The following is a 56,101-nucleotide window of genomic DNA, read 5'->3' as shown; positions in this document are numbered from 1 at the left end:
GCTCGACCATCGAGGAGCTGGGTTGGGAGCTGTTCCATTACTACCTGGACGTAGCCAGCGGTCGCAAGCAGACCTGGGCCGAACAACACCGGCTGCACAACGACATCACCCTGTTCAACCCGGCGCCCATTACCTGATGCCGCAGCCCTGACCACGCATTCACACACGCCATTCTCAATCCCACAGGAGCACCCCATGCCTGAGATCCTCGGCCATAACTTCATCGCCGGTCAGCGCAGTGCCGCTGGCCCTCAGCGCCTGCAGAGCCTGGACGCCAGCACTGGCGAAGCCCTGCCCTACAGCTTTGCCCAGGCCACCGAAGCCGAAGTGGACCAAGCCGCCAAGGCCGCTGCCGCAGCCTTCGCCGATTTCCGCCAACTGGCCCCGGCGCGTCGGGCCGAGTTCCTCGACGCCATCGCCGCTGAACTCGACGAACTGGATGACGCCTTCGTCGCCATCGTCTGCCGCGAAACCGCCCTGCCCGCCGCCCGCATCCAGGGCGAGCGCGGCCGCACCAGCGGGCAGATGCGCCTGTTCGCCCAAGTGCTGCGCCGCGGCGACTTTCTCGGCGCACGCATCGACCTGGCACTGCCCGAGCGCCAGCCGCTGCCACGCGTAGACCTGCGCCAGATGCGCATCGGTGTAGGCCCGGTCGCCGTGTTCGGGGCCAGCAACTTCCCGCTGGCCTTCTCCACCGCCGGGGGTGATACCGCCGCCGCCCTGGCCGCAGGCTGCCCGGTGGTATTCAAGGCGCACAGCGGCCACATGGCCACGGCCGACCTGGTTGGCTGCGCCATCGTGCGCGCCGCTGAGCGGACCGGCATGCCCAAGGGCGTGTTCAACATGGTATTTGGTGGCGGCGTGGGCGAGTGGCTGGTCAAGCACCCGGCCATCCAGGCGGTTGGCTTCACCGGCTCGCTGAAAGGCGGTGATGCCCTTTGCCGCATGGCCGCTGAGCGCCCGCAGCCAATCCCGGTGTTCGCCGAGATGTCCAGCATCAACCCGGTCATCATCCTGCCAGGCGCCCTGGCCAAACGTGGCGAGGCCATTGCCCGCGAGTTGGCGGGGTCCGTGTGCATGGGTGCCGGGCAGTTCTGCACCAACCCTGGGCTGGTGATTGGCTTGCAGTCGCCACAGTACAGCCAGTTGCTCGCCGACCTTGGCCAGTACCTGGACCAGCAAGCCGGGCAAACCATGCTCAATGCTGGCGGCCTGCGCAGCTACATTGGCGGCCTTGAACACCTGCATGCTCATGCCGGTATCGAGCATGTGGCCGGCCAGGTGCAGGAAGGCAACCAGGCGCGCGCTCAGCTGTTCAAGGCCGATGCACGCCTGCTGGTCGAGTCCGACCCGCTGTTGCAGGAAGAAGTGTTTGGGCCCACCACCGTGGCCGTAGAGGTGCAGGACAACGACCAACTGCGCGACGCGCTGCTCGGCCTGCGCGGCCAGCTGACCGCGACGCTGATCGGCGAAGCGGAGGACTTCGATGCCTTCGCCTGGCTGGTGCCGCTGCTGGAGGAGAAAGTCGGGCGAATCCTGGTCAATGGCTACCCGACCGGTGTCGAAGTCTGTGATGCCATGGTGCACGGCGGCCCGTACCCGGCGACCTCCGATGCGCGTGGCACCTCGGTCGGCACTTTGGCCATCGACCGCTTCCTGCGCCCGGTGTGCTACCAGAACTACCCGCAGACGCTGCTGCCTGAGGCACTGCGCGACGGCAACCCGCTGGGGCTGCGGCGGTTGGTGAACGGTCAGTGGAGTGACGGGGCGATCTGACTGGTTGCCAGAAACAGGAAAGCCCTGCGCACGGCGGGGCTTTTCTTTTTTGACTGTACTGGCCTTTTCGCGGGCAAGCCCGCTTCGACAGGGCTATCTTGCCCGCGAAGAGGCCAGTACAGGCAGCAAAGGCTTCAGGTTCCTTGCGCTTCAGCCGCCTCATGCGCCTGGCGCAAGCGCTCGCGGCTGTTGCTCAGGTGCATGCGCATGGCCATCTTCGCCCCTTCGCTGTCACGCCGGGCAATCGCCTCATAGATCGCCTCGTGCTCATGCATCAGGCGGCTCATGTAATGCGCCTGGTCATCATGGGCCAGGCGCGCCGAATTCAGCCGGGTGCGCGGGATGATGCTAGTACCCAGGTGGTTGATGATGTCGGCGAAGTAGTGGTTGCCGCTGGCCTGGGCAATGCGCAGGTGGAACTGGAAGTCCGCCGACACCGCATCAGTGGCGTGGGCCGCCCCCTCGTTGAGTTCGTCCAGCGCCGCCCGCATACCGGCCAGGGCTTCGTCGCTTCGCCGCTGGGCTGCCAGCCCGGCCGACTCGATCTCCAGGGCAATGCGCAACTCCAGCACCGCCAGCACTTCGCGCAGGGTGACCACGGTGGCCGGGTCGATACGGAAACCGCCCGTAGCCGGTGCATCCAGCACGAATGTACCGATGCCGTGGCGAGTCTCTACCTGCCCGGCGGCCTGCAACCGCGAGATCGCCTCACGCACCACCGTGCGACTGACGCCCTCTTCGGCCATGATCTGCGATTCGGTCGGCAGCTTGTCGCCGCGCTTGAGCTGGCCGCTGCGAATGCGTTCGGTCAGCACCGTGACCAGTTCCTGGGCCAGACTGCGCGGCTTGCGCCGGGTCCTTGCCTGTACCTGCTGCTCTGTCATTGCCCTGTATTTCACCTTGGAAGACAGCGCTCATCATAGCGCAAGCGGTTGTACGATCACATACACCCCGTGCGGTATTTATTGCCCATCTTTGCAGTCCCTGGCCCCATGAAAAAACGCGCAGAATCACTGGCCCATGGCCTGCGCGAGCCTGTACTGTACGCCTCCACGCTCACTGTTCCATGGAAGGAATCTGCAGTATGAAAACCCTCGACCGCCTTTTGCTCGGCAGTGGCCTGCTGATCCCCCTCTGGCTGCTGGCGGGGGTATGGCTCACCGCCCAGGCCTACCCTGGCTATGATCACCTGCAACAGGCCATGAGCCAGCTTGGCGCGGCAGGCTCGCCAACCCACAGCTGGTCACCACGGGTCAACAACTACCCTCTAGCCCTGCTGTTTGCCCTGTTTGCCTGGGGCCTGATGCGGCGCTGGCACAGCTCGAAGCTGGCGCTGCTGAGTGCGGGCCTGGTGTTGCTGCATGGCATGGGCAGTTTGGGCACCGGCTGGTTCCCCTGCGACCAGGGGTGTGCACCGGTACAGCCATCTACCTCGCAGCAACTGCATAACCTGTTTGGTCTGCTGATGTTCCTCTCGCTGACCTTGGCCAGCGCCCTATGGGCGTGGCTAGGCAACCGCATTGCCGGCTCCCCCGCCCTGGCGCTGTTTTCCCTGGCTTGCGTGGTGCTGGCGATCATCACCGTCGCGTTGATGGGCCAAGCGGCGCAGAGTGGCCAGCTGTTCGGCCTGTATCAACGCCTTAACTATGGTGTTTCGGTGCTCTGGGTTGCCAGCCTGGCCTGGACAAGCCTGCAAAAGCCGAAGGCCAGTCCCCTGCGCATGGCTGTGCCCTGACGGCAAATTGCTGGCCCACGGCTGCGGAAAGCGAAGGCAAACTCCGTTTTCTTTCAGATGCTTAGGACAGCAACATGCGAGTACTTCTAGCAACGATGGCCGGCTGCCTGCTGGCCACCCTCGCTTTCGGCGCCCAGGCCAGGGCACTGAGCCAGAACGATCGCCACACCTGCGGCTGGGGCGCGCAGATAGCCGCCGAGGCCCAACAGGCCAAGCTTTCCGGGGTAACCCTGTACGCCACGCGCAAGAAGCTGCAGGTACGCAAATTCCCCAAACCCTGGATGCGCATGACTGCCTTCGGCATTACCGAGCAAACCTACAACAGCCGCTCGCGGCTCAAGCCAGCAGCGATCAAGCAGACGTACTTCGAGCAGTGCGTTCAGCATGCCGTTGCAAGACGATAACTCTTTACTTATCACGCCTGCAAAGGCCGCATCAGCGTCTCCATGGAGGGCCTGCCTTGAAGCGATCTTCCAGCCAGGCCTTAAAGACGCCCATCGCTGCCGTGTTCAGGCGTGCGGTCGGCCGTACCAGGTAAATGCCCGCCGCCTTGTCCAGCTGCCATTGCGCAAGCACCCTTACCAGGCATCCGCTGGCCAGGTCCTCGCCCATGAGCCAGTCACCTCCGGCCACAATCCCCACGCCGCGCCGCGCCGCCTCCAGCAGCGCTTCGTTGTCATTACTGCGAAGGCTGCCAGCAACTTTGACACTTGTCTGTCGCGTATCGCTCATAAGGCGCCATTCAGGAAACGATCGCAAACCATTGAAACCTAAACAGTTATGCGCCGCCAAATCTTCCGGCTGCGCGGGTTCCCCATGCCGAGCAAGGTATTGAGGAGAAGCGCACAGGATCCGCACGTGATCGCACAGTTTACTTGCCACCAGACGATTGTCCGCCAGCTCACCAATCCGGATCGCGGCGTCGAAACCCTCGCCGATCAGGTCGACGAAACGATCGGCATACTCGGTCTCCACGATTACCTGCGGGTAGGCCAGTACAAAGTCGGCCAGCATGCCGCTCAACCAGCGTCGGCCCATGGCCGCCGGCAACGCCAGACGCAGACGCCCACGAACCGTTGCCGCACCTTCGGCTGCCTCTTCCTCCGCTTCGGCAATCAGCCGGCTAGCCTCGAGAACCTTGGCTACCAGCCGCTCGCCCTCATCGGTAAAGCGCAGCTGCCGCGTACTGCGCTCCACCAGGCGAATGCCCAGCCGCGTCTCTAAAGCACTCAGGCGTTTCGACAGCACCGTAGGGTGGCGCTCCAGTTGCCGCCCGGCGGCAGCAAACGAGCCCTGCTCATACAAGGCCAGCAGGGTGGCAAGTTCATCAGCGCGACGACTGTCGAAGGTATCCATGGCAAGGCTCGGCTCAGGGCAGTGAAATCAGGGGGCGGATCAGGCAGTCAGCACCAGCGCGCCCTCCGACCGCCCTTGCTCCAGGCATTCATGGGCCTTGGCTGCTTCAGCCAGCGGGAAGCATCGCCAGACCCGAGGCTGGACGATACCTTCGGCAACCGCTGCCAGCACATCGGCCGCGCGCTGCTGGTACTCCTCGACAGTGCGGGTGTGTGCTGCGAGCGATGGCCGGGTCAGGTACAGCGAGCCATTGGCATTGAGCGTGGCAACCTCGATGGCAGGCGGTGCACCGGAGGTGCCGCCGAACGATACCAACAAGCCGCGCACCCTCAGGCTGCCCAACGAGGCCTCAAGCGACACCTTGCCCACGCAATCGTACACTACGTCCACACCTTGGCCTTGGGTCAGCTCACGCACCTGGCTGGCCAAGGTTTTTGCGTCGAACACCAGCACATGCTGGCAACCCGCCGCCCGTGCCCGCTCCACACTTTGCAGGCGCGATACCACCCCTATCACCGTCGCCCCCAGGTGTCGCGCCCAAGGCACCATCAGCTGGCCCAAAGCACCGGCCGCACCGTACAACAACACCTGGGTGCCCGGCCCTACGGCATAGGTGGTTTTCAACAGATATTGCGCCGTGATTCCCTTGAACAGCACCGCTGCGGCGGCCTCGTCCTCCAACTGCGGCGGCAGCGGAACCAGCCGCTCGGCCGGGAACAGCCGGCCACTGGCATAGGCACCGACCGGCCCCATCGCGTAAGCGACCCGGTCGCCCACCTGCACGTTGTGCACCCCATCGCCAATGGCCGAGACCCTGCCAGCGCCTTCCAGTCCCAGGCCTGAAGGCAATGCCAGCGCTGCTCCCCCCTTGCGCTGCAACACATCCAGCGGGTTCACGCCCATGGCCGTCTGCTCCAGCCAGACCTGGCCAGGCCCTGGAGATTGTGCTGCTACGTGTTCAAGCTGCATCACATCGGCAGCGCCGGTGCTATTGAGAATGATGCGGGTAGCCATGATCGAATCCTGCTGAATGAGTGCTCGAGTCAGGCTAAACAAGAAGCAAAAGTTGAACAATCAGGCGGGATGCAGATGATTTCTGCACCCCTTGCAGCAATTCAGTCAGTGCATCAGCAGCCAGTCAGCATCGTAGGGCGCCGTTCACCGACGAAGAACAAGGGGCGCAGGCGCACGCCTATCAGGTTACCGGTATAGGCCGCCACCAGCCACAACCAGCCATGTAAGCTACCCGAGGCGATACCACTGAAGTAAGCACCAATGTTGCAGCCGTAAGCCAGGCGCGAACCATAGCCCAGCAGAAGGCCGCCAATCACTGCGGCCACCAGCGACGGCAGCGGAATCTTCAGGTTTGGCGCAAAGCGCCCGGCCAGGCCCGCCGCCAGCAAGGCACCCAGTACGATGCCCAGGTCCATTACCGTGGTGATGTCCTGCCACAGCGGCGCAGCCAAAGCCTTGGCATTGGCCGGTGCCTGCCAGAACACCCAGCTACCGACATCCACACCCAGCCCGCTGAGGACCTTGGCCCCCCACAAGGCGAAAGCCGAGGTAATGCCCCAAGGCCGCCCCGCCAGCGCCAAGGTCGCGTAGTTCAGCAAGGCCAGGGCGATGGCGCCCCACAGCAAGGGCCAGGGGCCACGCAGGAAGCGTCGAAGGCCTTGGTGCTCGCTGGCAGGCAGTGCTTCAAGCGCGCCATGCCGGCGCTTCTCAAGCACCACGGTGGCCCAGGCGATCAGCCCGAACACTGCCAGGCTTGCCAGCACCGCAGGCCCTATCCCCCACACCTGCACGATCGAGGTGGCCGGAAGCGACGGCAAGGCAAACCACCAATCGGCATGGTGGGTGGCGCTGACCGAGCCGATGACGAAGAACAGCAGAGTCACCAGCATGCGCGCATTACCTCCCCCCACGGTAAACAGCGTGCCCGATGCGCAGCCGCCACCCAACTGCATGCCGATGCCGAAAATGAACGCACCGAACACCACTGAAACACCCGCAGGGGCAACCAGACCAGTGACCGGGTTACCGAACAGGCTGCCAGCTGACAACGCCGGGAAGAACAGCAGCACCGCCAGGGTCAGCATGACCATCTGCGCACGCAGGCCCGCGCCACGGCGCTCGTTGATAAACACCCGCCAGGCTGAGGTGAAACCGAAGGCGGCGTGGTACAGCGTCAGGCCAAGGGCGGTGCCGACCAGCAGCAACACTACCTGCTTGAAGCCGGCATTGAGGTTGAGGAACCAGGCACTGGCCAGCATCAAGGTCAAGGCGATCAATGGCGCGCCGAGGCGACGTGGTTCAGGCGTGGCAGTTGCGGAAAGGCCCATCAAAATACTCGGACAATAGTTAAACGGACGGGGAGTATACGCCCAGCAGCCGACACAATCGTTGTAGGAGTACACAAAGCATTTGTTAAGCTGATTCAAGTCGCCAGAAATGACCAAGGCCATTCACCCGATGGATGAACTGCGCAAGATCGACCTCAACCTGCTGCTCGCCCTGCACGCCTTGCTCAGCGAAAGGCACGTGACCCGTGCAGCCTTGCGCCTGCACCGCAGTCAACCGGCGGTCAGCCACGCCTTGGCGCAGTTGCGCAAACACTTCGACGACCCTTTGCTAGTACGCCAAGGTGGCGGCATGGCCCTTACCGCCCGCGCCCAATCGCTGGCACAACCGCTACAGGATGCACTGAGCAATCTTGAAAGCCTGCTGGCCACCCCGCTGTTCGAACCAGCCAAGGCCCAGCGCCGGTTCCGGCTGTCGCTGTCCGACTACGCTTCGCGCATCATCCTGCCGCACCTGTTGCGCCACCTGCGCCAAGTCGCGCCCGGGGTGGACCTGGCCATCAGCCAGGCCAGCCGTGAAACCATGTTGGCGCAATTGCTCGATGGCGAACTGGATCTGGCCCTGGGCCTGTTCCCCGAACTGCCTCAGGACATCACCGCCCAGCCCCTGTTTGCCGATCGCTTCATCAGCGTTGCCGATCGCCAGGTCCTGCCTGCCAGTGGCGATATGGCCCTGGAAGACTGGCTGGCACGCCCACATGTATTGATGGCCATGCGCCCGGATGCTTTCGATGAAATCGAGCGTGCACTGGCCGCCCGGGGCTTGCAGCGCCGTATTGCCCTGGCCTTGCCACACTGGAGTGCGGCAGTCGAAGTGCTGGCCGGCACCGACCTGATCCTGACAGTGGCCAGCCGCGCTGTGGGGTCGTTGCGCCAACACAAGACACTGCGCCAGTTCACACCGCCACTGGCCATCCCCTCGTTCGACTATCAGCAAGCCTGGCACAACCGCAAGGACAGTGACCCCGGGCACCGCTGGTTGCGCGAAACCGTATGGGCCTGCAGTCAACCAGGGCGCTGATCAGTTTTCTTGCGCCTTCACAGCTGCCGTGGGGTGGGCCGGTGACGCCGTTGCCCAAGTGCCCTGTACCAGCAGCACTCCGCACAGGATCAGCACCACGCCGGCCACCCTGGCCAGGCTGAGCGGCTTGCCACCCAGCCCCATCACCCCGTAGTGGTCGGCAAGCACTGCCGTGATGATCTGCCCCGCCACCACCAGTACCAGGAACCCTGCTGCGCCAAGTTTAGGGGTGAGTGCGGCGGCACCGGCTACATACATTGCCCCGAGCACGCCACCAATCCACAACCACCAAGGCCCCTGCAGGGCCTTGCCCATGTCTGGCGCCGGTACCCGGATAATCAGCAGGGCAGCGATCACCACCAGCATGCTCACCGTCAACGATGTGAAAGCCCCCCACAGCCAGTGCCCAAGTGCCCGACCTGCCGCAGCATTACCTGCGGCCTGAAACGGCAACACCGCACCGGCAAGCAACGCCATGGCCACAGGAAGCGCCAGCAGAAGCATTGATTTACTGAACATGGCAGTCCTCATCCAAGGTATCGATGGCAACCATGATGCTGCATGCCCCAGTACTGATAGAAATCAAAATCCTGCACTTAAACTATTCGTACCCTGCATACTGAAACATTCCTTCCGGCCGGCGTGCGCATGGCCGACAATCGACTGCACCGTGCCACTGCCATGGAGCCTTAGCCATGAGCGACGAACGAAAGTCCCTGATCGACCGTGGCCACCTGCCAACCCGCAACCTGGCCGAATGCCTGGCGGTGGATCAAGCCGCCTTGGTCAACGCCTTGACAGGCCAACTGCCAGCAGCATTGGTAGAGCACCTCGCTGCCAGTGCGGCCCAGGCCCAGGCACTGGGCCTGTCAAAAAAAGTGGCGGCCATTGGCCTGGCGCTGGGCAAGTGGCTGGAGCAGGCCGCCGAGTCCTTGCGCCAGCAGGTGTTCGAGCAATGCTGCACGCACCCGTCCGATACCGTGCGCAGCTGGGCGGCGTTCGCCCAAGCGTACCTGTCACGCTCGCAGCCAGCGGAAGATGCCCTGCTGGCGCAGTTTCGCTTCGCCCGCGATGAGCACTTCGGCGTACGTGAATGGGCCTGGATCGCCCTGCGCCCGCGCATGGCCCAGCACCTTGAAGCCGCCCTGGCGCTACTCGGCCGCCATACCGGTGATGCCGACCCGCTGGTACGTCGGTTCTGCATCGAGATCCTGCGCCCGCGTGGCGTTTGGTGCGAGCACATTGCCACGCTCAAGCAACAACCAGAAGTGGCCGAGCCGTTGCTGGTACCGCTGCTGGCCGAAGCTGAGAAATACGCCCAGGACTCAGTCGCCAATTGGCTCAACGATGCCAGCAAGACCCGCCCCGACTGGGTACTTCAGCTGTTTCAGCGCCATCCCCCGGCCTGCAAGGCCTCACAGCGCATCCAGACCCGGGCTACCCGAAGCCTGCGGCAGTGACACACCACAAGTCGACTACCCCTAACGTGCAGAGCCCCAGCCCTTGATCGAAGCCGCCGGCTACTGAGGCCCGCTCCCCGGCACCAGCCTGCCCGGACCGCAAACGGCCGATCGTAGGCGAGTAACCGAGGTCGGCAACGGCCGAGATCAGCGCGAGGTTTCGACGCGCAGCACTTCGGTGTAGATCGCGTCAACCGTCTGGCCAACCTTGAGGTTCTTCATGCGTTTCTGCAGGTCTGGGTTCTCGACCTTGACCACCTGCAGCTTGCCCTCCGGTGGCAACAAGCTCACCTCATGCGTCTTGAGGTCGATCTTCTTGATCTGAGAGGTAACCTTGACCTGGCGGAACGCCTCGCCGCCCGGGTTGGGATTTTGCTCGGTTGCACGGATGGTACCGGACTCTTCAGTCGCTTTCGGCGCCCCCCCCACTTCCGGATTGAGCACATAGGCCACGGCGCGTGTCACGTAGATGTCGACTTGGTCACCGACTTTAAGGTTGGGCAGCGCTTTGGCCTTTTCGGTCAGTTGGAACGTCACATCCTTCTTCTCGTCAGGGCCTTTCACCGTGACTTGTCGGGTGGCCAGGTCGATAGCCGTTACCTGTGTGGTGACATGGCTTTCCAGCGCCTCGCTCCCGATGGGGATACCGGCAGCCTGTACCGTGAAGCTGGCAGCAGAGGCCAGCGTGGCAAGGGTTACAGCACGAGCGAGAGTACGAATGGGGTTCATAGGCGTGCTTCCCTGTGATCAAGTCCGAATAGGCGCGTGAAAGGCTCACGCGCTGACAAGCATAGCCATTACCGGCCGCCTTGCCGGCCCTCTCGGCTGGCGACGCATTTCGTCGCCGAAATCACTGTTATAGCTAATGCGAATTCTTTACACTTGCTTTACATTTGCAAATCGTTACTATTCGTGACTCCCGATAACAACAAAGAGTCGCCTGTAATGGCAAAAAGGTCTGTTGCCCCAGCATCCATTTCCATGCTGGGCCTGCTCGTTGTGCCTGCTGTCCACGCTGCCGCCCAAACCGATACGCAAAGTAGCCTCGCCCTGCCCGCCACCGCCGTCACCAGCGTCTATGAGCAGCAAAGCTACAAGGCCAGTGAAAGCCGCAGCGCCATGAAGATCGACGCGCCGCTGCGCGATATCCCGCAAACCGTCAACGTCGTTCCCGAAAGCGTGATCAAGGACCAAGGCGCACAGTCCATGGAAGACGTGCTGAAGAACGTGCCCGGCATCGGCCTGTCCAACGGCGACGGCCAACGCGATCAGGTGACCATCCGTGGCTTCAGCGCCATTGGCGACATGTACATAGACGGCGTGCGTGACGACGCCCTGTACTTTCGCGATCTGTCCAACATCGAGCGTGTCGAGGTGATCAAGGGCCCGGCCGCGGTGCTGTATGGCCGTGGCTCCTCGGGCGGGCTGATCAACAGCATCAGCAAAAAACCAAGCTTCACGCCCAAGCGCGAAGTCGGCATGAACGTCGACAGCGAAGGCAAACGCCGAACCCAGTTCGACACCGGCTGGGCCGACCCGCAAAGCAACCAGGCCTACCGCGTGACCGGTGCCTTCGAAGACAGCGACACCTTCCGCGATGATGGCTACATCGACCGCAAGGCCATCGCACCGTCGGCCTACTTCCGTCTCTCGGACGATCTGGAACTGAACCTGGGCGCCACCTACCTGTACGACAAGCGCCTGATCGACTTCGGCATCCCGGCCCTGGGCAACCGCCCGGTGGACGTGGACCGCGACAAGCGCTTTGGCTCTGGCGATGCTGACCAGGATTACGCCCGCAGCGAGGTGTTCTCGCTTACAGCCAGCCTGGACTACCGCATCAACGACAACTTCACCCTGACCAACACCAGCCGTTACTACCGCTACGACCTGGACCGCAACAACACCTTGGCCGACAGCAGCCCGACGCGCTTCGTCACCGCGCCCGACGGTGAACTGCTGATCAAGCTCAACCGCGGCAATGTCGCCCGCGATGAGTACGGTGTGTTCAACCAGACGGAGCTCAAGCAACAAGCGCAACTGGCCGGCATGCAGCACAACCTGTTGTACGGCGTGGAAGCAGGCTTTCAGGACAAGTACCAGCGCGTGCTGAGCCAGACCAACGTGGCCCAGGTACCGGTGTACCGTGATGCCTTGGTGCCGGTACCGGTACCGGAACATGCCGCCAACCTGTCGTCCAAGGGCACCAACTTCCAGCAGACCACCGGTCTGTACGTGCAGGACATGATCGAGCTGAACGCGCACTGGAAGGCACTGGTCGGTGTGCGTTATGACATCTTTGGCCAGGAGTACGACGACGACCGCGTGCAAAACATCGACCTGGATCGTACCGACAAGACCTGGAGCCCGCGTGCGGGTCTGGTCTACCAGCCAGACGCCATCCAGTCCTACTACGTGTCGGTCAGCCGCAGCTATCAGCCTTCGGGCGAAGTGTTCGCGGTGAGCCCGAGCAACCAGCACCTGGAGCCGGAAGAAACCACCAACTATGAAATCGGCGCCAAATGGGACCTGCTCGACAGCCGCCTGTCACTGACCGCCGCAGTGTTCCGCCTTGAGCGCACCAACATGAAGACTGCCGACCCGGCCAACCCCAACCTGACCGTATTGGCTGGCGAACAGCGTACCGATGGCTTTGAAGCCACCGTCAGCGGGCATCTCACCGACAAGTGGCAGATCTATGCCGGTTACGCTTACCTGGACGCCGAAATCACCAAGTCCAACAGCAAGACCAATGGCGTGGCGAACGAAGGCCAGACCCCTACCCTGACGCCGCGCAACAGCGCCAATGTCTGGTTGGTACGTAGCCTGACACCAGAGTGGCGTGTGGCCGCCGGAGCCAACTACGTCGACGAACGCTACACAGCGCTCGACAATGTGGTGGTGATGCCAGGCTATACCACCTTCGACGCCGCGCTGCTGTACAGCGTGCCGCAGTGGGATGCCGCGCTGCGCCTGAAGAACGTGTTCGACCGTGACTACTATGCCTCGGCACATGGCTCGGTCGACCTGATCACCCCAGGGGCGCCGCGCACACTGGAAGCCAGCTTCAACTACCGCTTCTGACCCACGCGCAATGCCTGTCAGTCAGCAATTGGGCCGCTCTGCGGCCCATCGCCAGCAAGATTTGCCGAATTGACCCGATAGCATTCAGCGATTCCGCGTCACCCGCCACACTGTATTCGCCAGGTCATCGGCAATGATCAACGCCCCCCGCGGGTCCACCGTCACCCCAACCGGTCGCCCACGGGTCTTGCCATCCTCACCGCGAAAGCCCGTGGCGAAGTCGATCGGCTCCCCTGCAGGCTTGCCATTGCTGAACGGCACGAAAATCACCTTGTACCCCACCGGGTTGGGCCGGTTCCAGCTGCCGTGCTCGCCCACGAACACACCGTCTGCAAAGCGCTCGCCCATTGCCGAGGTCGAGAAGTCCACACCCAGTGCAGCCACATGCGAACCCAGGCTGTAATCCGGTTTGATCGCCGCCGCCACCTTGTCCGGGTTCTGCGGCCGCACCCGCTCATCCACATGCTGCCCCCAGTAGCTGTAAGGCCAACCATAGAAGCCGCCTTCACGTACCGAAGTGAGGTAGTCTGGCACCAGGTCGGGGCCCAGCTCATCCCGCTCGTTGACCACCGTCCACAACTGCCCGGTCTGCGGCTGGATGGTCAATGCCGTCGGGTTACGCAAGCCGGTGGCATAGGGCCGGTGTGCGCCGGTCTCGGCATCAACCTGCCAGACCATGGCCCGATCGATCTCCACCTCCAGGCCGCGCTCGGTGATGTTGCTGTTCGAGCCGATACCCACATACAAGAAGCGACCATCCGGGCTGATGGTCAGGGCCTTGGTCCAATGGTGGTTGATTTCAGCCGGCAGGTCGGTGACCTTGGTTGGCGGGCCGTCGGCCTGGGTCTGGCCTTCCTTGTAGTCAAAGCGCACCAGCGCATCCTGGTTGGCTACATACAGCTTGCCGTTGGCATAGGCCAGGCCGTACGGTGCGTTGAGGTTATCCGCAAACACGGCCTGTACCTCGTAGTTGCCATCGCCGTCAGCATCGCGCAGCAAGGTCAGGCGGTTGCCACCCTTGACCTGGGTATTGCCCTTGGCCTTGATCTGGCTAGCGATCACATCCTTGGGCTTGAGCTTGGCCGCGCTGCCTCCCCGGCCCTCAGCCACCAGAATGTCGCCATTGGGCAGCACCAGGCTCTGGCGCGGGATTTTCAGGCCGGTGGCAATGGCGGTGACACTGAAGCCCTCCGGCACGGTCGGTTTCAGTTCGCCCCAGGCAGCCGGTTGCGCAATCTTCATGCTCGGCAGCAAGCCGCGCTGAGGCTCCGGCAGTTTCGGGTCCGGGCCATGGGCCTGGGTCGGCTCGCCGTCGCCACCACAGGCACTCAGCAATAGCGCCACACCCAACAGGCTAAATGCATGCAAAGGCTTCATGCCACACCTCCTGAACGCAGGTTGCTCAAACCGGTCCAGGCGGCCACCACTGCGAGCACTGTCACGATTACCGACAACACCAACCCAGAAGGCATCACCGCCCAGGCGTCCTTGGCATGCTCAAAGGCATTGATCAGCCCAAGCCCCCAAGTCACCAGCAGCAGCACGAAGTACAGCGTAGCGCGTCCGCCCTTGCGCTCGGCGCGGATCAGGTTGGCCAGCGCGAACAACAGTGCCAGCCCACAGAAGACCAGGGCCCCGGCGATGAGCCAGGCGGCGAAGTTGCTCCACTGAATCTGATAGCTGTTGTAGTAGGCGATATCGCTCAGCAGCGCGCCAAGGAACAACGGCACACTGCCCGCCAGCAGCAGGGCATGCAGCGGGCTGGGCGTACAGCGGTAGAGGGTTTGATCAGGTGCGGTCACGGTGCCTCCTTTTCATTCAGTGACCCAGGGGCTGATGGTCTTGCGCCATCAGGTAAGCGCAGGGTGCGCTTAGCAAAGGAGCCCCTTGACGCCCCGATAGTTCACCGTTTCGCTGTAATGAAATATCCTGCAAGGCATTTGCTGCCAAGCGCAGAAGGGGAATACATGAGCAGACCAAACGCGTACTGGGCCCTGGCCACCCTGCTCAGCCTCAGCCTGGCTCTCGCCGGCTGCTCCAGCAACGCCAGCAAGGCACGCTACGCCACGCCTGCAGTGGGCTCCAACTGCTTTGCCAAGGCCGTCCCCACTACCGGGGAAGGCGGCCTGGCCTGGGGCAATACATTGAGCATTGCGCGACAGAAATCCCTGAATAACTGCGTGCGTTATGCCAGCCGCTCGGGAGGCACGCCCAGGACTTGCCAGGTAGTGATGGCCAAGTGCAAAAACTGAACATATAACAATCTCAAAGTAGGAAACTTCCTACAAAAATACTGCAACTTTTCACACGATATTGCGCAAACACAATACATATGCATTCAAATAAAATCTTACACTTTCAGCCTCGACCCAAAAGCAGCGATCGAGGCATTGTCTTTCACTTGAATTCCAGACACTTGATCGCCCGCGCATCTTAGCAAGTAAGTAGGAAACTTCTTACAGCATAGAGTCGGGCCTGAAATCCAGCACAGTATGAATACCGGCATTTCAGTCTTGTCAGTACTGAAAGTTGCCGCAGTGCGTCTCTGGTTGGAAAAGACTGTCTCTCTGAGCAAGGAGCTCGCATGACCAATGCCTCCGTCAGTAGCGCCACCTCCGGCCCTGCCTGCAGCGCACGCGTGCCCATCCTGCCATTGCGCTACGCCATCATGCCCCGCACCGGCGACGCCCCCGCCTGCCGCTATGCCGATGCAGGCTTCAACCTGGAACAAGGCTTCCCCACGCTGCAGCACTCGGCCTACACCCTCCGCGCTTTGCGCCCGGGCTATGTCTACGTGTTCATGAAAGGCCCTCAGGGCGAAAACCCGTTCAAGGACAAAGCCGATTCGATCGGCGCCATGTTCGGCGCCAGCGACAACGTGATCGAAGGGCTCGCCGGTCGCTTCCCGGCCATGGCGGACATCACCGACCTCACCGCCCAGTCGGTCAATACCGTGGTGCTCAAGCGACTGCGCGGGCAGACCCGTTGGGATGCCAGCCATGGCCTGCGCCAGCAAGTGTTGCTGGCAGCGCACGAGGCCAATGCCGAGAAAGCCCTGGGATTGCTGGCGGCGCGCTATCGAATCACCGAGCAGGCCATTACGGAAAACCCCTTTAGCCAGGAGGTGCAGCGGTATTTGAAGAGCGGCATGGCGCAGGTTGAAGAGATGAAAGCGTTGCGCATTTCGGGTAGCCGCACGGTGTCCATCGAGCTGACCACCACTGCGCGTGCGAAACCCAACTTCCTTGGGTTGCTCACCTCCGGCGGTGGTGGTGGTTTAAACGCGGGGATGCTGTGGTTCAACATCTTATCGCTCAAGACGGCCTACAACAGCCTGCAGAAGAGCGATGCACCGGAATACACCCTGGGGTTCGCTTCATCTGTGTTCGGGGTGATCGGTGCAGCGGCGGCAACGTTGGTCAGCGTACGGGCAACGCAAAAGGCCGTCATGCTGAGATTAAGTGCCACAGCGCCGGGCATGGCCTTTGGCAATGGGGTTATCAAGTTTTTGAGTAGCAATCTGTTTGCGCGTTTAGCCGGATACCCGGCGATTGCGCTGGGTTTTTTCGCGGACGGTACTAAGGCGCTACGACAGTACGAAAATGGTGATCTAACTGCAGCCGGTTACACTGTGGCGGGTGGATTCACCATGGCTATTGGTTCCGCTGTCGTCCTTGAAGCAGGACTTGCAATTGCAGGCGTGACATCGGTTGTGCCCTTTGCCGGATGGGCCGCCGCTGCCCTTGTCCTCGTAGGTGTAGCCATCATCGCAGGAGGCCTCTACCTACACGCCAAGGCACATGAACGCCTTCACAGCCCAATAGAACTGTGGGCAGCACGTAGCATATTCGGCAATCGCATCAATGATGGAGAGGCGCACGCCGACATCAACTTGGACTTTGACAAAAAACTGCCTGCTTTCACCTCACTGCAAACGGAAATTAAGGCTTGGCACAATGAACATTACGGGCCCAAGCTACTATCCGCCGAGCAGGCCCTATCCCTCGGCATAACTAAAGCCGACACCCGATGGCATCAGAATAACCACTGGTCGCCGCCAAATTGGACAGCTATCACACATAACGAAGTAGCCACCCCCCAACCAACCGTAGAGTTCACAGTGCTGCTGCCTGCATTCAGGCTAGGCGTAAGTGAATGGTCAGGAAGTTTGAGCTCCGTCCGTGACAACCACGGAATTGACGTTTTTCCAATCAGCCCGACCGGCCACCTCGTAGATGCTGGCTTAGTTCTACATTTCGAAAACACACTCGCCAACCAAAATCATGTCTCACTTCATCTAACCTACAACGCCAATCAAGGCCTGGACGAAGACAATGAGACCCTGTCAATTTTTCGTCTGGAGCGCTGATCATGGCAACCATCTGGATATTCAACTCAATGTCAGACTCTGGACACAAGCCCTCTATCACAGGGCAACTATTAAGCTTATCTGACACCATTTTATGCTTAAGGAATCCATGGATCACAGACTCTGTCTTCATGGGAAAGCTGTATTGCGCGATAACTGTTCTGTCAATTGCCGGCTTTTACCCATATTTACTATCCAGGGATATATGGCGCATGTACGAAACCGCTCCATTATTAGCGACTGGATTCTTGCTTATGCCTTTCACTTTCCTACCTTTCCTCATTTATCGAATATATTTCATAAAACGCTTATCAAGCTTCTGCTTCAATCGGGCGACCCAAAAAATCTACTATCAACGTTTAAGCAAGGTACTGGTCTTTGAGTGGAGCAATACCGGCGGTGGTATTTTTAAGCGTACGGAATACGGCGGCTCATCATTCAGCACCAGCTATGCCCTCGCCTTCGCCCCCCGCCGGGAAGACGGCAGCCTGCATCAAAAAGACTGCCTCTGGGTCGACAGCAACGAACCCACCGAACCCGGCGTCAAGCATGTGGCCGAGGTATGGGAATACCTCCGCCACTTCATGGACCACGGCCCGGACAAACTCCCCCCGCCCGGTGAGCCCAACTGGTGGCACAAGCCACTGCACGCCATCTGCCTGACCCCGGCAGAAGCCTGGCGCCACTATGCCCCTTGGCGAACCGGCGAGCCCGGTGAAATGCAGGGCAAAAAGAACTGGCAATTGCCGTTCTGGGCCGTGCTGTTTCCCTACAACCTCTCCGTCGCCCTCTGCTGGTATGGCATCTGCCGCCTGTTCAACGTCCGAGCAGCGCCACCGCCTCCCGAAGCATTTGAGGAGGCCCCAGCGCATTCAACCCAAAAAGGGAAGCGTACATGAGCGACACCTCCGTCAGCAGCGCTACCTCCAGGCCCTGTCTGCAGTTCACGCGTACCCATCCTGACGGTGCACTACACCAACGCGCCATGCACCCGCGACTTCCCGGCCATGGCTGAGACCCTGTCAATTTTTCGTCTGGAGCGCTGATCATGGCAACCATCTGGATATTCAACTCAAGCTCAAGTTCAGGGCATAAACCCGCTATTGGCGGGCAACTATCAAGCTTGTCAAAAACCACCTTATGCCTGAGAAACCCCTGGGTAACAGACTCAGTTTTTATGGGAAAGCTGTACTGTGCAATGACCATTGCGCTCGTCATCTTCACCTACCCTTACTTACTCACCAGTGAAGCCTGGAACCCATACACCTTTAGTTATACCTTTATCCTCCTTACACTAATTGCACCTTTAATCTTCCTCCCATTCTTAGCCTATCGAATATATTTCATAAAACGCTTATCAATTTTCTGCTTCAATCGATCAACCCAAAAAATCTACTACCAACGTTTGAGCAAGGTACTCGTATTCGAATGGGCCAACACCGGAGGTGGCATTTTCAAGCGCACCGAATACGGCGGCTCATCGTTCAGCACCAGCTATGCCCTCGCCTTCGCCCCCCGCCGGGAAGACGGCAGCCTGCATCAAAAAGACTGCCTCTGGGTCGACAGCAACGAACCCACCGAACCCGGCGTCAAGCATGTGGCCGAAGTGTGGGAATACCTGCGCCACTTCATGGACCACGGCCCGGACAAACTCCCCCCGCCCGGTGAACCCAACTGGTGGCACAAGCCACTTCACGCCATCTGCCTGACCCCGGCAGAAGCCTGGCGCCACTATGCCCCTTGGCGAACCGGCGAGCCCGGTGAAATGCAGGGCAAAAAGAACTGGCAATTGCCGTTCTGGGCCGTGCTGTTTCCCTACAACCTCTCCGTCGCCCTCTGCTGGTATGGCATCTGCCGCCTGTTCAACGTCCGAGCAGCGCCACCGCCTCCCGAAGCATTTGAGGAGGCCCCAGCGCATTCAACCCAAAGGAAACGCACATGAGCGACACCTCTGTCAGCAGCGCTACCTCCGGGCCCTGTCTGCAGTCACGCGTCCCCATCCTGACGGTGCACTACATGGCACCTTAAGCACCTTGGACTTCGACAGTAAGGCAATTCCCTCAGATACTGAGCCGACCTGCTACTTAACTAGAATCGATACAGCCAGAGCAAAAAGCGGCACTCTATTAATAAATTTCCTACCAAACCAAGGCTTATCCGCCAACACTCATTCAATCTCAACCCTTCATGTCGAGAGGTAGCGCCGTGGCCACAACATGGTTATTTAGCCCACATGAAAACACTTATATTAAACCAAAAATCCACGGACAAATCAGCAAAATAACCACAACATTAGCACAGCTTAGAAATCCATGGGTTTCCGACTCAGTCTTCATGGCCAAGATGTATACCGCCACGATTTTAGCCATCGCGATTGTATCCTACACAGGCTTTTTCACCCACTCAATCAATTACCAACAGGAAGGGGCATATGTATTTATTGCAATACAGCTCCTCGGACCATTTATTTTTACTCCATTCTTAGCCTACCGTGTTTTCTTAATAAAAAAACTCTCTGACATATACCTCAATAGAGCCACCAAAAAAATATATTACAAACGCATAAATACACTCATAGTTATTGATTGGAATAACACTGGAGGCGGTATTTTCAAACGCACAGAATTCGGCGGCTCCTCCTTCACCACCAGCTATGCCCTCGCCTTCGCCCCCCGCCGGGAAGACGGCAGCCTGCACCAAAAAGACTGCCTGTGGGTGGACAGCAACGAACCCACCGAACCCGGCGTCAAGCATGTCGCCGAAGTGTGGGAATACCTGCGCCACTTCATGGACCACGGCCCGGACAAACTCCCCCCGCCCGGTGAACCCAACTGGTGGCACAAGCCACTTCACGCCATCTGCCTGACCCCGGCAGAAGCCTGGCGCCACTATGCCCCCTGGCGAACCGGCGAGCCCGGTGAAATGCAGGGCAAAAAGAACTGGCAATTGCCGTTCTGGGCAGTGCTGTTCCCCTACAACCTGACCGTCGCTCTATGTTGGTACTGTGTCTGCAAGCTTTTCAATGTCCGTGCAGCGCCACCACCGGCGGAGGCTTTCGAAGGGGGGCCTGCTAAGCCCGAATAGTCATCACCTGAAGTGGATAGGAAAAGAACGCTAAGCGCCTGGATGGCAACGCGGCAAGACAGAATGAGGATGGCACCCAGATCAAAGGGCTGTAGGACGGCGCCTGACTTATCGCAGGCAACCCAGCGTCCACAGGTTCGGCACAAATCTCAAGAGCGGTGCAATACCTGTGGCGCTGGCTTGCCGGCGATGATTGGGCGCAGCGCCTGTCAGGCGAACTTGGCCCGGGCCGCGTGCAGCTTCTTGTAGCTGTCGATCAGGCGCAGGTGGCGATCAAGGCCTTCGAGCTTCATGCTGGTCGGGGTCAGGCCATGGAAGCGGACACTGCCGTCCACCGAGCCCAATACCGCATCCATGCGCGCATTGCCGAACATACGGCGGAAGTTGGCTTCGTAGTCATCCATCTCCAGTTCGTCATCCAACTGCACTTCCAGCACCACGTTCAGCGCCTGGTAGAACAGGCCGCGGTCTACGGTGTTGTCGTTGAACTGCAAGAATGCCTCGACCAGTTCCTTGGCATCCTCGAAACGCTGCACCGCGAGGCAGATCAGCAGCTTCAGTTCGAGAATGGTCAGTTGGCCCCACACTGTGTTTTCGTCGAATTCGACACCGATCAGCGTGGTGATGGTGGTGTAGTCATCCACATCGCAGTTGTCCAGGCGCTTGAGCAGCAGCTTCAGCGAGCGGCTGTCGAGGCTGTGCAGGTTGAGGATGTCGGCACGGAACGACAAGGCGCGGTTGGTGTTGTCCCAGATCAGGTCCTCGACCGGGTAGATTTCCGAATAGCCCGGCACCAGGATGCGGCACGCGGTGGCGCCAAGGTTGTCGTACACCGCCATGTACACTTCCTTGCCCAGGTCTTCGAGGATGCCGAACAGGGTCGCGGCCTCCTGCTGGTTGGAGTCCTCGCCGTGCCCGGAGAAGTCCCACTCGACGAATTCGAAGTCGGCCTTGGCGCTGAAGAAGCGCCACGACACCACGCCGCTGGAGTCGATGAAATGCTCGACGAAGTTATTCGGCTCGGTCAGCGCGTGGCTTTCGAAGGTGGGTTGCGGCAGGTCGTTCAGGCCTTCGAAGCTGCGGCCCTGCAGCAGCTCGGTGAGGCTGCGCTCCAGCGCCACTTCCAGGCTCGGGTGGGCACCGAACGAGGCAAACACGCCACCCGTGCGCGGGTTCATCAAGGTCACGCACATGACCGGGAACTCGCCCCCCAGTGACGCATCCTTGACCAGCACCGGGAAGCCCTGCTCTTCCAGGCCCTGGATGCCGGCGACGATCGCCGGGTATTTGGCCAGCACCTCTTGCGGCACGTCCGGCAGGCACAACTCGCCCTCGAGGATTTCGCGCTTCACTGCCCGCTCGAAAATTTCCGACAGGCACTGCACCTGCGCCTCGGCCAAGGTGTTGCCCGCGCTCATGCCATTGCTGAGGAACAGGTTTTCGATCAGGTTGGACGGGAAGTACACCACCTGCTGGTCGGACTGGCGCACGAACGGCAGCGAACAGATGCCCCGCGCCGTGTTACCCGAGTTGGTGTCATACAGGTGCGAACCACGTAGCTCCCCGTCAGGGTTGTAGATCGCCAGGCAGTGCTCATCGAGGATCTCGGTCGGCAGCGCGTCGCGCGGGCCCGGCTTGAACCACTGCTCGTTCGGGTAGTGCACGAACGGGGCGTTGGCCAGGTCTTCGCCCCAGAACTGGTCGTTGTAGAAGAAGTTGCAGTTGAGGCGCTCGATGAACTCGCCCAGCGCCGAGGCCAGCGCAGCCTCCTTGGTGGCGCCTTTACCGTTGGTAAAGCACATCGGTGACTGCGCATCGCGTACGTGCAGCGACCACACGTTGGGCACAATGTTGCGCCACGAGGCGATCTCGATCTTCATCCCCAACCCGGCGAGGATGCCCGACATGTTGGCAATGGTCTGCTCCAGCGGCAGGTCCTTGCCGGGGATATAGGTGCTGGTGTCCGACACCGGCATCAGCAACCCCTGGGCATCGGCATCGAGGTTGTCGACCACTTCGATCACGAACTCAGGGCCGGTCTGCACCACCTTTTTTACCGTGCAGCGGTCGATGGAGCGCAGGATGCCTTGACGGTCCTTGTCGGAGATGTCTTCGGGCAGTTCGACCTGGATCTTGAAGATCTGGTTGTAGCGGTTTTCCGGGTCGACGATGTTGTTCTGCGACAGGCGGATATTTTCGGTGGGGATATCGCGGGTCTGGCAGTACAGCTTGACGAAGTAAGCCGCGCACAAGGCCGATGACGCCAGGAAATAGTCGAACGGGCCGGGGGCCGAACCATCGCCTTTGTAGCGGATAGGTTGGTCGGCGATCACCGTGAAGTCATCGAATTTGGCTTCGAGACGGAGATTGTCGAGAAAATTGACCTTGATTTCCATGCGGGATTACCGTGATTTAAGCGTGCAAAACGAAATTGGCCGGCATTATCCGGGTTTTCGTTGCGCAAGTCCTGTTCAACACCGACCGCAGGCTTGATTTTTCGAAGCTGGCTTGCGTATTCCGCCGGATTACTTGCCTGATCCTCTGAAGCCACCCCCGCCACCAGACCAGCGGTCATCCTGCTGTGCTAGCGTTTCTGCACCGGGGGACAACGTATTCCCCATGCAGATAAAACACAGCGACAACAACCGTGACGGGCAGGTGAAACCATGGAACTACGCATCAATCAGAAGACCTATCAGGTCGAGGCGGACGCCGACACGCCCCTGCTGTGGGTAATCCGCGATGACCTGGGGCTGACCGGCACCAAGTATGGCTGCGGCTTGGCCCAGTGCGGCGCCTGTTCGGTGCTGGTGGACGGCAATGTGGTGCGCGCCTGCGTTACCCCGGTGGCCGGTGTGGTGGGGCGTGAGGTCACCACCATCGAGGCGATCGAAGCCGACCCCGTCGGCAAACGGGTGGTCGCCGCCTGGGTCGAGCACCAGGTGGCTCAATGCGGCTATTGCCAGTCTGGCCAGGTCATGGCAGCCACGGCGCTGCTCAAGCACACGCCCAAACCCAGCGATGCGCAGATCGATGCAGCCATGGTCAACCTGTGCCGCTGCGGCACCTACAACGCCATCCATGCCGCTGTGCATGACCTGGCCCAGGGGGAGCAGGCCTGATGAACACGCCAGTCGATACACCCGCCGAACTGCTCAGGCTGCAGCGGGGCGAAACGGTCAACCTGTCACGTCGGCGCTTTCTTGCCGGCACCGCAGTCGGTGCCCTGGTGCTAGGTTTCGGCCTGCCCATGGGCTCGGCCCGCGTGCAGGCAGCAGCAGCCGCTGCGGCAACTGCGGAACGCGGCACCCAGGTGCCTGCATTTCTGGAGATTCGCCCGGACGGCACGGTGCGCCTGCTGAGCCCCTTCATGGAAGGCGGGCAAGGCCCTTTCACCGCCATGGCGCAGATTGTGGGTGAAGAGCTGGATGTCGACCCGGCCCATTTCGTGGTCGATAGCGCACCACCGGGCGAAGCCTACGTGGTGATGGAGAACGGCATGCGCATCACCGGTGGCAGCATGTCGGTGCGCATGAGCTACCCCACCATGCGCCGTCTGGGCGCGCTCGCCCGGGGCATGCTGCTGCAGGCGGGCGCCGAACACCTGGGTGTACCGGTCGATGAGCTTTCTACCACACCGGGTAATGTAGTACATACCACGACCGGACGTTCCGTACCCTACGGTGAGCTGGCCGGTCGCGCCATGGACCTGCCGGTGCCCGACCCGGCCAGCGTCAAGCTGCGCGACCCCAGCCAGTTTCGCTGGATTGGAAAGCCCGTACGCCGCCTGGATGCCTACGACAAGTCCACCGGCAAGGCCCAGTACTGCATCGACATCAAGGTCGACGGCATGCTCCACGCTGCCGTGCAGCATGCGCCGCGCCTGGGCATGACGGTTGGCAGCCTGCGCAACGAAGACCAGGTCAAGGCCATGAAAGGCGTACATTCTGTGCATCAGCTGCCAGGTGCCGTGGCCGTGGTCGCCGAGCGCTGGTGGCACGCCAAGCGTGCAGTGGAGGCGATGCAGGTAGACTGGAAAGAACCGGCCGCCGACAGCAAAGTGCGCCCGATGCCGGCCGATTTTTCCAGCGACGCCTGGCGCGAACACCTCGCGACGGTGCAAGGGCCGTCCCGTGATGAAGAGAACGGAGGGGATATTGCCGGCGCCTTGGCCAACGCCAAGACCCAGGTCGAGGCCAGCTACCACAACCAGTACCTGAACCATGCCCAGCTGGAGCCACCGTCCGCCCTCGCCCGCTTCAACCCGGACGGCAGCCTCGACGTCTGGCTGCCCAACCAGGCCCCGGACATGTTCCGTGACGACATTGCCAGACGCACCGGCCTGGAGCCTGCTCAAATCAACCTGCACTCGCCGCTGCTGGGCGGCTTCTTTGGCCGCCACTTCCTGTACGACTCTGCCAACCCCTACCCGCAGGCCATTGCCCTGGCCAAAGCGGTTGGCCGGCCGGTGAAGCTTATCTGGAGCCGCGAGGAGGAGTTTTTGCGCGATGTACTGCGCCCCGTCGCAGTGGTGAAGTTCCGCGCCGGGCTGGACGCAGACGGCATGCCAGTGGCGCTCGAAGCGGTAAGCGCCACCGAGGGCCCAACCGAGGCCCTTGCTGGAAAACAAGGGGAGAAGATCGACCCGACCGCGCTTGAGGGGCTGTCAGGCAAGTCCTACGCCATCGCCAACAAGCGCATCGCCCAGATCTATGTCAAAGGCCCGGCCATGCTCGGTTACTGGCGCTCGGTAGGTAACTCGCTGAACGACTTCTTCTACGAATCATTCCTGGACGAACTGGCTGACAAAGGTGGCAAGGACCCGTTTGAACTGCGCCTGCACCTGCTGCGCGACAACCCGAGACTGACCAACCTGCTGAACGCAGTGGCCGACTTGTCCGGCGGCTGGAAGCGCGGACCGTTCACCGCCGAGGATGGCAGCAAGCGCGCACGCGGCGTGGCCATGGCCTCACCGTTCGGCTCGGAGGCTGCGGTCATTGCCGAGGTTTCGATCGACAACGGCCAGGTCAGGGTGCACGACATCTGGCAAGCCATCGACCCGGGCAGCATCGTCAACCCGGCGATCATCGAGCATCAGGTCAACGGCGCCGTCGCCCTGGGCCTGTCGCAGACGCTGGTGGAAGAAGCGGTGTACGTGGATGGCAAGCCGCGCGCACGCAATTACGACCTGTACCCGATCCTGCCGCCTTCGCGGATGGCGCGGGTGCATGTGCGCATCATCGAAAGCGGGGCGAAGATGGGCGGCATCGGCGAACCACCGCTGCCCGCCGTGGCCCCGGCGGTGGCCAACGCGGTCGCGCAGCTCACTGGCCAGCGCGTGCGCAGTTTGCCATTGAGCCGCCACACCTTCAGCTGATCGCACAAGGGACGCCTCATGACCCATCGTTTCGCAAGAACCGCTGGCTGGCTGGCGCTGCCGTGCCTGGTCGCGGCGGGCCTGCTGGCCTGGTATGTCACCCGTGAACCCGCATCGCCGTTTGCCGACGCACAGGCCACTGCTGCCGACCCGGCGCTGGTCAGCCGCGGCGAATACGTCGCCCGGCTCAGTGACTGCGTGGCCTGCCATAGCCTGCCGGGTGGCAAACCGTTCGCCGGCGGACTGGAAATGGCCACCCCGCTGGGGGCAATCCACGCCACCAACATCACCCCCGACCGCGACAGCGGCATCGGTAACTACACCCTGGCCGACTTCGACCGCGCCGTGCGCCAGGGTGTCGCGCCGGGTGGCCGACGGCTGTACCCGGCGATGCCTTACCCGTCCTACGCCAAGCTCAGCGATGATGATGTCAAGGCGCTGTATGCGTTCTTCATGCACGGCGTGCAACCGGCGCGGCAGGCCAACCTGGGCAGCGACATCCCCTGGCCGCTGAACCTGCGCTGGCCCATCGCCTTGTGGAACGGCCTGTTCGCCGCCACTACGCCTTACACCGACAAGGCCGGGCAGGATGCACAGTGGAACCGTGGCGCCTATATCGTCCAGGGCCCCGGACACTGCGGCAGTTGCCATACGCCACGTGGCCTGGCCTTCAATGAAAAGGCGCTGGATGACAGCGGCAAGCCGTTCCTGTCCGGCGCACTGCTCGACGGCTGGTATGCACCCAGCCTACGCGCCGATCACAACACCGGGCTGGGGCGCTGGAGCGAGGCAGAGATCGCGCAGTTCCTGAAGACCGGGCGCAACCGGCATGCAGTGGTATATGGTTCGATGACCGAGGCGTTCAACAACTCCACGCAATTCATGCATGATGACGACCTGGCTGCCATCGCTCACTACCTGAAGTCGCTGCCCGGCGACCCCCAACGGGACGGCGCGCCATGGCATTACCAGGCCGAATCGCTAGCGACACGGCTGGACAGCCCGGGAGCGCGCACCTACGTGACACGCTGTGCGTCGTGCCATGGCCTGGACGGCAAGGGCCAGGCCGAATGGATGCCGCCCTTGGCCGGGGCGACCTCGGCACTGGCCAAGGAGAGCGCCTCGGCAATCAATATCACGCTCAATGGTTCGCAGCGGGTGGTGGCTGCAGGGGTGCCGGACGCCTATCGCATGCCGGCTTTGCGCGAGCAGTTGAGTGATCAGGAGATTGCCGACGTGCTCAGCTTTGTGCGTACGGCCTGGGGCAACCAGGGGGGTGCGGTGGATGCGCAGGCGGTAGGCAAGCTGCGTGGGCATACCGACCCGGCCAGCAGCAGCCCTATCATCTTGCATATGCGTTGAATTGGAGTGGCACATGTACCGACGCGAGGCTGCCCCCAACAAAGACCGCGCAGCACATGAGCCACTCTGTCACTGCCACCGCTCCAGATTCTGTTTCAACCACTGCTCGGGCAAGGCCCCGCCAACGATCTTCGCCATCTCCCGCGCCAGCGCCTCACGCAGCAGTGGCCGGTTGCAAGGCGACTCATGTGAGATTGCCAGGTACAACCCTTCGCTGGACACCGGTGGCTGCAAAACCTGCACAGTGGCTGCGATGCCCAATGTGCGCGCCAGCGCCATGCCAGGATACTGCTCGTACACCACGTAATCGCTGCGCTTGTGCATCAGCTTCTCGAACGCCTGCCTGGCAGTGGGCACCGCTTCGAGGGTGAGACTGGCCTGGGCGTATTCATCGAACTGTTGGCCGTGGCTATTGTTGACCAGAGTGCCACCCTTGCGGCCTTTGAGGTCGGCCCATTGCTGGTAGGCAAAGGCATTGTCCTGGCGCACCCAGATGACGCTGGGTGTGCGCAAAAACGGCGGGGCAATGAAGTCCACATGCTGCCGGCGCGCTTCGGTCAGGAAATACCCGGCCATCAAGTCGATCCGCCCGGTGCGCACTTCTTCCTGGGCTCGTGACCACGGCCCGGCGTAAACCACCTCTATCTCCAGCCCCAACTGCTTGCCCAGGTATTTGAGCAGGTCGGCATTGGCACCGATCAGTCGCTGAGGGTTCAGCGGGTCGCGCCACAGGTACGGGGGGTATTCCGGGTTGCCTGTGGCGGTCAGCCGTAGGCATGCATCATCCGCTGTTGCAGCCAGGGGCAGCAGTGACAGGCACATCAGGAGCAAGACGTGGCGAAAGCAACGCTCGATCATCTACGACCCTCGGCACATGAAACACCCGGCGATCCGGCGTAGTGGCCAAAGGCTGCCACCTGCCGTGGTCGCCTGCAGCTATCATCTGCGCGCTGTAGACAGTCTGGACCATCAGCAACCCGCAGACGAACCTTTCATCGTCCCGTTGATAAATCTGCCGAAGGACAGACAGTGAGCGCCTGCACGGCCGGCGAAAAACTGGGCGTTTCAGGCACCCTGCCGTCGCATCGCCAGGATCGCCGCGCCAAAACCGATAAAGGTGGTGCCCACCACCCTGTTCACCCAGCGCGACAGCGACGGCCGGGTCAGCACCCCCTTGGCCCGCGCAGCCAGGGCGGCATACGCGCTTAGCGAAGTGAGCGACAAGGCCACGAAAATCCCGGTCAAGGTCAGGAACTGCGGCAACAGCGCAGCCCCCTGGTCGATGAACTGCGGGAACAGTGCAGTAAAGAACATGGTCGCCTTCGGGTTGGTCACTGCAGTGAGAAAGGCCGATTTGAACAGTTTCAGCGGCGTGGGCCGCACCTTGGCTGAACGCTCTGCGGCCCCCTGCTCCAGCATCGGGCTCTTCTTCAGCAGTTGTCGCGCGCCCAGGTAGAACAGGTAGCCCGCCCCCAGGATCTTCACGGCATTGAACAGTACTTCAGAACTGGCCAGCAGTGCGCCTAGCCCCAGCATGGCCGCTGCCGACAGACAGAACAGACCCGTGCCATTGCCCAGCGACGACCAGATCGCGCTGCGTTGGCCATGGGCAAGGCTGTTGTTGATAGCCATCAAGGTGGCAGGGCCTGGGCTGGCGATCGCGATGGCGGCGACCAGGGTAAACGCGAACAGCGAGTGAGAATCCATTTTCAGGCTCGTCAGACAAACAGGAAAGGCTGCGTCAATTGCACGCAGGTTCAGCCGGCATTCTGCCGCTTGGCCGCCTTTTTGGCGATAGCCTTCATTCGCGTCGCCGCACGCTGCACAGTGGCCATTTTCTCGGGCCGCTTCATGCCCCGCCACTTGCGGATTTCGTCACGGGTACGGCCGCAGCTCACGCACAGTTCGCTGTTGAGCTGGCATAACGAGACGCAGGGGTTGTCGATGTCTTTGGCCATGCCACTACTCAGCCAGGCAGTTCTGCCCGCGCACGTTCGCCAGCACTGTGGAACACCTGGCGCACTTCCTCGGCCTTGACCTTGGTGACCGACCTGGCCACCCGCAACTCTTCGACCACGCGCAGGCCCTGCTCCAGGGCTGTTGCCAGTTGCTCGGCGTCGGAGGCGTCAGCGATATCACCCAGATAAGGAGCGATGAGATACACGTAACGGTCCTGCAGCTTGAGCGCTTCCAGCGCGTCGAGGGCTTTCTGGAACCGGTCGGCAGCGGCAGGGCTCATGCTCAATTTATCGAAATGAATCAGGCTCACACGGTCAGTGGCCATTATGACGAATCTCCGTTTCCTGTGCGGCCAGGCCCACAAGCAGCAGCGCTTCTACGATGCTCGTATGTGCGGTCCCGGGTTATGCCCATCAGGGTACCAGAAGCCGAGGCAGAAAGGGCCATTGCCCCCAGAACTAAAAGTATTTGCCAAGTCGCGCAATGGACGCCCCATGGCGTTATGGGGACATGAGCCGCTATCTGCTGCGCAGGATAATCCCGCCAGCAATCCACCCCGCCGAGGCCGTCATCGTGCTCGGCAGCCCACACAACAAGCCTGCGCGTCCAGGCAATACACAAATGGGGCCTCATCATACATGGCAAAGGAACACATCCCCGAAACACTCGATCTTGGCGTCACAGACCCCTCGAAAACCGCAGAAGCCCGCCAGGATCGACATTTCGAGGGCAAGCTTGACTGGATCGTCTTTGGTTTCACCAGCCTCCTGGCCATCGCCTTCGTGCTCTGGGGCTTCCTCAACCAGGCCAGCCTGGCCAGCAGCGCTTCCAGCGCGCAATCCTGGGTCATTCTCAATTTCGGCTGGTTCTTCGTGCTCACCTCCTCCCTCTTCGTGGTGTTCGTGCTGTGGCTGGCCGCCAGCCGTTACGGGCGGGTGCCGCTGGGCCGCGATGGCGAACAGCCAGAGTTCCGCACGGTGTCCTGGGTAGCGATGATGTTCAGCGCCGGCATGGGCATCGGCCTGATGTTCTTCGGCGTGGCCGAGCCGCTGTCGCACTACATATCGCCGCCGCCCGGCTCGGCCAGCGGGCAGACCAGCGAAGCGATGCAGGTGGCAATGGCCACTACCTTGTTCCATTGGACCCTGCACCCTTGGGCCATGTACGCCATCGTCGGCCTGGTAATCGCCTACGGCACCTTCCGCCGTGGCCGCTCGCAGCTGATTTCCGCCGCCTTCCGGCCGCTGATCGGCAAGCACGCAAACGGCCCTCTCGGCCGCCTGATCGACATGATGGCAATCTTCGCCACGCTGTTCGGCTCGGCCGCCTCGCTGGGCCTTGGGGCGCTGCAGATTGCCGGCGGCCTGGAATACAACGGCTGGATCGAAAGCCCCGGTAAACTGTTCTACATCTCGATCATCACTCTGCTGACCATTGCCTTCGTGACCTCGGCGGTGTCGGGCATCGGCAAGGGTATCCAGTGGCTGTCCAACACCAACATGGTGCTGGCACTGGTGCTGGCGGTGTTCGTGTTCATGGTCGGGCCGACGCTGCTGATGCTCAATCTGTTGCCGACCTCGCTCGGCATCTACATCAAGATGCTGCCGGAAATGATGGCCCGCACCAACGCCAGCGGCGGCGAACAGATGAACAGCTGGCTGGCCGGCTGGACCGTGTTCTACTGGGCCTGGTGGATCTCCTGGACGCCTTTCGTGGGCATGTTCATCGCCCGCATCAGCCGCGGTCGCACCATTCGCCAGTTCGTTACCGGGGTGCTGTTGGTGCCAAGCCTGGTCAGCCTGGTGTGGTTCACCATCTTCGGTGGCGCCGCCATCGAGGCCGTGCGCGAGGGCGCCTTCCAGCTGGCCAACGGTGCGGTCAACAGTAATCACGCGCTGTACCAGTTGCTGGACAGCTACCCGCTGGCCTCGGCAACCTCGGTGCTGGTGATGATCCTGGTGGGCATCTTTTTTGTTTCGGGTGCCGACGCCGCCTCGCTGGTGATGGGCACGCTGTCGGAACACGGCACCACCGCGCCATCGCGACGCACAGTGATTTTCTGGGGGACGCTGACCGGTACGGTGGCGGCCATCATGCTGGCGATCGGCGACCCAGGTAACCCTGGCGAGGCACTGACCGGGCTGCAGAACCTGACCATCGTCGTGGCCTTGCCATTCGTGGTGGTGATGGTGCTGCTATGCCTGGCGCTGTACCGCGACCTGCGCAAGGACCCGATGATGCTGCGCCACCTGCGCGGCAACGAGCTGATCGAGAAGGCCGTACTGTATGGCGCGGTGAAGCATGGGGAGGAGTTCTACATTGTGGTGCAGGAGAAGAAGGCATCGGCCAAGACAGCGGCAGAGGCCGAAGTAACCCGCAACTGACGGCGTCAACCCGAAAACCACGGGCTGCTAAGCAGCCCGTTCGCGATGCGAGACCGCGCCTGCTGAAACATGGATCTGCTTCAACCTTCCAACGCCGCCGCTATCTTGGCCACATCGATCTTGCCCATCTGCATCATGGCCTCGAACGCACGCTTGGCCGCCGCACGGTCGGGGTGGCCGATGGCTTCGATGAGGATGCGTGGAGTGATCTGCCACGAAATCCCCCATTTGTCCCTGCACCAGCCGCAAACGCTGGCCTCGCCGTCGTTACCGACAATGGCATCCCACAAGCGGTCGGTCTCTGCCTGGTCCGCGGTACTGACCTGGAACGAAAATGCCTCACAGTGCTTAAAGGCCGGGCCACCATTGAGGCCCACGCAAGGGATACCCATTACCGTGAATTCCACGGTGATCACATCGCCCTGCTTGCCTGAAGGGTAATCGGCGGGAGCCTGGTGCACAGCGACAACCCGGCTATCGGGGAAAGTTCGGGCGTAGAAGTTCGCCGCCTCTTCGGCATCGTGGTCGTACCACAGGCAGATGGTGTTCTTGGCAGTCATGGTCTTGCTCCAAGATCGAAGGTGAGCCTTGAGTCTAGCCCCATAGCCCCGGCGTACCGGTAGCACCTGACCACCTGATGCAAATGCAGGATTGATAGGCGATCAAGCCGATAAAAAAAGCGCCCCAAGCGGAGCGCCAGAAAATCCACCTAAACCAAAGGAGCAACAAGGTTGCCAAGGTGGAATCACAGAATCGACAACGGGTACTCCACGATCATCCGCACTTCGTCCAGATCCGACTCGAACGCCGTGGCCCGGGTGGTGGCCTGGCGAACCCGCAACGACAGGTCCTTGGCCGCGCCCGTCTGCACCACATACTTCACCTCGATGTCACGCTCCCAGCGTTTCTGGTCGGTCAGCGGGTTGCCCGCAACGTCACGGCGCATGTAGGTGGCGTTGGCATTGGAGTAGTCAGCATCGTTACCCTTGCCGTAGCGCGTCATGAACGACAACCCGGGTACGCCGTAGGCAGCCATGTTCAGGTCATAACGCAGCATCCACGAACGCTCCTTGGGCGCGTTGAAGTCGCTGTACTGGATGGAGTTGTCGAGGAAGATCGAGTCGGACTGACGCAGGTAGTCGAAGTCGTCGTCGCCGTTGTTGCGCTGGTGCGTCAGGGCCAGGGTGTGAGCACCAAAGCGCACACCCAGCTTGGCGCTCCAGATGTCGTTGTCAAAGGCGCCCAGGCGCTGCTGCCCTTCATCCACAGCCTTGTAATAGTTGAAACCGCCAATCAGCGCCAGCGCCTCGCTCAGTGGCCAGCTCAGGCTGGTGCCGGCGTAGTACTGGTTCCACGCGTCCTTGAGCCGGCTACTGAACAGGCTGACGCTGACATGCTCATTGAGCCTGTAATCCCCCCCACCATAGGCGATCCAGGGCGAATCGACCGGGCCGCCATAGAAGGTCACGAAGTTCTCCCGCAGGTCGCTGGACATCGGCTGGCTCATAGCATGCAGACGCCCGGCTTGCAGGGTAAGGTCCTTGATGCTGGAGTTCTCCAGGGTCACCCCACGGAAGCTTTCCGGCAGCAGCCGCGAGTCGCCAGCCGCCACCACCGGGTTGGCCGGGAACACATCCCCCACCTTCAGTACCGTGTCGAACAGTCGTAGCTTGGCCGCGCCCCCCACCTTGGTGTATTCGTCACGTGCCTGGCCGTCGCGGTCAACCGGCAATACGTCGAAAGAACTGCGCCCGCCGTTGCGGCCGCCGCCCGTGTCGAGCTTGAGGCCAAGCATGGCAAACGCATCCAGGCCAACACCTACGGTGCCCTGGGTGAAGCCCGACTCGAATCGGGTAATCACGGCGTGCCCCCAGGCCTCGGAGTAGCCGTTGTCAGCTTGTTTGCTCGGGTTGTGTGTGGGGGCCACAGAATCGCGATTATCGCGGTTGAAGTAGAAGTTGCGGTTAAGCACGCTGAGGGTGCTGCCCTCCATGAAGCCGTCCGCACTTTTTTCTGCAGCAACAACCTGGCTGCCAACGCCGGCCAGCGCCAGGCAAGCAGCCAGTGTCAGGGGTGATCTGCACGTCATCCGATGCTCCTTGAACGTCGCATTTGTTGTTATGTCGGCGGGCCAAGATTGACGGCCGGCAGATAACGCCAAGGTGATCGGCGCATTACAATTGCGTCATCGGCAACGCAGCGCTCTGGGGCGGGCGCTGCAACATTCTGCAGACATTTCCGACACTAGGCAGTGAACCTGCTGACAAAAAAACGGTCTTTCGCTGACGGTCAACTCACCGACCGGTTCATCGGCCCAGTCACCTGGCCTACTTTTTGTCCTGTTTCAGCGAAGACCCAACATGCCCGATTCCCGCCCAAATGCTTCCGCCCTCCCTGCCCTGCGCATCGGCCTGATTGCCGCCCTGGTGGGCCTTGCCGCCCCCGTGCACGCCGAAGAGCCTGCCAGCGACGCACGCTGGGTCAGTGACAGCCTGAGCACTTACGTGCGCAGCGGCCCGACCGACGGGCACCGCATTGTCGGCACGCTCAAGTCCGGGCAGAAGCTGACCCTGCTCGGCAGCCAGGGCAATTACAGCCAGGTGCGCGGGCAGAACGGCGATGTGGTGTGGATCCTCAGCAACGACCTGCAGGCAGTGCCCGGGCAGAACGAGCGCCTGCCGTTGCTCGATGCCCAGGTCACCGAACTGACCGGGCAGTTGAAGACCATCGACGACAGCTGGAAGAACCGCGTACAGGGCATGCAGGAAACGCTTGATTCGCGCAAGCAGCTGATTGATGAGTTGGAGGCACGCAACAAGGCACTGAACGAGCAGCTCGATCAGAGCCAGTCGGACCTGCGCGATACCCAGGCCCGCCTGGGGGATGAGAACAAGCAGGTGATGATGCGCTACATGGTGTATGGCGGCAGCATTGCCGGTGCAGGCTTGCTGGCGGGGCTGATCCTGCCGGCACTGACCCGTGGGCGCAAGAAGAACGATCGCTGGTTCTGAGCTCGGCAAGGCGTCGGGGCTGGAACGTGCAGGCCTGCCACAGGTCTTGCAGCAGCGGAACCGCCCCTACCGCAACCGTTCCAGCGCCTCCAGCACATACCCCGTGGCCCGCTCCACCTGCCCTTCCCGACACGCAATACCCAACTGCCGCCACAACCCCGGCCGCAGCGGTCGGCGGGCAATGCGCCGGTCCAGCTCGGTCGCCTCCCCCTCCTGCGGCAACAATGTCGCCCCGTACCCGGCGCCGACCAGGCTCTTGATCGCATCGTTGTAGTTCAGCTCGATCCGCGGTTCGGGGTACAACCCCGCCGCTGCAAACCACTCGCCGGTAACCCGCGACAGCTGGGTGGTGCTGTCGTTGAGAATCAACGCCCGTTGCGCCAGCCAGGCCGGGGTGATCCTGGCCGGTGGCTGCCAGTCGGCCGGCACATACGCCAGGATCGGGTCGCGCCGCCAGGGGGTGACCGTCAGCCCTTTGCCGGCCACCTGTGGCAAGGCCACAAGGCCGATATCCAGTGTGCCCTCACGCAAGCGCACGAGCGACGCCTGAGAGGTCAGCACCTGGACCTGCACATCGATCCCCGGGTGCTCCACACGCAGGCGCGCCAGCGCCTGCGGCAGCAAATGGGCGATGGCACCGGTGGAGGCGCCCAGGCGCACACGTCCGGTCAACCCTGCGACCTGCCGGCGCACTTCGTCCAGCGCCAAGTCAGCGTCCGCCAGCAGGCGTCGGGCACGCCCCAGCAGTGTTTCACCGATGACGGTAGGCCGCACCTGGCCACGGGTGCGGGTGAGCAACGGGGCGCCAATACGCGCCTCCAGCTCGGCCACGTGCAAGCTGATGGTGGGCGGCGCCAGGTTAAGCTGGCGGGCGGCCTCGGCAAAGGAGCCCAGGTCGGTGATGACCACCAATGTGCGGAGGCGGTCGAGGCTGATTTCGCGCAATTGTCAGTGCAGGCCCTTTTTCGGGTAAACCCACAGGTTCACCACGTGTTTCAAAACTAATTCAGAAATCCTGAATGTATTGATCATCATATTCAAATTTTCATTACCAATGCTACGGGCGAGCATAGGCTATCTTTCCCCAACCGGACCCCGAGCATGCACACCCCTGTTGTTTTCATCGACGGCGACCAAGGCACCACAGGCCTGCAGATCCATGCCCGCCTGCAGGGCCGGAGCGATCTTCGCCTGCTGACCCTCCCCGAGGCCGAGCGCAAGGACCCGCAACGCCGCTGCGAAGCGATCAACAGTGCCGACATCGCCCTGCTGTGCCTGCCCGACGACGCCGCCCGCGAGGCCGTGGCCGCAATCCACAACCCCCAGGTGCGGGTGATCGACGCCAGCTCGGCGCACCGCACCACACCAGGCTGGGTGTATGGCCTGCCGGAGCTTGACGAACAGCAAGCCGAGCGCATCGCGCAAAGCACGCGTGTCAGCAATCCCGGTTGCTATCCCACCGGCGCCATCGCGCTGCTGCACCCACTGGTCAAGGCCGGCTTGCTGCCTGCGGACTACCCCCTGAACATCCACGCCGTGTCTGGCTATTCCGGCGGTGGTCGCGCGGCGGTCGAGCGGCATGAACAGCCCGGCGCCGCCAAAGCCCCGGCGCTACAGCTGTATGGCCTGGAGCTGGCGCACAAGCACGTACCGGAGATCCAGCAGCACGCGGGGTTGTCGGCGCGGCCGATGTTCATGCCCGGCTATGGCGCCTACCGCCAAGGCATCGCGCTGAGCATTCCGCTGCAGCTTCGCCTGCTGCCTGGACAGGTCAGCGCCGAGCATTTGCAAGCCTGCCTGGAACAGCATTACCAGGGTGCCCGCCATGTTCAGGTGATGCCTCTGCATCAGTGCGGTGCTGCGGCAAACCTCGACCCCGAGGCATTGAACGGCAGCAATGACCTGCGCCTGGCGTTGTACGCCAACCCCGAGCATGGCCAGGTACTGCTCACCGCAGTGTTCGACAACCTGGGCAAAGGTGCCTCTGGTGCTGCCGTGCAAAACCTCGACCTGATGCTCGGTGCCTTACAGGCACACGGCTGATACGGCAAAAACGGTTAGACTGTACAACCCGCGCCAACACAGCGCGGGTCGTATTCTCATCCGCCGGAGCCCCCAGATGTTCATCCTGAGCCGCCTCGACAGCGTGCCGCCCGAATCTTTCCAGAACCAGATCCGCGAGCTGGTCATTCACAATGTCGGCGATTTGAGCAGTGTCGCCATCGCCGTCGACAACCCGCTGTACCCGCTGTACCAGTACGGCGTCGGCATGGAAGTCCACCAGTACCTGCAAGCGCTGGACGGCACCCGCGGTCTGGCTGTGGCGCTTACCCTGGCGCTGGATGCCGAAGCACCGGACCAGTTGCTGGGCTTTGCGCTGTCGCTGCCAGCCCAGGACGATGGGCAGGCCTGTGCATTGGCCTTTCTGGCCGTGTGCGCCAGCCATCGCCGCCAGGGCATCGCCCGTGCCCTGCTGGGCGACCTGCGCTCACGCCATGCCTGCGTGGAGCTGAACGCCTTTGCCAACCAGGTGCCGTGGTTCGAGGCGATGGGCATGCAAGTGGTGGCCGCCAATGGACCGCAGGTGCTGATGAGCAGTACCGGCCTGCCCAGTGGTGCGCTGATCGGGCGCCTGGACATTGCGCCGATTTATCAGACCGCTGAAGTGCTGCAGATTCACACCTATCTGCTTAACCAGCAGGGTGAGGATGCAATGATCGAAGCGGAGCAGATGCGCGATGAGCGGCTGGATGAGCTGACCGCTCAAGCCCAGGAATGTGTGCGCCAGCGCAAGAACGTGCATTGATCCGATGGCCTGTTCGCGGGCTTGCCCGCGCCCACAGGAATACCGTAAGGCCCAAGGCCGGTGATGTACCTGTGGGAGCGGGCGAGCCCGCGAAGAAGCCCCATTGGCCTTTCAGCCATGCACCCAGCGCCGATGCAGCCCACGCGCCAGAGCATCCAGCACAAACCCCAGCACGCCAATCAGCAGCACCATCGCCATCAGTTCGGAATACGCCAGCCGGTCGCGGGTATCAAGAATGAAATACCCAAGCCCCGCACTCACCCCAAGCATTTCGCACGGCACCAGCACAATCCACAGAATACCGATGGCCAGGCGCACGCCCGTCAGCACGTGACCGATTACCCCCGGCACGATCACCTTGCACAAGGTTTCCCAGCGCGTTGCACTCAAGCTGCGGCTAAGTTGCAGCCAGCGCGGGTCCAGTTGACGCACCCCTGCCGCCGTATTCAGCAAGATCGGCCACAACGCGGCAAACGCCAGCAGGAAGTAGATCGGCTGGTCACCCACGCCCATCAGCATCACCACCACAGGCATCCACGACAATGGCGATATCATGCGCAGAAACTGAAATGCCGGCGTGGTCACCGCCTCCAGGTGCCGGTAGCTGCCTACCAGCAAGCCCAACGGCACGCCCATCAGCAGCGCCAGCAGCAGCCCAATCAGGATGCGCTTGAGGCTGACCCAGATATGCCCATAGACCTCGCCCTGCCCCAGCAGCTCGACCAGGCTGGCCAGGGTTGCCGCCGGCGAAAAGCGCGCCGACAGGCCGTCGGCCTGGCCGAACAGTGCTACACCGGCCCACCATAACAGCAACAAGGCCAGCAACCCGACCAGCCCAAGGCCGGCATGTACGACATGGGTGCGCATCAGACCGCAAACTCCTCGCTACGCTCGAAGTTGTCGGCAATGCCGAACACCGACGGACCACCTACTGTCGCGATGGCATTACGCACGAAGCGATCGTCGACCAGGTCGCGGGCGGCATACGCCGGATCCAGCCCGGAAAGAAACGCATTGTCGCCTTCGATCAGGGTGGTTTTCAGGCGCTTGACCAGCTCTTCGGTGTAACTCGGGAACGGGTATGGCTGGAAGTCGATGCGTTTTTCGTCCCACTGCTGATGGCGAATGGCGCCACTGGCAATGTAGCCAGCACGGTCTTCGGCGGCGGGCGCCAGGACCTTGGTCAGCACCGCAGGCTCGTGCGGGGTGTACTTGTTGGGGCCCGCCCTGGACAGCAGTGCGGCGGCTTCGGTGCGATGGTCACGGGTCCATTGCTGGGCCTTGACGATGGCGTTGACCACTTTCTGCGACCACTCCGGGCGGTTATTCAGGTCATGCTCGTGCATGAACACCACGCAGCACGCATGGTTGCGCCATACATCGCCGGTAAAGCGCTGCACGCGGCCTACCTTGAGGTTCTCGGCCAGTGCGTTGAACGGCTCGGCAACGATGTAGCCGGCAATGCGCTTGCTGGCCAGAGCGGGTGGCATGTCGGACGGTGGCAGCACCAGCAGGTTGACTTCGTTGGCGGCCAGTTGCGCATTGGCCGGCTTCGACACGGGCGTCAGGCCGTTGTCGTTGAGCAACTGTTGCAGTACCACATTGTGGATCGAGTACCAGAACGGAATGGCCACTGTCTTGCCACCGAGCTGTTTCACGGCGGATATATCCGGCGCAACAGTCAGGCCCGAACCGCCCACGTGGTTCCAGGCCACCACCTTGGCTGGCACCTTGCTGCCATAGCGCGCCCATACCGTCATCGGCGAAAGCAGGTGGATGACATTGACCTGGCCGGAGATGAATGCCTCGATCACCTGCGCCCAGCTGCGCAGCAGCACCGGGCGCTCGGCCTTGATGCCTTCGGCCTCGAACAGGCCGTTGTTATGTGCCACCAGCAGCGGCGTGGCATCGGTGATCGGCAGGTAGCCGATGCGCACCGGCGCGTCCGGCTCGGCAGCGGCACGCGCCTGCAAGCTCGACAGCAACGGCAATGCACCGGCAGCAGTGAGCATGGCGCCGAGCTTGAGAAAGTCACGACGCGAAGAAGAGGAACAGCAGTCATCCATGCACATGGACAGCCTCCGAGGGCAACGAGGTTGGGGTAGGTTCGACTGTGCGGCTTGCCCGCCGAAGGGTTTTGAGGATTTCAATACGCAAGGCGCCCAGTTCTTCGACCCGCTGCGTCCGTGGTTGCGGCAGGTCGATATGCCACTGCCCGAGGATGTGCGCTGGGAGGTTGCCCAGTAGCAGAACCCGGTCTGACAGCAGCAGGGCTTCGTCGATATCGTGAGTGATCAGCACGGCCGCGGTCTTGTGCGTGGCGATCAGTTGCAGCAGCAACTGCTGCATGTCGGCGCGGGTCACCTCATCCAACGCACCGAAGGGTTCATCCAGCAACAAGACTTCGGGCTGGCGTGCCAGGCAGCGGGCCAGCGCGGTGCGCTGGGCCATGCCGCCAGACAACTGCGCCGGGTACTGGCCACGGGCGTGGGCCAGGCCCACAGCCGCAATCGCATGGTCGATGCGTGCACGGCGTTCGGCATCCGCCAGCCTGGGCTGACGGGCGAAGTCCAGGCCGAAGGCGACGTTTTTCTCCAGGCTCAGCCATGGCAGCAGGCTGGGATCCTGAAAAGCCACCGCCAGACGCGGGTGCGGCCCCTGCAGCGGCTGGCCGTGCAAGCTCACGCTGCCGCCGCCAGGCTGCTGCAGCCCTGCCAGCACCCGCAGCAGGCTGGACTTGCCCACACCACTGGGGCCAAGGATGCTCACGACCTCACCTGGTGCCAGCTGCAGGTCGAACTGCGCCAGCACCTGCTGCCAACCACCCTCACGCGGGTAGCCCAAGCGGATGTCACGGGCCTCCAGCAACACCGCGCTCATGCAACGCCTGCCTGGCGTTGCAGTTCGGCGCGCAATTGCACCAGGCTGGGCGTGACGATCGGCACGAAGGCCGACTCCCGCCATCGGCGGGCAAACCCTTCGCCGTATTCGCAGAGGTAAGCCTTGCCGCCACTGGCCTGCAACTCCAGTTGTACCGCGTCGGCAGCACTTTCAGCCAGGATGATGCGCAGCTTGAACAAGGCCGCCGGCTGCTGCTGGAAGCGACCGTCGAGCAAGCCATGCTTGAGTTCGCTGACGGTGTTTTCCAGGCGTTCGCTAAGCACCTGACGGGCTTCGTCGAGGAACGAGGCTCGGCCTTGCAGATGCGCCTGAACCTCTTCCAGCGCTCGTCGCGCCAGGCCAATGGCCATGCCACATTGCAGCGCCAGGAATGCCGGGCGTACCCGTGGCAGGAATTCGCGTGCATTTTCATGCAGCAACCAGTCGCGGGCCAGCGGCACCTGGTGAAAAGCCAGTGCTGCCGTGTTGCTCGACTGCAGGCCCATCAGTTGTAGATCATCAGAGCGCTCCAGGCCTTGAGCGTCGGAAGGAATGGCCAGCACAAAAGGCGCGCCGCCGGCTTCATCCTCGATGGCCGCCGCCACCACGAAGCCGCTTTTACGCAAGTTGGTCACCCAGTGCAGTCGCCCTTCCAGGTGCCAGCCATCGGCTGCCGGGCGGCCACGCACCTGCAGCGCTTCGATACCGGACAGGAACTTCATGGCGTTGGACAGCCCGGTGGCACCGGCCAATTCACCGGTCAACAGCCGCGGCAGCAGGCGCTCACGCAGGGGCTGGTTGGGGCTGTGCAGCAGGTATTCGATGAAGGCACGCTGGCCCCAGCAGACGAAAGCCGCGGCCAATGAGCGGCTGGCAATGGCGGCGATGGCCTCGACCGCGTCGGTCACCTGCCCGCCCGTACCGCCCAGCGCTGGGTCGACCCCCGTGCGCAGCAGCTGCGATTCTGCGATCTGCGCCAGTACCTGCTGCGGCTCGCACAGGCCCCGGTCGATGGCCTCGGCATTGGCATCCAGCCAGTGTCGAAATGCACAATCTTGCATGGTCTTGCTCCTTTGATAACGCCGGGGCCGCTCTGCGGCCCGTTCACGGCACAAGGCCGCTCCTACAACGGCCTGGTAATGGCCATTATCACAGGTGGGCTACGCAGAAGGCTGCCAGCGGTATTTGCCAAGCTCTTCGTTGAGTGGCGTCTGGGCGAAAACATTAGCAAAGTTGCACAGGGTTGCGAGGCTTACGCCCAGAATCACCTCCAAGGCGTTGCCTTCACTGAAGCCGGCCTCACGGAAGGCCTGGTAGGTGGCTTCGCTGACATTGCCACGGGTGGCGATCACTTCGCGGGCAAAGGCGGCCAGGGTTTCGTAGCGGGCGTTCGGGAGTTCGCCACGGGCACGCAGAGCATCGACCACCTCCTGCGGCAGCTTGGCCTTGTTCAGCGCGACGGCCGTATGGCCGGCCACGCAAAAGTCGCAGCCATGCTGGGTGGCCGCGATCAGTTGCACCACTTCACGCTCGGCCAGGCCAAGCTCAGACTTGCCATTGAGTGCCGAAACGGTCACGTAGGTTTCCAGCGCCGCCGGGGCGTTGGCCAGCACGCCGAGCAGGTTGGGGACGAAGCCGGAATTCTTCTGCGCGTTCTCAAGGAACGGCCGTGCCGCTTCCGGGGCGCTCTGCAGCGTGTGTAAAGTAATGCGCGCGGACATGCAGTGATCTCCTTTGATGAGTGTCACTACAGTCTGTTGGTTATAAGAACTACCCTCCATATTCGTTAGTCGCCTTTCCTTGCTCCTGAGTCTTTGCATTAGATGATTTCGTCCAGCCCGCTTGTCGATTGGTTATTAGAAAGCCTGGAGCTCGATGCCAGCCTGTTTCATGTAGGCCGCTATTGCGGCGGCTGGCATGCCAGTACCCAAGGCATGGGCCGGGCCAGCTTTCATCTGGTGGTGCAAGGCCATTGCTGGCTGCACATTGACGGCCAGCCGCAGGCCATTTGCCTGGAGAAAGGTGATGCCGTGTTCCTGCTGCGTGACCTGGCCTATCGCTTGTCCAGCGATCAGGACCCGGTCGACGCCTGTGCCCAGCCGCGCCAGGCCATGCAGGCGCTGGATAGCCAGGCCGCCGACGGCGTTGGCTTGGTCTGCGGCTTCTTCCATTTTCAGTCGGGCCTCTGCTCGCTGATTGTCGAGGGTCTCGCTGACTGGATCTTGTTACGCGCTGAAGATCCCAGCGGCAGCGCAGCGCGGGCGCTGTTCGGGCTGATCCTGGAAGAATGCCGGCGAGATGCTGGGCCATCACAGATGCTACTGGAACGGCTGACGCACTTGTTGTTCCTGTACGTGCTGCGCCAGCAGGTGCACGCAGGGCAATCGCTGGGCGGGCTGGTCGCCCTCGCCCGCCAGCCGGCATTTGCCGGATTGCTTGAGCAATTGATCGAGCATCCGGGGCAAACCTGGACCCTGGAGAACATGGCCGCTTGCACCGGGTTGTCACGGTCGGCTTTTTTCAAGCGTTTCAGCGAGCTGGCCGGGCAGTCACCGGGACAAGTGCTGCTGGCGCTGCGCATGCGCCATGCCAGCCAGTTGCTGCAGGCGGGGCATACCGTTGAGCAGGTAGGCGCGCAGGTGGGGTATCAGTCGGTGGCCGCATTCACCAGGGCGTTCGCCAAGGCAGTGGGGGTGCAGCCGGGGGCGTATCGCAGGCAGCGTGACGGGCGCGGGCATGCCTGACCCAGCAAAGCGCGGAAATCGACCAAGCGGCCATAGTCGGGGCTGCTTTGCAGCCCCATGTTGCAGTTGTCAGTCGTTGACGCTGATAACCCGCGCACTGTTAACCGCCTTCCCGCGTGTGGCCAGGCAGTAATACAGCGGCACCGTCACCAGCAAGCCGAATAGCCACGACAGGTCGGCCCCTTCGACAATGTTCGAGTACGGCCCCACATACAGCGAAGTATTGGCAAACGGCAGCTGCACCAGGATGCCACAGGCATAGGCAATGATCGCGTGGTGGTTGAAGCGGCCATAGATGCCGCCGTCTGCACTGAAGATCGAGGCGATGTCGTACTGGCCCTTCTTGATCAGGTAGAAATCGATCAGGTTGATCGAAGCCCAAGGCACCAGCACCAGCAGCAGCGCCAGGATCAGGCCGATGAACTGGCCGATGAAGTCCGCCGAGGCATTCAGTGCCACCATCCCGCAGCCCACCAGAATGACCGAGGCCAGAATCACCCGTACCTTGACGCTCGGCGTCCACTCGGCCACGAAGGTCTGGATTGCGGTCACGATCGACAGCACCGCGCCATACAGGTTGAGGGCGTTGTGGCTGATGATGTTAAGCAGGAACAGCACCATCAGGATCGGGCCCAGCCAGCCGGTAGCCTGCTTCACCGCGTCCATTGCGTCGGTGCCTTGCGGGACGCACAACACGGCCACTGCACCAAAGCTGAAGCACAGGATGGTGCCCAGGGTGGCGCCCAGGTAGGTAGCCCAGAACGGTTTGGCAATGCCCACTTCACGCGGCAGATAGCGCGAATAGTCTGACGTGTACGGCGAGAAGCTGATCTGCCAGATGGTGCCCAGCGACACGGTGGCGATAAAGCCCGACAGGTTGAATGCGCCGCGGCTGAAGAAGTCTGCCGGCAGGTCCTGGATGAACATCATGATGAAACCGGCCAGCAAAGCCGAACCCATCACCCAGGTACCGATGCGATTGAGAATGTGGATGAAACGATAGCCGATCACGCCGATGGCAGTAGCGCTCAGGGCGCCTATCACGATCGCGCCAGGCATCGGCACGCTCGGGGCGATGCCGTGGATGGTCTTGCCTGCCAGGACAATGTTGGAAATAAAGAAGCCGACATAGATCAGCGCGGTGAAGAACACGATCAGCAAGGCACCGTAGCGGCCAAACTGGCCACGGCTTTGCACCATTTGCGGAATGCCCAGCTGCGGCCCCTGTGCAGAGGCCAGGGCGATGACCACGCCCCCGACCAGATGGCCCAGCACGATGGCGATCAGGCCCCACAACAGGTTCAGGTGGAACACCTGGACCACCATGGCGCCGGTCACGATAGGCAGTGGCGCGATGTTGGTACTGAACCAGAGGGTGAACAGGTCGCGCGCCTTCCCATGGCGCTCGGCAGGTGGAACGTAATCGACCGTGTGATTCTCGACAAACTGGTGTTGCGACGACGGTTGGGACATGGTTTTCAGCTCGAAAGGTCGTTTTTATCTTTGTAAGGAAACCGCATCAAGGCGGCCTCTCAGCTGCGGACCATATTATGGTATTCCAAACTTTTGACAACACTGATCCGCATGAAAAAACGGCCACTGATCCACTTGCAAAACCCCTGCGACAAACCGCCTCACCGCTCAAGGCCACGTTTTTCGCGGCTTTGGGCCGTTCATCGCGAAAACGCAGGGTTGAAAATTCCGCTTGCAAAATAGGTATTACGGTATACCATCAGACACATCTACGATAAAAACCGCGGACCACCGCAGCCCTTCAGAGGTACTCCCGATGATCGACGCAACTGTCTACAAGAACGTTCTGGGCTCCTTCCCGTCCGGCGTTACCGTCATCACCACCCAGGACGACGACGGCTCGGTCGTCGGCCTGACCGCCAGCGCCTTCTCCTCCCTGTCGATGGACCCGCCGCTGGTGCTGTTCTGCCCCAACTACACCTCCGACTCCTACCCGGTACTGATCAAGCAGAAGCGCTTTGCCATTCACCTGCTGTCCGGTGAACAGCAGGCCGAAGCCTACGCGTTCGCCAAGAAGGGCAAGGACAAGGCCAGCGGCATCGAGTGGACCCTGAGCGAACTGGGCAACCCGATCCTGGCCGGTGCCACCGCCGTCATCGAATGCGAACTGTGGCGTGAATATGAAGGTGGCGACCACGCCATCATGGTCGGCAAGGTACACAACCTGATCGTCCCTGCCGAAGCGCCACGGCCGATGGTGTACTGCCGCGGCAAGATGGCCAGCCTGCCGGCCTTTGCCTGAAGCCTGCAGCTGGACGCAGCCTGCTCCCACACTGAAGCCCGATTGACTGACGGGCAATAACAAGCGTTGAGGAAAAACCCATGAAATTTTCGTTGTTCGTACACATGGAACGTTGGGATGAACAGGTCAGCCACCGCCAGCTGTTCGAAGACCTGACCGAACTGACCCTGATGGCCGAAGACGGCGGTTTCAGCACCGTGTGGATCGGCGAACACCACGCCATGGAATACACCATTTCGCCAAGCCCGATGCCACTGCTGGCCTACCTGGCCGCGCGCACCGAGAAGATCCGCCTGGGCGCCGGCACCATCATTGCGCCGTTCTGGAACCCTATCCGCGTCGCTGGCGAATGCGCCCTGCTCGACGTGATCAGCAACGGCCGCATGGAAGTGGGCCTGGCCCGCGGTGCCTACCAGTTCGAGTTCGACCGCATGGCAGGTGGCATGCCGGCCACCGACGGCGGCAAGGCGCTGCGCGAGATGGTGCCGGTGGTGCGCAAGCTGTGGGAAGGCGACTACGCCCACGACGGTGAAGTCTACAAGTTCCCGACCTCCACCAGCGTACCGAAGCCGTTCAACGCCACGCCGCCCATGTGGATCGCCGCCCGCGACCCGGACTCGCACAACTTCGCCGTTGCCAATGGTTGCAATGTCATGGTCACCCCGCTGATGAAGGGTGACGAAGAAGTGCTGGACCTGAAGAAAAAGTTCCAGGCCGCCCTGGACAACAACCCGGACGTGCCGCGCCCGCAACTGATGGTGCTGCGCCACACCCACGTGCACAGCCCGTCCGACCCGGAAGGCTGGAAGGTCGGTGCCCAGGCGATCTCGCGCTTCTACCGCACCTTCGATGCCTGGTTCGGCAACAAGACGACCCCGGTGAATGGCTTCCTGGAGCCGAGCCCGGAGTCGAAGTTCGCCGAAGTGCCGGCGTTCCAGCTGGAGAACATCCGCAAGAACACCATGATCGGCACCCCGGAAGAAATCATCGCGCGCATCAAGTACTACCAGGAACTGGGCGTCGACGAGTTCAGCTTCTGGTGCGACAACAGCTTGCCCCACGCCGAGAAGAAGAAGTCGCTCGAACTGTTCATCAAGGAAGTGGTGCCGGCGTTCGCCTGAATTCCCATTGCCTGAATCATTGCGGGACGCGCCCGCTCCCGTGGGCCCCTTCGGCCTGCGTGAGCGGGCTTTTTTTTGAAACCTGTGCAGTCCCTGTGGGAGCGGCAAGCCCGCGAAGAGGCCAGTACAGACAACAGAGAAATCAAGGCATCAGGCCACCTTTCGTCCCCCGGCAAGAGAAATTTCCTGACACCTCTTGCACAACAAATATTATGGTATACCATCAGACAACAAGAGCTGATAACCCTCACCAGGAGCCATCCATGAGTTTCGAAATCCGCAAGATCGTCACCTACTCCGAAGAGACCCGCATCGAAGGCGGCAAAGCCACCGACAAGCCGGTGACCATGGTCGGCCTGGCCGTCGTGATCAAGAACCCATGGGCCGGTCGCGGTTTCGTTGAAGATCTGAAGCCGGAAATTCGCGCCAACTGCTCGGAGCTGGGTGCCCTGATGGTCGAGCGCCTGACTGCTGCCATTGGCGGCGCCGACAAGATCGAGGCCTACGGTAAGGCCGCCGTCGTCGGCGCCGATGGCGAAATCGAGCACGCCTCGGCCGTGATCCATACCCTGCGCTTCGGCAACCACTACCGCGAGGCGGTACAGGCCAAGAGCTACCTGAGCTTCACCAACAAGCGCGGCGGCCCAGGCACTTCGATCCAGATCCCGATGATGCAGAAGGACGACGAAGGCCTGCGTTCGCACTACATCACCCTGGAAATGCAGATCGAAGACGCCCCGCGTGCCGATGAAATCGTCGTGGTCCTGGGCGCAGCCGATGGCGGCCGCCTGCACCCGCGCATCGGCAACCGTTACATCGACCTGGAAGAACTGGCTGCCGAAAAAGCCAACGCTCAATAACAACAACCAAGACGGGCCGGGGCGTGGCGTGCTTACCCGCCGCGCCCGACCTTCAAGGAGCGCCCTCCATGATTCAGCCTGTCGCTGAACGCACACCTGCCGGCACCAGCTATCTGGATGTCGGCCAGGGCCAACCCGTGGTACTGATCCACGGCGTGGGCCTGAACAAGGAAATGTGGGGCGGTCAGTTCGTTGGCCTGGCCAACGACTACCGCGTCATCGCCTACGACATGCTCGGCCACGGTCAAAGCCGCGTACCGGCCGCCGACACACCGCTGGAAGGCTATGCCGACCAGCTCGCCGAACTGCTTGACCACTTGCAAATTGCACAAGCCACCGTGATCGGCTTCTCCATGGGCGGCCTGGTTGCCCGTGCATTCGCCCTCAATTACCCGCAGCGCCTGGCTGCACTGGTCGTGCTCAACAGCGTGTTCAACCGCACCCCCGAGCAAAGTGCCGGGGTGATCGCCCGCGCTGCCCAAGCGGCGGAGCTGGGCCCAGACGCCAACGTCGATGCTGCCCTGGACCGCTGGTTCAGCCGTGAATACAAGGCTGCCAACCCCGCGCAGGTCGCCGCCATTCGCCAGGTACTGGCGAGCAACGACCCGCAGGGCTACCACACCACTTATTCGCTGTTCGCTACCCAGGACATGTACCGCGCCGACGACCTGGGCAGTATCCAGGTGCCGACGCTGATCGCCACCGGCGAACTCGACTCGGGCTCCACCCCGGCCATGACCCGCCAGCTCGCCGCCTGCATTCCTGGCGCACGCAGTGTGGTCCTCGCCGAGCAACGGCATATGATGCCGGTGGAAGCACCGCGTGAAGTCAACAAGATGCTGCTGGACTTCCTCACCCAAGCCCGCACCCTCACCGAATCCGCCAAGGGGATTGTTGCATGACCCTCGTTCGTTTCCAGATGTGCATCGACGGCCAATGGCGCGATGCCCAGAGCGGCAAGACCTTCGACAGCCTCAACCCGGCCACCGCCCAGGCCTGGGCGCAACTGCCCGACGCCGATGAAGCCGATGTGGAGCTGGCCGTTCAGGCCGCCCAGCGTGCCTTCGACAGCAAGGCGTGGCGCAGCATTACCGCCACCGCGCGCGGCAAGCTGCTGCGTCGTCTGGGTGACCTGATTGCCGAGAACAAGGAGCACCTGGCCCAGCTGGAAAGCCGTGACAACGGCAAGCTGATCCGCGAAACCCGCGGCCAGGTCGGCTATCTGCCGGAGTTCTTCCATTACACTGCGGGCCTGGCCGACAAGCTCGAAGGCGGTACCCTGCCGCTGGACAAACCCGACCTGTTCGCCTACACCGTGCACGAGCCGATCGGCGTGGTTGCCGGGATCATCCCGTGGAACAGCCCGCTGTACCTCACCGCGATCAAGCTGGCCCCTGCCCTGGCTGCCGGCAACACCATCGTGCTCAAACCGTCCGAGCACGCCTCGGCAACCATCCTCGAGCTGGCCCGACTGGCCCTTGAGGCCGGCTTCCCGGCCGGTGTGGTCAACGTGGTCACCGGCTACGGCCCCAGCACCGGCGCGGCGCTGACCCGCCACCCGCTGGTGCGCAAGATCGCCTTCACCGGCGGTGCCGCCACCGCCCGCCACGTGGTGCGCAGCAGTGCCGAAAACTTCGCCAAGCTGTCGCTGGAACTGGGCGGCAAGTCGCCGAACATCATCTTCGCCGACGCCGACCTGGACAGCGCCATCAATGGCGCCGTGGCCGGCATCTACGCCGCGTCCGGGCAAAGCTGCGTGGCCGGTTCGCGCCTGCTGGTGCAGGATGAAATCTTCGACGTGTTCGTCGAGCGCCTGATTGCCCGCGCCAAGCGCATCCGCATCGGCAACCCGCAGGACGACGCCAGCGAAATGGGCCCGATGGCCACCGCGCAACAGCTGGCAGTCGTCGAAGGCCTGGTGGCAGCAGCCAAGGCAGAAGGCGCAAAACTGCACATGGGCGGAAAGCGTGCCGACGTTGAAGGTGACGGCTGGTTCTACGAGCCGACCCTGTTCGAGTGCGACAGCAACGCGATGACCATCATGCAGGAAGAAGTGTTCGGCCCGGTCGCCGCGGTGATCCGCTTCAAGACCGAAGAAGAAGCCCTGGCCATGGCCAACGACTCGCAATTCGGCCTGGCTGCCGGCATCTGGACGCGCGATCTGGGCCGCGCCCACCGCCTGGCCCGCGACGTGCGTTCGGGGATCATCTGGGTCAACACCTACCGTGCCGTGTCGGCCATGGCACCGATAGGTGGTTTCAAGAACAGCGGCTACGGCCGTGAGAGCGGCATCGATTCGGTGCTGGCCTATACCGAGCTGAAGACCGTGTGGATCAACTTGTCCACCGCGCCGATGCCCGACCCGTTCGTGATGCGCTAGGAGGAACACGAGATGATCGAACCCGGCATCTACAAAGACGTGATGGGCTCCTTCCCATCCGGCGTCACGATAGTGACCACCCTGGACGCCGACGGCGGCATCGTCGGCATCACCGCCAGTGCATTCAGCGCGCTGTCGATCGACCCGGCGCTGGTGCTGTTCTGCCCCAACTACGCCTCCGACACCTACCCGATCCTGCGCGACAGCAAGCAGTTCGCCATCCACCTGCTGTCTGCCGACCAGACCGCCGAGGCGTATGCCTTCGCAGGCAAGGGCAAGGACAAGGCCAAGGGCGTCGAGTGGCACCTGAGCGAGCTGGGCAACCCCCTGCTGGCCAAGGCCACGGCGATCATCGAGTGCGAATTGTGGCGCGAGTACGACGGCGGTGACCACGCGATCATTGTCGGCGCGGTGAAGAACCTGGTGTTGCCTGAGCAGCCGATGACCCCGATGGTGTACCACAAGGGCAAGCTCGGCGCCCTGCCGCCACTTGGCTGATACATCTTGAGTCGGTGATGGCATCTTCGCGGGCTTGCCCGCGAAGAAGCCAACATTGATGCCCCTGTTTTCAGGGGTCGCGCTAATCGTCTCACCCTCGGTTGCGGCCCCTTTTTTATGCCGGAGTACTGCACATGAGCAATGAAAAGTACGAAAAGGGCCTGAAAATCCGCACCCAGGTACTGGGCGAGGACTACGTCAACCGCTCGATCCAGAACGCAGATGAATTCACCAAACCGTTGCAGGAGCTGGTCACCGAGTATTGCTGGGGTCACGTCTGGGGCCGCGAAGGCTTGTCGCTGAAAGAGCGCAGCATGATAAACTTGGCCATGATTTCCGCGCTCAACAGGCCCCACGAGCTCAAGTTGCACATTCGCGGTGCCCTGCGCAATGGGCTGAGCCGTGAACAGATTCGCGAAATCCTGCTCCAGGTCGGCATTTATTGCGGCGTACCCGCGGCGGTGGACAGTTTCCGCCTGGCCCGTGAAGCGTTTGCCGAAGCCGATGCGGAGCCAACCCGTTAACAACGGGCTGTTCGAACCACTGCATGGAAAGCCTCGGTTCGGGGCATTCCGCGATGTTGGCGCAACAGCCTCATAAAGAGCGCACCTGATGAAACGCCAGCCACTCGACGACAGCTTCAAGGTCAACCGCAACCCCGTTACTCTGCGCGAAATCGTGCTCGACAAGCTGCGCACCGCAATCATGAACTTTCACCTGTTGCCCGGCGACCGCCTGGTCGAGCGCGACCTGTGCGACCGCCTCGGCGTCAGCCGCACTTCGGTACGTGAAGCGCTGCGTCACCTGGAGTCCGAAGGCCTGGTCGAGTTCGCCGACGCCAAAGGCCCGCGCGTGGCCATCATCACCCTGGAAGACGCACGTGACATCTATGAGCTGCGCTGTGTGCTCGAAGGCCTGATCGTGCAACTGTTCACCCTCAACGCCAAGGCCAAGGACATCCGTGCGCTGGAACGCGCGCTGGAAGTGAACCGCGAAGCACTGGAAGAAGGCGAGTTGCAACAGGTGCTGGATTCGGTACAAGGTTTCTACGATGTGCTGCTGGAAGGCTCCGGCAACCAGGTGGCGGCCCAGCAGCTGCGCCAGTTGCAAGCACGCATCAGCTACCTGCGCGCCACCTCGGTATCGCAGGAAAACCGCCGCGGCGCCAGCAACCGCGAAATGGAAAAGATCGTCGAGGCCATCAAGGGCGGCGACCCGCTGGTGGCCCATCAGGCCTCGGTCGACCACGTCCGCGCCGCCGCCAAGGTGGCCCTGGACTACCTGCGCCAGAAGCAGGATGACAACGCCAAGGTGCGCGACATTGTCGAACCCTTGGCCCTGAAGGAACCCCGCATAGGTCGCTGATCATGCCCAATGCCCCGCGCTACTGCCCGCATTGCACCAAGGAACTGGCCCGGGGCGTTCCCACAGGCGATACCCACGAACGCCTGCATTGCACCGGCTGCGGCTACATCCATTACATCAACCCCAAGATCATCGCCGGCTGCATCATCGAGCGCGATGGAAAGTACCTGCTGTGCCAGCGCGCCATCCCCCCTCGCCCCGGCACCTGGACCTTGCCTGCCGGGTTCATGGAGGCTGGCGAAACCACCGAACAGGCGGCGCTGCGCGAGGTATGGGAAGAAAGCGGCGTACGTGCAGACATCGTCTCGCCGTATTCGATCTTCAGCGTGCCAAAGATCAGCGAGGTGTACATCATCTTCCGTGCCATCGTCACCGAAGAGACCGGGCAGTATGGGCCGGAGACGCTGGCGTACAAGTTCTTCGAACCGGATGAAATCCCTTGGGATGAAATCTACTACCCGGCCATCCGGCAAATTCTCGAACGCTACATCCTCGAGCGGCAGGCCGGGGTGTATGGCATTTACATGGGCAATGATGACACCGGCAAAGTGCACTTCATGCGCTAGCCTGTCCGGCCTCTTCGCGGGTGAATCTGCACTCCCCCGTATCGCGCAGTGGCAGAGGCTCGTGCAGTGGCACAGCCCCTCACAAAACCCTCGCCAACGGTCTATTCTCGGTGCACCCTAAGGGCCTTGAGAAAGAGGACCGGCAAAGCACATGGCTAGATGGCTAGACGGCGGCGGGCAAATGGCCGAACGCATCCGCAACCACGACTGGGCCAGCACTCCCCTGGGCCCGCTGGAACATTGGCCCGACGCCCTGAAAACCACGATGTCTCTGTGCCTGGCCTCGCGCTTTCCGCAGGCCGTGCTGTGGGGCCCGGACTTGATCACCCTGTACAACGATGCGTTCACGCCGATTCTCGGTCGCAAGCCCCTGGCCTTGGGCATCCCCTTCCGCGACGTGTGGCACGAAGCCTGGGATGAAATCAGCAGCATGGCGGACCGTGCGTTGGCCGGTGAAGCGGTGTACATCGAAGACTTCCCGCTGATGATCGACCGCAACGGAGGTTTGGAGCGGGCCTATTTCACCTTCTGCTACAGCCCGATTCGCGGCCATGATGGCGAGATTCTGGGCATGCTCGACACGGTCACCGAAACCACCGCCAGCGTGGTCACCAACCAGCGCCTGAACTTTCTCGATACCCTCGGGCGAGCCGTGACCGAGGCGACCGACCCGGACCAGATCATGGCCATCACCACCCGCATGCTGGTCGAGCACCTTGGCCTGTCCAGCTGCGCCTATGCGGTGATGGACCCCGACGAGGACGGTTTCACCATTTGCGGCGATGCGGTGACCCCCGGTTCACCACGCCTGGTGGGCCACTATCACCTGCATGACTTCGGCCGCCTGGCTGTCAGCCGCCTGCGCAGCGGCCTGGCCCTGGTGATCAATGACAACCTGCGCGAACTGGCCGCTGACGAGGCGGCGACTTATCAGGCCATCGGCATTACGGCCACCATCTGCATGCCACTGATCAAGGGTGGCAGGCTGACCGCGCTGATGGCGATTCACGACCGCGTACCCCGGGCATGGACCGACTACGAGCAAACACTGATCAGCGAAGTGACCGAGCGATGCTGGGCACACATACAACGGGCCCAGGCCCATGCCGAAGTGCGCGAAGCGATGGCGGCCCTGGAAACGCTCAACACCACCTTGGAACATCGCGTCGAAGAACGCACCACTCAGCTGCTGCACACCGAGGCCGTGCTGCGCCAAGCCCAGAAGCTGGAAGCCATTGGCCAACTGACCGGCGGGGTAGCCCACGACTTCAATAACCTGCTGACCATCATCCGCTCGTCGCTGCACTTCCTGCAGCGCCCCAACCTGGCCGAGGAGCGCCGCGAGCGCTACCTCAAGACCATGTCCGACACGGTCGACCGTGGTGCCAAACTGACCGGTCAGCTACTGGCCTTCGCCCGACGCCAGGCCCTCAGCCCACAGGTGTTTGAGGCCGGGCCTCGGCTGGAGGCCATGGCCGACATGCTCGACACCGTCACTGGCGCGCGCATCCGGGTCGAGCTGCAGTTACCGCAAGCGCCCTGCCACATCCGCGCCGACCTCAGCCAGTTGGAAACCGCGGTAATCAACCTGATGCTCAACGGCCGCGATGCCATGGCTGGCGAAGGTGCCTTGCAGCTGCGCCTGCAGGCCGACCAGTGCCTGCCGGCCTTGCGCGGTCAGCCTTCACAGCCAGGCCCGTTCGCGGCGATATCGGTGAGCGACAACGGAGTCGGTATTGCCACCGAGTTGCTGGAGCGCATCTTCGACCCGTTCTTCACCACCAAGGCCCCAGGTGAAGGTACCGGGCTTGGGTTGTCGCAGGTGTTTGGTTTCGCCAAGCAATCCGGGGGCGATGTACAGGTGAACAGCATCCCCGGCCAGGGCACCACCTTTACCCTGTATCTGCCGCAAGAGGCCCCAGCTGCAGCCGCGCCCGAAGACGCCTCGGCCGGCAGCCAGCCACAGGTAGAGGGCGAGCGGCGACGAATACTGGTGGTAGAAGACAATCCCGACCTGGGCAGTTTCACAGCTCAGCTCCTCGAGGACCACGGCTACCAAATCAGCTATGCACGGTCGGCAGAAGAAGCGCTGGCGCAGTTGACTGGCCCGGCAGGTGATTTTGATGCAGTGTTTTCCGATGTGGTCATGCCCGGCATGGGTGGCTTGGCACTGGCCCGCGAACTTCGCCGCCAGCGCCCGCAGTTGCCGGTGATCCTGACTTCGGGCTATAGCGAGGCGATTGCCGAAGGCGGGCACCAAGGGTTCACCTTCCTGGCCAAACCCTACTCGGCAGAACAGGTGTGCCAGATACTCGGCAAAGTATTCGGCCACTGATACCTTGCATCGCAATAGGCGATCAACGGCGCCCTTCTGCCAGCATGCGCACCGCCAGCCCCGCCAGCACCGTTCCCATCAACCAACGCTGAACCTGTTGCCACAGCGGCCTGCCAGCCAGGAACACGGCGATGGAACCGGCCATGATCGCAATCAGCGCGTTGACCGTAACGCTGATGGCGATCTGCGTCGAACCCAGCACCAGCGACTGCAACAGCACGCTGCCCTGGCCCGGCTCGATGAATTGCGGCATGAGCGACAGGTACATGACGGCAATCTTGGGGTTGAGCAGGCTGGTGGCAAACCCCATGGTGAATAGCCGCCGCGGGCTGTCGGCGGGCAGTTCACGGAGCTGGAACGGCGATTGGCCACCCGGCCGCAGCGCCTGCCAGGCCAGGTACAACAGGTACAGCGCGCCACCGATGCGCAGCGCGTCGTAGGCAAAGGGTACTGCCATCACCAGCGCCGTGATGCCCATTGCCGCGCAGAACATGTAGATGACGAAGCCCAGAGCCACACCGCCAAGCGAAATCAACCCGGCTTGGCGGCCCTGACAGATCGAGCGGGAAATCAGGTAGATCATGTTCGGCCCTGGGGTCAGGACCATGCCGAGGCAAATCAGGGCGAACGTGAGCAGTTGCGTGGCTTCGGGCATGGGGCACTTCCTGGTTGTGCATGAGGGTGCAGCGAGTGTATCTGAAGTCATTCTGAACCGGTAAATTCAGGTCATTTGCCCGGCTATCAAGCCCAGGGCCACGGTAATCATCGCCATCCCCGACACCCGCCCGACCAGCTTTGCCGCCCCCGGCCGGGTGCTCAGCACCGCTTTGGCGCCATAGCCGACCAGCGTGTAGATCACCAGCGAACTGCACAGGTGGACCAGCCCCAGCAACAAGATCTGCAAGGGCACAGGCCAGCTCGACTGCGGGTCGGTGAACTGCGGCAGCAGGGCCAGGAACAGCAGGAATACCTTGGGGTTCAGGCCGCTGACGCAAAACCCCTTCAACGCCCAGCGTGAGCCCGACTCCCCCGCGCCGCCCTGCCCGGCCGCCGGCAATGCCGGGCTGAGCAACAGATTACCGCCCAGCCACAGCAAATAAGTGCACCCCGCCAGGGTCAGCAAAGTCAGCGCCAACGGGTGACCTGCCAGCAAACTGCCGACCCCGGCCGCCACCACCAGCGTGGCCAGGAAATGCCCTGACAACATCCCCGCCACCGCTGGCATCACCCAGCGCCCACGCATGCCGGCCGAGATGGCATAGGCCCAGTCTGCACCGGGGGTAATCACGAACAGCATCGACACAGCCCAGAACGCCGTCAGCACACTGATAGCCACTTGAATCTTCCTTATCTACTGCATTGGGATGTCGAAAGATTACGGATTTCGCTCGGGGATATTCTTTCGTATATTTCCCCATGGCATTCCTGAATTGGAAGATTCTTCCCAATGGATAGAACTGATCGAAAAATCCTTGCCGAGCTGCAAAAAGACGGGCGCCTGTCGGTAACCGAACTGGCCGACCGCGTAGGGCTCAGCCTGTCACCCTGCCATCGGCGCTTGAAGGCACTGGAAGAGTCCGGAGCCATTCTGGGCTATCACGCACGGCTGGCACCGAGCGCCCTTGGGCTGAACTTTGCCGCGCTGGTATTCGTGACGCTACGCGAGGTAACCCGCCAGCCGGTGGCGGACTTTGAAACGGCACTGGCGCAGATCCCGCAGATTGTCGAAGCGCAGCGGCTGTTTGGCGACCCGGATTACCTGCTGCATGTGGTCGCCAAGGACCTGCCGGCGTTTCAGAAGCTGTATGACGAGCATCTGACCAGTATTCCCAATGTGAAACGCTTGAGCTCGACCTTGGTGATGAAGGAAGTGATCCAGGATCGGTTGCTCCCCATGTAGCTGTTTCCTCTTGTGCCGGCCCCTTCGCGGGTA

The 56,101-nt window shown here is 62.1% G+C and carries 54 protein-coding genes and 1 pseudogene (1 of these 55 cut by a window edge); 31 read left to right on the top strand and 24 right to left on the bottom strand.

Going from position 1 to position 56,101, the window contains the following annotated elements:
• Together garD and ACF8FB_RS24615 are read left to right on the top strand one after the other, a co-directional pair.
• A protein-coding gene (gene garD, locus ACF8FB_RS24620) for a galactarate dehydratase (RefSeq protein WP_014756302.1) crosses the window boundary here: on the top strand, nt 1-137 show its final stretch. Its footprint begins 1,417 nt before the window's first position; 137 of the gene's 1,554 nt are visible here — the last part of the coding sequence; its start codon lies beyond the left edge, outside the window; it ends in the stop codon at nt 135-137.
• A gap of 58 nt (nt 138-195) precedes the next feature.
• Complete coding sequence (locus ACF8FB_RS24615; RefSeq protein WP_392509366.1) at nt 196-1,776, top strand: aldehyde dehydrogenase (NADP(+)); 1,581 nt, start codon at nt 196-198, stop codon at nt 1,774-1,776.
• Nucleotides 1,777-1,910: 134 nt separating this feature from the next.
• Here ACF8FB_RS24615 and ACF8FB_RS24610 read toward each other — a convergent pair whose 3' ends face one another.
• Nucleotides 1,911-2,660, bottom strand: coding sequence for a FadR/GntR family transcriptional regulator (locus tag ACF8FB_RS24610; protein ID WP_003247694.1), 750 nt, complete (start codon nt 2,658-2,660; stop codon nt 1,911-1,913).
• A 200-nt stretch (nt 2,661-2,860) separates the two neighbouring features.
• On the opposite strand from ACF8FB_RS24610, the gene ACF8FB_RS24605 reads away from it, so the two are divergent.
• Complete coding sequence (locus ACF8FB_RS24605) at nt 2,861-3,511, top strand: DUF998 domain-containing protein (protein WP_020193561.1); 651 nt, start codon at nt 2,861-2,863, stop codon at nt 3,509-3,511.
• Between the two features lie 74 nt (nt 3,512-3,585).
• Nucleotides 3,586-3,915, top strand: a complete 330-nt coding sequence (locus ACF8FB_RS24600; RefSeq protein WP_049588097.1) for a hypothetical protein — start codon at nt 3,586-3,588, stop codon at nt 3,913-3,915.
• 31 nt (nt 3,916-3,946) lie between these two features.
• Here ACF8FB_RS24600 and ACF8FB_RS24595 read toward each other — a convergent pair whose 3' ends face one another.
• From ACF8FB_RS24595 to ACF8FB_RS24585, 3 genes are all read right to left on the bottom strand, one after another.
• Nucleotides 3,947-4,867: a LysR family transcriptional regulator gene (locus ACF8FB_RS24595; protein ID WP_010954450.1), complete on the bottom strand. Its 921-nt coding sequence runs from the start codon at nt 4,865-4,867 to the stop codon at nt 3,947-3,949.
• Nucleotides 4,868-4,906: 39 nt separating this feature from the next.
• Entirely contained in the window at nt 4,907-5,881 is a 975-nt protein-coding gene (locus ACF8FB_RS24590; RefSeq protein ID WP_392509367.1) for a quinone oxidoreductase family protein, read from the bottom strand.
• A 113-nt stretch (nt 5,882-5,994) separates the two neighbouring features.
• A complete protein-coding gene (locus ACF8FB_RS24585; RefSeq protein WP_010954452.1) occupies nt 5,995-7,209 on the bottom strand; it encodes a YeeE/YedE family protein in 1,215 nt (404 codons plus the stop codon).
• A 130-nt stretch (nt 7,210-7,339) separates the two neighbouring features.
• Between ACF8FB_RS24585 and ACF8FB_RS24580 the strand changes: the two genes are divergently transcribed.
• The gene (locus ACF8FB_RS24580) at nt 7,340-8,248 is read left to right on the top strand and encodes a LysR family transcriptional regulator (protein WP_049588102.1); all 909 of its coding nucleotides are present in this window, start codon (nt 7,340-7,342) and stop codon (nt 8,246-8,248) included.
• Here the strand turns inward: ACF8FB_RS24580 and ACF8FB_RS24575 are convergent, their stop codons facing one another.
• Nucleotides 8,249-8,767: a DMT family transporter gene (locus ACF8FB_RS24575; RefSeq protein WP_020192124.1), complete on the bottom strand. Its 519-nt coding sequence runs from the start codon at nt 8,765-8,767 to the stop codon at nt 8,249-8,251.
• A gap of 176 nt (nt 8,768-8,943) precedes the next feature.
• Between ACF8FB_RS24575 and ACF8FB_RS24570 the strand changes: the two genes are divergently transcribed.
• On the top strand, nt 8,944-9,708 hold the full coding sequence (locus ACF8FB_RS24570) for a hypothetical protein (protein ID WP_392509368.1): 765 nt from the start codon (nt 8,944-8,946) through the stop codon (nt 9,706-9,708).
• Between the two features lie 147 nt (nt 9,709-9,855).
• On the opposite strand, the gene ACF8FB_RS24565 is transcribed toward ACF8FB_RS24570, so the two are convergent.
• A complete protein-coding gene (locus tag ACF8FB_RS24565; protein WP_010954456.1) occupies nt 9,856-10,437 on the bottom strand; it encodes a hypothetical protein in 582 nt (193 codons plus the stop codon).
• Nucleotides 10,438-10,653: 216 nt separating this feature from the next.
• Here ACF8FB_RS24565 and ACF8FB_RS24560 point away from each other — a divergent pair, with 216 nt between their 5' ends.
• Nucleotides 10,654-12,792 (top strand): TonB-dependent receptor, encoded by a 2,139-nt coding sequence (locus tag ACF8FB_RS24560; RefSeq protein ID WP_392509369.1) that lies wholly within the window; start codon nt 10,654-10,656, stop codon nt 12,790-12,792.
• Nucleotides 12,793-12,876: 84 nt separating this feature from the next.
• On the opposite strand, the gene ACF8FB_RS24555 is transcribed toward ACF8FB_RS24560, so the two are convergent.
• Nucleotides 12,877-14,169 carry a sorbosone dehydrogenase family protein gene (locus tag ACF8FB_RS24555; RefSeq protein WP_010954458.1) on the bottom strand — a complete coding sequence of 431 codons (1,293 nt, stop codon included), beginning with the start codon at nt 14,167-14,169 and terminating at the stop codon, nt 12,877-12,879.
• Nucleotides 14,166-14,594: a DUF2231 domain-containing protein gene (locus ACF8FB_RS24550; RefSeq protein WP_003247665.1), complete on the bottom strand. Its 429-nt coding sequence runs from the start codon at nt 14,592-14,594 to the stop codon at nt 14,166-14,168. The genes ACF8FB_RS24555 and ACF8FB_RS24550 overlap by 4 nt, the downstream gene beginning before the upstream one ends.
• Before the next feature lie 165 nt (nt 14,595-14,759).
• Between ACF8FB_RS24550 and ACF8FB_RS24545 the strand changes: the two genes are divergently transcribed.
• The 5 genes and pseudogenes from ACF8FB_RS24545 (at nt 14,760) to ACF8FB_RS24525 (ending at nt 20,245) form a co-directional block, all read left to right on the top strand.
• Nucleotides 14,760-15,044 carry a hypothetical protein gene (locus ACF8FB_RS24545; RefSeq protein WP_049588094.1) on the top strand — a complete coding sequence of 95 codons (285 nt, stop codon included), beginning with the start codon at nt 14,760-14,762 and terminating at the stop codon, nt 15,042-15,044.
• Nucleotides 15,045-15,421: 377 nt separating this feature from the next.
• Nucleotides 15,422-17,161 (top strand): annotated as a pseudogene (locus ACF8FB_RS24540) (toxin VasX); the annotation flags it as partial.
• Nucleotides 17,162-17,163: 2 nt separating this feature from the next.
• Nucleotides 17,164-18,060, top strand: coding sequence for a DUF6708 domain-containing protein (locus ACF8FB_RS24535; protein ID WP_392509475.1), 897 nt, complete (start codon nt 17,164-17,166; stop codon nt 18,058-18,060).
• Nucleotides 18,061-18,209: 149 nt separating this feature from the next.
• Nucleotides 18,210-19,103, top strand: coding sequence for a DUF6708 domain-containing protein (locus ACF8FB_RS24530; RefSeq protein WP_392509476.1), 894 nt, complete (start codon nt 18,210-18,212; stop codon nt 19,101-19,103).
• A gap of 263 nt (nt 19,104-19,366) precedes the next feature.
• Complete coding sequence (locus ACF8FB_RS24525) at nt 19,367-20,245, top strand: DUF6708 domain-containing protein (RefSeq protein WP_392512232.1); 879 nt, start codon at nt 19,367-19,369, stop codon at nt 20,243-20,245.
• Nucleotides 20,246-20,454: 209 nt separating this feature from the next.
• Here ACF8FB_RS24525 and ACF8FB_RS24520 read toward each other — a convergent pair whose 3' ends face one another.
• Nucleotides 20,455-22,641: an OsmC domain/YcaO domain-containing protein gene (locus tag ACF8FB_RS24520; RefSeq protein ID WP_108190673.1), complete on the bottom strand. Its 2,187-nt coding sequence runs from the start codon at nt 22,639-22,641 to the stop codon at nt 20,455-20,457.
• Between the two features lie 270 nt (nt 22,642-22,911).
• Between ACF8FB_RS24520 and ACF8FB_RS24515 the strand changes: the two genes are divergently transcribed.
• The 3 genes from ACF8FB_RS24515 to ACF8FB_RS24505 are packed head-to-tail and all read left to right on the top strand — an operon-like array spanning nt 22,912 to nt 26,984.
• Nucleotides 22,912-23,367, top strand: a complete 456-nt coding sequence (locus ACF8FB_RS24515; RefSeq protein WP_003256023.1) for a (2Fe-2S)-binding protein — start codon at nt 22,912-22,914, stop codon at nt 23,365-23,367.
• Nucleotides 23,367-25,622, top strand: a complete 2,256-nt coding sequence (locus ACF8FB_RS24510) for a molybdopterin cofactor-binding domain-containing protein (RefSeq protein WP_392512230.1) — start codon at nt 23,367-23,369, stop codon at nt 25,620-25,622. Before ACF8FB_RS24515 ends, ACF8FB_RS24510 begins: the two co-directional genes overlap by 1 nt.
• An 18-nt stretch (nt 25,623-25,640) precedes the next feature.
• Nucleotides 25,641-26,984, top strand: a complete 1,344-nt coding sequence (locus tag ACF8FB_RS24505; protein ID WP_010954465.1) for a cytochrome c — start codon at nt 25,641-25,643, stop codon at nt 26,982-26,984.
• A gap of 69 nt (nt 26,985-27,053) precedes the next feature.
• On the opposite strand, the gene ACF8FB_RS24500 is transcribed toward ACF8FB_RS24505, so the two are convergent.
• The 4 genes from ACF8FB_RS24500 to ACF8FB_RS24485 all read right to left on the bottom strand — a co-directional run bounded on the left by ACF8FB_RS24500 (nt 27,054) and on the right by ACF8FB_RS24485 (nt 29,268).
• Nucleotides 27,054-27,842: an ABC transporter substrate-binding protein gene (locus tag ACF8FB_RS24500; protein ID WP_010954466.1), complete on the bottom strand. Its 789-nt coding sequence runs from the start codon at nt 27,840-27,842 to the stop codon at nt 27,054-27,056.
• A 207-nt stretch (nt 27,843-28,049) separates the two neighbouring features.
• Nucleotides 28,050-28,691 (bottom strand): LysE family translocator, encoded by a 642-nt coding sequence (locus tag ACF8FB_RS24495; RefSeq protein WP_010954467.1) that lies wholly within the window; start codon nt 28,689-28,691, stop codon nt 28,050-28,052.
• Between the two features lie 50 nt (nt 28,692-28,741).
• Entirely contained in the window at nt 28,742-28,942 is a 201-nt protein-coding gene (locus tag ACF8FB_RS24490) for a DUF1289 domain-containing protein (protein ID WP_010954468.1), read from the bottom strand.
• Between the two features lie 8 nt (nt 28,943-28,950).
• A complete protein-coding gene (locus tag ACF8FB_RS24485; protein ID WP_010954469.1) occupies nt 28,951-29,268 on the bottom strand; it encodes a hypothetical protein in 318 nt (105 codons plus the stop codon).
• Nucleotides 29,269-29,581: 313 nt separating this feature from the next.
• On the opposite strand from ACF8FB_RS24485, the gene ACF8FB_RS24480 reads away from it, so the two are divergent.
• On the top strand, nt 29,582-31,327 hold the full coding sequence (locus tag ACF8FB_RS24480) for a BCCT family transporter (RefSeq protein WP_010954470.1): 1,746 nt from the start codon (nt 29,582-29,584) through the stop codon (nt 31,325-31,327).
• A gap of 80 nt (nt 31,328-31,407) precedes the next feature.
• On the opposite strand, the gene ACF8FB_RS24475 is transcribed toward ACF8FB_RS24480, so the two are convergent.
• Entirely contained in the window at nt 31,408-31,887 is a 480-nt protein-coding gene (locus tag ACF8FB_RS24475; protein WP_010954471.1) for a VOC family protein, read from the bottom strand.
• A 185-nt stretch (nt 31,888-32,072) separates the two neighbouring features.
• Entirely contained in the window at nt 32,073-33,416 is a 1,344-nt protein-coding gene (locus ACF8FB_RS24470; RefSeq protein ID WP_010954472.1) for an OprD family porin, read from the bottom strand.
• A 271-nt stretch (nt 33,417-33,687) separates the two neighbouring features.
• Between ACF8FB_RS24470 and ACF8FB_RS24465 the strand changes: the two genes are divergently transcribed.
• A complete protein-coding gene (locus ACF8FB_RS24465) occupies nt 33,688-34,338 on the top strand; it encodes a TIGR04211 family SH3 domain-containing protein (RefSeq protein WP_010954473.1) in 651 nt (216 codons plus the stop codon).
• Between the two features lie 66 nt (nt 34,339-34,404).
• Here ACF8FB_RS24465 and ACF8FB_RS24460 read toward each other — a convergent pair whose 3' ends face one another.
• Nucleotides 34,405-35,283, bottom strand: coding sequence for a LysR family transcriptional regulator (locus tag ACF8FB_RS24460; protein WP_350298011.1), 879 nt, complete (start codon nt 35,281-35,283; stop codon nt 34,405-34,407).
• A gap of 156 nt (nt 35,284-35,439) precedes the next feature.
• Between ACF8FB_RS24460 and argC the strand changes: the two genes are divergently transcribed.
• The gene (gene argC / locus ACF8FB_RS24455; RefSeq protein WP_010954475.1) at nt 35,440-36,381 is read left to right on the top strand and encodes an N-acetyl-gamma-glutamyl-phosphate reductase; all 942 of its coding nucleotides are present in this window, start codon (nt 35,440-35,442) and stop codon (nt 36,379-36,381) included.
• A 76-nt stretch (nt 36,382-36,457) separates the two neighbouring features.
• On the top strand, nt 36,458-37,144 hold the full coding sequence (locus ACF8FB_RS24450) for a GNAT family N-acetyltransferase (protein ID WP_392509480.1): 687 nt from the start codon (nt 36,458-36,460) through the stop codon (nt 37,142-37,144).
• Nucleotides 37,145-37,255: 111 nt separating this feature from the next.
• Here ACF8FB_RS24450 and ACF8FB_RS24445 read toward each other — a convergent pair whose 3' ends face one another.
• From ACF8FB_RS24445 to ACF8FB_RS24425, 5 genes are all read right to left on the bottom strand, one after another.
• Nucleotides 37,256-38,011 carry an ABC transporter permease gene (locus ACF8FB_RS24445; protein WP_010954477.1) on the bottom strand — a complete coding sequence of 252 codons (756 nt, stop codon included), beginning with the start codon at nt 38,009-38,011 and terminating at the stop codon, nt 37,256-37,258.
• The gene (locus ACF8FB_RS24440; protein WP_350298012.1) at nt 38,011-39,216 is read right to left on the bottom strand and encodes an ABC transporter substrate-binding protein; all 1,206 of its coding nucleotides are present in this window, start codon (nt 39,214-39,216) and stop codon (nt 38,011-38,013) included. The genes ACF8FB_RS24445 and ACF8FB_RS24440 overlap by 1 nt, the downstream gene beginning before the upstream one ends.
• Nucleotides 39,203-40,024, bottom strand: a complete 822-nt coding sequence (locus ACF8FB_RS24435) for an ABC transporter ATP-binding protein (RefSeq protein ID WP_350298013.1) — start codon at nt 40,022-40,024, stop codon at nt 39,203-39,205. The genes ACF8FB_RS24440 and ACF8FB_RS24435 overlap by 14 nt, the downstream gene beginning before the upstream one ends.
• Nucleotides 40,021-41,085: an acyl-CoA dehydrogenase family protein gene (locus tag ACF8FB_RS24430; protein WP_010954480.1), complete on the bottom strand. Its 1,065-nt coding sequence runs from the start codon at nt 41,083-41,085 to the stop codon at nt 40,021-40,023. Before ACF8FB_RS24430 ends, ACF8FB_RS24435 begins: the two co-directional genes overlap by 4 nt.
• Nucleotides 41,086-41,184: 99 nt before the next feature.
• Nucleotides 41,185-41,745, bottom strand: a complete 561-nt coding sequence (locus ACF8FB_RS24425) for a carboxymuconolactone decarboxylase family protein (protein WP_392512224.1) — start codon at nt 41,743-41,745, stop codon at nt 41,185-41,187.
• A 102-nt stretch (nt 41,746-41,847) separates the two neighbouring features.
• Between ACF8FB_RS24425 and ACF8FB_RS24420 the strand changes: the two genes are divergently transcribed.
• Entirely contained in the window at nt 41,848-42,768 is a 921-nt protein-coding gene (locus ACF8FB_RS24420) for an AraC family transcriptional regulator (protein WP_392512222.1), read from the top strand.
• A 69-nt stretch (nt 42,769-42,837) separates the two neighbouring features.
• On the opposite strand, the gene ACF8FB_RS24415 is transcribed toward ACF8FB_RS24420, so the two are convergent.
• The gene (locus ACF8FB_RS24415) at nt 42,838-44,241 is read right to left on the bottom strand and encodes a cytosine permease (protein ID WP_010954483.1); all 1,404 of its coding nucleotides are present in this window, start codon (nt 44,239-44,241) and stop codon (nt 42,838-42,840) included.
• Nucleotides 44,242-44,557: 316 nt separating this feature from the next.
• Here ACF8FB_RS24415 and ACF8FB_RS24410 point away from each other — a divergent pair, with 316 nt between their 5' ends.
• The 10 genes from ACF8FB_RS24410 to ACF8FB_RS24365 all read left to right on the top strand — a co-directional run bounded on the left by ACF8FB_RS24410 (nt 44,558) and on the right by ACF8FB_RS24365 (nt 54,168).
• Entirely contained in the window at nt 44,558-45,043 is a 486-nt protein-coding gene (locus ACF8FB_RS24410) for a flavin reductase family protein (protein WP_003256061.1), read from the top strand.
• Nucleotides 45,044-45,123: 80 nt separating this feature from the next.
• Nucleotides 45,124-46,164 (top strand): LLM class flavin-dependent oxidoreductase, encoded by a 1,041-nt coding sequence (locus tag ACF8FB_RS24405; RefSeq protein WP_392512220.1) that lies wholly within the window; start codon nt 45,124-45,126, stop codon nt 46,162-46,164.
• Nucleotides 46,165-46,427: 263 nt separating this feature from the next.
• Entirely contained in the window at nt 46,428-47,024 is a 597-nt protein-coding gene (locus ACF8FB_RS24400; protein ID WP_003256068.1) for an amino acid synthesis family protein, read from the top strand.
• A 68-nt stretch (nt 47,025-47,092) separates the two neighbouring features.
• Nucleotides 47,093-47,926 (top strand): alpha/beta fold hydrolase, encoded by an 834-nt coding sequence (locus ACF8FB_RS24395; protein WP_020193431.1) that lies wholly within the window; start codon nt 47,093-47,095, stop codon nt 47,924-47,926.
• Nucleotides 47,923-49,404 (top strand): aldehyde dehydrogenase, encoded by a 1,482-nt coding sequence (locus ACF8FB_RS24390; protein WP_064493006.1) that lies wholly within the window; start codon nt 47,923-47,925, stop codon nt 49,402-49,404. Before ACF8FB_RS24395 ends, ACF8FB_RS24390 begins: the two co-directional genes overlap by 4 nt.
• Nucleotides 49,405-49,416: 12 nt before the next feature.
• A complete protein-coding gene (locus ACF8FB_RS24385) occupies nt 49,417-49,902 on the top strand; it encodes a flavin reductase family protein (RefSeq protein WP_010954489.1) in 486 nt (161 codons plus the stop codon).
• 134 nt (nt 49,903-50,036) lie between these two features.
• Entirely contained in the window at nt 50,037-50,426 is a 390-nt protein-coding gene (locus ACF8FB_RS24380; protein WP_003256073.1) for a carboxymuconolactone decarboxylase family protein, read from the top strand.
• Between the two features lie 88 nt (nt 50,427-50,514).
• A complete protein-coding gene (locus ACF8FB_RS24375) occupies nt 50,515-51,267 on the top strand; it encodes a GntR family transcriptional regulator (RefSeq protein ID WP_010954490.1) in 753 nt (250 codons plus the stop codon).
• A 2-nt stretch (nt 51,268-51,269) separates the two neighbouring features.
• The gene (locus ACF8FB_RS24370) at nt 51,270-51,833 is read left to right on the top strand and encodes an NUDIX hydrolase (protein WP_010954491.1); all 564 of its coding nucleotides are present in this window, start codon (nt 51,270-51,272) and stop codon (nt 51,831-51,833) included.
• 151 nt (nt 51,834-51,984) lie between these two features.
• On the top strand, nt 51,985-54,168 hold the full coding sequence (locus tag ACF8FB_RS24365; RefSeq protein ID WP_392512217.1) for an ATP-binding protein: 2,184 nt from the start codon (nt 51,985-51,987) through the stop codon (nt 54,166-54,168).
• A 22-nt stretch (nt 54,169-54,190) separates the two neighbouring features.
• On the opposite strand, the gene ACF8FB_RS24360 is transcribed toward ACF8FB_RS24365, so the two are convergent.
• A complete protein-coding gene (locus ACF8FB_RS24360; protein WP_392512215.1) occupies nt 54,191-54,823 on the bottom strand; it encodes a LysE family translocator in 633 nt (210 codons plus the stop codon).
• Between the two features lie 66 nt (nt 54,824-54,889).
• Nucleotides 54,890-55,504, bottom strand: a complete 615-nt coding sequence (locus ACF8FB_RS24355) for a LysE family translocator (protein WP_010954494.1) — start codon at nt 55,502-55,504, stop codon at nt 54,890-54,892.
• Between the two features lie 111 nt (nt 55,505-55,615).
• On the opposite strand from ACF8FB_RS24355, the gene ACF8FB_RS24350 reads away from it, so the two are divergent.
• Nucleotides 55,616-56,068, top strand: a complete 453-nt coding sequence (locus ACF8FB_RS24350; protein ID WP_003256079.1) for an Lrp/AsnC family transcriptional regulator — start codon at nt 55,616-55,618, stop codon at nt 56,066-56,068.
• Nucleotides 56,069-56,101 lie beyond the last annotated feature (33 nt).

Source organism: Pseudomonas sp. yb_2 (genome assembly GCF_043103905.1).
GTDB lineage: Bacteria > Pseudomonadota > Gammaproteobacteria > Pseudomonadales > Pseudomonadaceae > Aquipseudomonas > Aquipseudomonas alloputida.
The sequence above is the reverse complement of the archived record's forward strand: the minus strand, read 5'-3'. Positions and strand labels throughout refer to the sequence as shown.

Bases quoted from the DNA above. Each gene is read 5' to 3' on its own strand.
- ACF8FB_RS24360 (WP_392512215.1), bottom strand. From the start codon at position 54,823: ATGCCCGAAGCCACGCAACTGCTCACGTTCGCCCTGATTTGCCTCGGC.
- ACF8FB_RS24395 (WP_020193431.1), top strand. From the start codon at position 47,093: ATGATTCAGCCTGTCGCTGAACGCACACCTGCCGGCACCAGCTATCTG.
- ACF8FB_RS24465 (WP_010954473.1), top strand. From the start codon at position 33,688: ATGCCCGATTCCCGCCCAAATGCTTCCGCCCTCCCTGCCCTGCGCATC.
- ACF8FB_RS24545 (WP_049588094.1), top strand. From the start codon at position 14,760: ATGAGCAGACCAAACGCGTACTGGGCCCTGGCCACCCTGCTCAGCCTC.
- ACF8FB_RS24490 (WP_010954468.1), bottom strand. From the start codon at position 28,942: ATGGCCAAAGACATCGACAACCCCTGCGTCTCGTTATGCCAGCTCAAC.
- ACF8FB_RS24405 (WP_392512220.1), top strand. From the start codon at position 45,124: ATGAAATTTTCGTTGTTCGTACACATGGAACGTTGGGATGAACAGGTC.
- ACF8FB_RS24575 (WP_020192124.1), bottom strand. From the start codon at position 8,767: ATGTTCAGTAAATCAATGCTTCTGCTGGCGCTTCCTGTGGCCATGGCG.
- ACF8FB_RS24560 (WP_392509369.1), top strand. From the start codon at position 10,654: ATGGCAAAAAGGTCTGTTGCCCCAGCATCCATTTCCATGCTGGGCCTG.
- ACF8FB_RS24370 (WP_010954491.1), top strand. From the start codon at position 51,270: ATGCCCAATGCCCCGCGCTACTGCCCGCATTGCACCAAGGAACTGGCC.
- ACF8FB_RS24450 (WP_392509480.1), top strand. From the start codon at position 36,458: ATGTTCATCCTGAGCCGCCTCGACAGCGTGCCGCCCGAATCTTTCCAG.
- ACF8FB_RS24485 (WP_010954469.1), bottom strand. From the start codon at position 29,268: ATGGCCACTGACCGTGTGAGCCTGATTCATTTCGATAAATTGAGCATG.
- ACF8FB_RS24535 (WP_392509475.1), top strand. From the start codon at position 17,164: ATGGCAACCATCTGGATATTCAACTCAATGTCAGACTCTGGACACAAG.
- ACF8FB_RS24600 (WP_049588097.1), top strand. From the start codon at position 3,586: ATGCGAGTACTTCTAGCAACGATGGCCGGCTGCCTGCTGGCCACCCTC.
- ACF8FB_RS24410 (WP_003256061.1), top strand. From the start codon at position 44,558: ATGATCGACGCAACTGTCTACAAGAACGTTCTGGGCTCCTTCCCGTCC.
- ACF8FB_RS24610 (WP_003247694.1), bottom strand. From the start codon at position 2,660: ATGACAGAGCAGCAGGTACAGGCAAGGACCCGGCGCAAGCCGCGCAGT.
- ACF8FB_RS24415 (WP_010954483.1), bottom strand. From the start codon at position 44,241: ATGTCCCAACCGTCGTCGCAACACCAGTTTGTCGAGAATCACACGGTC.
- ACF8FB_RS24435 (WP_350298013.1), bottom strand. From the start codon at position 40,024: ATGAGCGCGGTGTTGCTGGAGGCCCGTGACATCCGCTTGGGCTACCCG.
- ACF8FB_RS24605 (WP_020193561.1), top strand. From the start codon at position 2,861: ATGAAAACCCTCGACCGCCTTTTGCTCGGCAGTGGCCTGCTGATCCCC.
- ACF8FB_RS24520 (WP_108190673.1), bottom strand. From the start codon at position 22,641: ATGGAAATCAAGGTCAATTTTCTCGACAATCTCCGTCTCGAAGCCAAA.
- ACF8FB_RS24555 (WP_010954458.1), bottom strand. From the start codon at position 14,169: ATGAAGCCTTTGCATGCATTTAGCCTGTTGGGTGTGGCGCTATTGCTG.
- ACF8FB_RS24420 (WP_392512222.1), top strand. From the start codon at position 41,848: ATGATTTCGTCCAGCCCGCTTGTCGATTGGTTATTAGAAAGCCTGGAG.
- ACF8FB_RS24585 (WP_010954452.1), bottom strand. From the start codon at position 7,209: ATGGGCCTTTCCGCAACTGCCACGCCTGAACCACGTCGCCTCGGCGCG.
- ACF8FB_RS24505 (WP_010954465.1), top strand. From the start codon at position 25,641: ATGACCCATCGTTTCGCAAGAACCGCTGGCTGGCTGGCGCTGCCGTGC.
- ACF8FB_RS24565 (WP_010954456.1), bottom strand. From the start codon at position 10,437: ATGAACCCCATTCGTACTCTCGCTCGTGCTGTAACCCTTGCCACGCTG.
- ACF8FB_RS24515 (WP_003256023.1), top strand. From the start codon at position 22,912: ATGGAACTACGCATCAATCAGAAGACCTATCAGGTCGAGGCGGACGCC.
- ACF8FB_RS24440 (WP_350298012.1), bottom strand. From the start codon at position 39,216: ATGTGCATGGATGACTGCTGTTCCTCTTCTTCGCGTCGTGACTTTCTC.
- ACF8FB_RS24595 (WP_010954450.1), bottom strand. From the start codon at position 4,867: ATGGATACCTTCGACAGTCGTCGCGCTGATGAACTTGCCACCCTGCTG.
- ACF8FB_RS24530 (WP_392509476.1), top strand. From the start codon at position 18,210: ATGGCAACCATCTGGATATTCAACTCAAGCTCAAGTTCAGGGCATAAA.
- ACF8FB_RS24590 (WP_392509367.1), bottom strand. From the start codon at position 5,881: ATGGCTACCCGCATCATTCTCAATAGCACCGGCGCTGCCGATGTGATG.
- ACF8FB_RS24475 (WP_010954471.1), bottom strand. From the start codon at position 31,887: ATGACTGCCAAGAACACCATCTGCCTGTGGTACGACCACGATGCCGAA.
- ACF8FB_RS24615 (WP_392509366.1), top strand. From the start codon at position 196: ATGCCTGAGATCCTCGGCCATAACTTCATCGCCGGTCAGCGCAGTGCC.
- ACF8FB_RS24425 (WP_392512224.1), bottom strand. From the start codon at position 41,745: ATGTCCGCGCGCATTACTTTACACACGCTGCAGAGCGCCCCGGAAGCG.
- ACF8FB_RS24470 (WP_010954472.1), bottom strand. From the start codon at position 33,416: ATGACGTGCAGATCACCCCTGACACTGGCTGCTTGCCTGGCGCTGGCC.
- ACF8FB_RS24570 (WP_392509368.1), top strand. From the start codon at position 8,944: ATGAGCGACGAACGAAAGTCCCTGATCGACCGTGGCCACCTGCCAACC.
- ACF8FB_RS24380 (WP_003256073.1), top strand. From the start codon at position 50,037: ATGAGCAATGAAAAGTACGAAAAGGGCCTGAAAATCCGCACCCAGGTA.
- ACF8FB_RS24365 (WP_392512217.1), top strand. From the start codon at position 51,985: ATGGCTAGATGGCTAGACGGCGGCGGGCAAATGGCCGAACGCATCCGC.
- ACF8FB_RS24500 (WP_010954466.1), bottom strand. From the start codon at position 27,842: ATGATCGAGCGTTGCTTTCGCCACGTCTTGCTCCTGATGTGCCTGTCA.
- ACF8FB_RS24495 (WP_010954467.1), bottom strand. From the start codon at position 28,691: ATGGATTCTCACTCGCTGTTCGCGTTTACCCTGGTCGCCGCCATCGCG.
- ACF8FB_RS24510 (WP_392512230.1), top strand. From the start codon at position 23,367: ATGAACACGCCAGTCGATACACCCGCCGAACTGCTCAGGCTGCAGCGG.
- argC (WP_010954475.1), top strand. From the start codon at position 35,440: ATGCACACCCCTGTTGTTTTCATCGACGGCGACCAAGGCACCACAGGC.
- ACF8FB_RS24375 (WP_010954490.1), top strand. From the start codon at position 50,515: ATGAAACGCCAGCCACTCGACGACAGCTTCAAGGTCAACCGCAACCCC.
- ACF8FB_RS24350 (WP_003256079.1), top strand. From the start codon at position 55,616: ATGGATAGAACTGATCGAAAAATCCTTGCCGAGCTGCAAAAAGACGGG.
- ACF8FB_RS24580 (WP_049588102.1), top strand. From the start codon at position 7,340: ATGGATGAACTGCGCAAGATCGACCTCAACCTGCTGCTCGCCCTGCAC.
- ACF8FB_RS24445 (WP_010954477.1), bottom strand. From the start codon at position 38,011: ATGCGCACCCATGTCGTACATGCCGGCCTTGGGCTGGTCGGGTTGCTG.
- ACF8FB_RS24400 (WP_003256068.1), top strand. From the start codon at position 46,428: ATGAGTTTCGAAATCCGCAAGATCGTCACCTACTCCGAAGAGACCCGC.
- ACF8FB_RS24480 (WP_010954470.1), top strand. From the start codon at position 29,582: ATGGCAAAGGAACACATCCCCGAAACACTCGATCTTGGCGTCACAGAC.
- ACF8FB_RS24385 (WP_010954489.1), top strand. From the start codon at position 49,417: ATGATCGAACCCGGCATCTACAAAGACGTGATGGGCTCCTTCCCATCC.
- ACF8FB_RS24430 (WP_010954480.1), bottom strand. From the start codon at position 41,085: ATGCAAGATTGTGCATTTCGACACTGGCTGGATGCCAATGCCGAGGCC.
- ACF8FB_RS24390 (WP_064493006.1), top strand. From the start codon at position 47,923: ATGACCCTCGTTCGTTTCCAGATGTGCATCGACGGCCAATGGCGCGAT.